The following is a 54,649-nucleotide window of genomic DNA, read 5'->3' as shown; positions in this document are numbered from 1 at the left end:
GCGATCTCGTCGCCGTTCAGCATGAAGTTCACCGGCACCAGCACGACGCCGACCCGGGCAGCCGCGAAGTCGAGCACCGCGAACTGCCAGCAGTTGTGGCAGAGCAGCGCCAGGCGGTCGCCCTTGGCCAGGCCCGCGGCGGCGATCGCGGCCGCGGCCCGGTCGACGACGGCGTCGAGCTCGGCGAAGGTCAGCCGGGTGGCTCCGTCGACGATGGCGAGCTTGTCCGGCACGCGTCGCGCCGTACGCCGCGGCAGGTCGCCGAGCGACTGCTGCCGTGCCTGCTGGACGAGTGCCTCGACCGCCATGGGGCCTCCTTCGTCGATGTGCTGCTGGTCACCGTAACCGGCACCGGTCGGCGGCCGGTCCGCTCGTGGGCGGGACCCGGTCTGAATCGTTGTGCGCAACCGGTCCCGCGGAGGTGGGCGAAGCCCTACCGTGAGCGCATGCGGATGGACTGGATCCCGGCGTCGGCGGCGGCCTTCGTGACCGGAGCCATGGCGCTGACCTTCGGGTCGCTCCTGCTGCCCGCCAGCTCCTCCACCGCGGGCACGCTGCAGGTCGTCAGGAACGAGGACGGCCGCTGGCTCGCCGCCGCGGTCATCTTCTTCATCGCCTCCGTCGCCCTGACGCTGGGCCTGCCGGCGGCGATGAGCCTCTTCGACCGGCGCGGGCGGACTCTCGGCATGGTGAGCGCGGTCGTGCTGGCGGTCGGCTTCCTCGGCACCGCCGGCTACTCGATGCTGATCGTGTTCTTCCGGGCGATCGCGCTCGAGACGTCCCTCAAGCCGGCCGAGCTCGACAAGGCCGTGCACGACGCGGGGCTGACGATCTTCCTCTACGGGTGGATCGCGGGCTTCTACCTCGGCGAGCTGCTGCTGGCCATCGCCCTGCTCCGGGCCGGCACCACCCAGCGGTGGGTGCCCCTGGTGCTCATCGCCCACGTCGCGACGCTGGCCTTCAGCTCGTTCCTGCCGCACGAGCTGTCGTCGGTGCTGGTGCTCCTGGTCGCCGTGGGCTTCGCCGGCGTGGCGATCGAGGCGGTCGGCCGGGACAACGAGCGGCGCAAGGCCTCGCCGGTCACGCTCTGACCCCTAGGGTGTCGCCGTGAACGGGGAGCAGGCACGCCAGGCCCAGGACGAGCTCGAGGCGGCCCAGGAGGCGGTGGCGGAGCACCAGCGGCTCACCGGGCGGATCGCCCGGGCGCAGGCCGAGGTCGACGACGCGAGCAGGAGCCTGGCGCAGGCCCGCTCGGAGCTGGGTCGGGAGAGCGCGGACGTGGCGCGGCTGGAGTCCTTCAGCCCGACCCGGATCTGGGCGGGGCTCCGGGGCAGCCGCGACGCCGACCTGGCCCGCGAGCAGGCCGAGGAGCAGGCCGCGGCGTACGCCGTCGCGCGGGCCGACGCACGTCTGGTGCAGGCGCGGGCGGAGCTCGACGCGGCGTCCACGGCCCGGGCTGCCCTCGGTGACGTGGCCGGCCGCCGGGTGCGTGCGCTGGCCGCGAAGGAGGCCGCCCTGACGGGGGACGGTGGCGCGGCCGGAGCCGAGCTCACCTCGATCGCCGCCGAGCTGGGCACGCTCCGCTCGCAGCTGCACGAGGTCGGCGAGGCGCTGGCGGCCGCCGAGACGGCCGCGGCCCGGCTGGCCGACGCCGACGTGATGCTGGGCAAGGCGCGCGGCTGGTCGACGTACGACACCTTCTTCGAAGGCGGCCTGGTCGGCGACATGATGAAGTACGACCGATGGACCAGGCCTCGGCGCTGATGCGCGAGGCCGACCGGGCCATGCGGCGCCTGTCGACCGAGCTGGCCGACGTGGGCATGGCCGGGGTGGGCGGCATCGACGTCAGCACGATGGCCCAGGCCTTCGACGTGTGGTTCGACAACATCTTCAGCGACTGGTCGGTCCGCAACCGGATCACCGAGGCGTCGCGGCGCACCGACGACGCGGCGGCCGCCGTGCACCGGGTGCGGACCGGGCTGACGGCGCGGCACCGGGAGCTCTCCGACGCGGTCGACCGGCTCGCCGCGCGCCGCGAGGACCTGCTGCTCGACCCCGCCTGAAATGCCGAGTCGGCGCTGGTTGACGCAGGTGAGTGCGTCAAGCAGCGCCGACTCGGCGGGGACTACTTGGACTTGCGGGCGCGCGCGGCGATCTTGGCGCGGTCGTTGTGGTCCAGGATCACCTTGCGGATGCGGACCGACTCCGGGGTGACCTCGACGCACTCGTCGTCGCGGCAGAACTCCAGGCACTGCTCGAGCGACAGCTTCTTCGGCGGGATCAGCTTCTCGAAGTTGTCCGACGTCGCCGAGCGGATGTTGGTCTGCTGCTTCTCCTTGGTGATGTTGACGTCCATGTCGTCGGCACGGGAGTTCTCGCCGACGATCATGCCCTCGTAGACCTCGGTGGTGGGCTCCACGAACATCACGCCGCGCTCCTGCAGCGAGGTCATGGCGTACGCCGTCGCCGCACCCTTGCGGTCGGCGACCAGCGAGCCGTTGTTGCGGCTGCGGATCTCGCCGGCCCACGGCTCGTAGCCCTCGGAGATGTGGTGGGCGATGCCGGTGCCGCGGGTGTCGGTGAGGAACTCGGTGCGGAAGCCGATCAGGCCACGCGCCGGGACCAGGAACTCCATGCGAACCCAGCCGGTGCCGTGGTTGGTCATCTGCTCCATGCGGCCCTTGCGGACGGCCAGCAGCTCGGTGATCGCGCCGAGGTACTCCTCGGGCGCGTCGATGGTGAGGCGCTCGACGGGCTCGTGGACCTTGCCGTCGACCTCCTTGGTGACCACCTGCGGCTTGCCCACGGTCAGCTCGAAGCCCTCGCGGCGCATCTGCTCGACCAGGATCGCCAGCGCCAGCTCGCCGCGGCCCTGCACCTCCCAGGCGTCGGGGCGCTCGGTCGGGAGGATGCGCAGCGACACGTTGCCGATCAGCTCGGAGTCGAGGCGGTCCTTGACCAGGCGCGCGGTGACCTTGGAGCCCTTGACCCGGCCGACCAGCGGCGAGGTGTTGGTGCCGATGGTCATCGAGATCGCCGGCTCGTCGACGTGGATGAGCGGCAGCGCGACCGGGTTCTCCGGGTCGGCCAGGGTCTCGCCGATGGTGATGTCGGGGATGCCCGCGATCGCGACGATGTCGCCGGGGCCGGCGGACTCGCCGGGCTTGCGCTCGAGGCCCTCGGTGACGAGGAGCTCGGTGACCCGGACGTTCTTCACGTCGCCGTTGCGCCGCATCCAGGCCACGGTCTGGCCCTTCTTCAGGTTGCCCTGGTGGATGCGGAGCAGCGCGAGGCGGCCCAGGAACGGCGAGGAGTCGAGGTTGGTGACGTGGGCCTGCAGCGGCGCGCCCTCGTCGTACGTCGGCGCCGGGATGGTCTCGAGGATCGTCTTGAACAGCGGCTCGAGGTCGGGGGACTCCGGGAGCTCGCCGTTCTCGGGCTGCTCGAGGCTGGCCATGCCGGCGCGGCCGGAGGCGTAGACGACCGGGAAGTCGAGCGCGTCCTGGCTGTGGTGCTCGTCGAGCAGGTCCATGAACAGCTCGTAGGTCTCGTCGACGACCTCGGCGATCCGGGCGTCGCCGCGGTCGGTCTTGTTGACCACGAGGATCACCGGCATGTCGGCGTTGAGTGCCTTGCGCAGCACGAAGCGGGTCTGGGGGAGCGGGCCCTCGGACGCGTCGACCAGCAGCACGATGCCGTCGACCATGGACAGGCCGCGCTCGACCTCGCCACCGAAGTCGGCGTGGCCGGGGGTGTCGATGATGTTGATCGTCATCGGCTTGCCGTCGGCGGCCGGGCCGGCGTAGTGGACCGCGGTGTTCTTCGCGAGGATCGTGATCCCCTTCTCGCGCTCCAGGTCACCGGAGTCCATGACGCGCTCGGCCACGCTCTCGGCCTGGTGGGCGGTGAACGCGCCGGCCTGTCGGAGCATGGCGTCGACCAGCGTGGTCTTGCCGTGGTCGACGTGGGCGACGATCGCGACGTTGCGCAGGTCGTTGCGGAGTGTGGATCCAGTCATGGAGGTACGGCGTCGCTTTCGGTGGCGTGTGGGGTTGCGGCCCACGAAGGGCCCCGAGGAGTCTACGGCGAGCCGTCGTCCCGGCCCGCATCGTCGTGTGGGCCCGCTGTCTAGGGTGGGCGCATGGTCACGATCGCCACCACCGACCGGGTCGACCGCGACGGACTGCTGGAGTTCGTCCGCCCCCGGCACCAGATGACGCTGATGACGACCCGGCGCGACGGGCGGCCCCAGATGTCCCCGGTCACCGGGGGCGTCGACGCCGACGGCCGGATCGTCATCTCGACCTACCCCCAGCGGGCGAAGGCGGCCAACCTCCGCCGTGACGCCCGGGCCACGGTCCTGGTCCACTCGGACGAGTGGAACGGCGCCTACGTGCAGGTCGACGGCACCGCCGAGGTCCTGGACATGCCGAGCCAGGAGGCCGAGGACGCCTTGGTGGAGTACTTCCGCTGCATCTCGGGCGAGCACCCCGACTGGGACGACTACCGCCAGGCGATGCGCCGGCAGGGCAAGTCGCTGATCCGGATCACCCCGGAGTCGTGGGGTCCGATCGCGACGGGCGGCTTCCCGCCAGACCGCGCCCCGGCGTGAGCCCCCTCGACGACCTGCATCACCCTGGTGGACCGGCGAACCCCGAGGAGGCGGAGGTCGCCCGTCAGGTCGCCGGGTTGGCAGACCGGGTCGAGCAGCTGAGCGGCCGCCGGCCGTCGTACGTCCCCGACACCGAGAACCGCGACGCCGGCTGCACGTTCTACCGCTACCGCGACGGCACCTACTCCTACGAGGCCTTCGAGCGCGGGCGCGAGAGCTTCGGCCGGCGCACCCCCTCGCGCCACGAGCTGCTGGGCTGGATCGCGTCGGACCTGGCCCGCGACGTGGCCACCCGCCACGAGCTCGAGCACCGGGTCGAGGGTCAGGACTCGCGGCGGGCGTGGTTCGCCATGTGGGAGGAGCTGACCGCGGCCCTCGACCCCGAGTGGGGCGCACGGGTGCGGCAGCACGTCGCGGAGACGCTGGCCCGGGCGCCGTACCGCGACGCCTGAGCGCCCGACCCCTTGCGGGTGTCGGTGCCGTCGTCTTTTCTGGACCCATGACCTCTCTCGGGACCTGCCGGTTCGTGCCTCCCTACCTGCTCGAGGCGGTCGCCGCCGGGCAGGGCGAGATCGCCGACCAGTGCCGGGCGACGCTCGCGGTCGACGAGCGGATGCGCACCGCGCGCCTCGCTCCCCGCACGCCGCCGACCGCCCTGGTCACGCCGGCCGGCCCCGCCTGGACCGTGCACACGGCCCACAACGGCTCGATGCTGCCCGGCACCCCGGTGCGCTCGGCCGGTGAGCCGGAGTCGGGTGACCCCGCGGTGGACGAGGCGGCGGCCGGGATCGCCGGCTCGCTGGCGCTCTTCGCGGAGGTCTACGGCCGCTCGTCGTACGACGACCGGGGCGCGCCCGTGAGCCTGAGCGTGCACTACGAGCGCAACTACGACAACGCCTTCTGGGACGGCACGCAGCTGGTCTTCGGGGACGGCGACGGCAAGGTCTTCGGCCGGTTCACCCGGCCGGTCGACGTGCTCGGCCACGAGTTCACGCACGCGGTGACCGAGCACACCGCCGCGCTGGAGTACTCCGGCCAGTCCGGTGCGCTGAACGAGTCGGTCTCCGACGTCTTCGCGTCCTGCCTCAAGCAGCGGCTGCTCGGCCAGACGGCGCTCGAGGCCGACTGGCTGATCGGGGCGGGCATCTTCGTGCCCGGCATCAAGGCCCGGGCCCTGCGCGACATGGCCGCGCCGGGTACGGCGTACGACGACCCCGCGATCGGCAAGGACCCGCAGGTCGGGCAGATGTCGGACTACGTCGAGACCACCGACGACAACGGCGGGGTGCACCTCAACTCCGGCATCCCCAACCGCGCCTTCCAGCTCGCCGCGACCGCGATCGGCGGCAGCTCGTGGGAGGGCGCCGGCGCGATCTGGTACGCCGCGCTCACCGGCGGGCAGGTCGCCGCCCGCACCGACTTCGCGGGGTTCGCGGCCGCGACCGTGGCCGCTGCGGGCGCCCACGCGGACGCCGTCGGGCAGGCGTGGGAGCAGGTGGGGGTCACTCCGGGCGCCGGCGGCACCGCAGCGGGCGCTCCCACGACCGGCACCGGGTCGGCCGGCACGCGCGTGGCGGTGCGGCGCACCGGCGGCTTCGCGGGGCTCACCGCCTCGGGCGAGGTCGACCTCGCGGCCGACGATCCCCGCGGCGGTGAGCTGCGCGAGCTGGTCGACCGGATCGACCTGGCCGCGGTGCCGGGCGGGCCGCCCCAGCCGGACCGCTACGTCTACGCCTTCGACCTCGGCGGCCGCCGAGCCGAGGTGCCCGAGCAGCACCTCACCGACGACCTGCGCCGGCTGGCGGAGCTGCTGCTGGAGAACGGGTAGTCCGTCGGGTAGTCCCCGCCGGTTGGCACCCCTCGGTCGGTCGCCAGGGGTGCGAAACGGAGGGGACTATCGCCCCACCGGTGCTCAGGCCAGGGCGCGGTCGAGGGCTGCCTCGACGTGCAGGGTGGTGCACGGGAAGACCGGGAGCTCGACGTCGGCCTGCGTGATCAGCAGCTCCAGCTCGGTGCAGCCGAGCAGTACGCCGCCGGCCCCGGCGTCCCAGAGCTCCTCGATGATCTCGACCACGCGGCGGCGGGTGCGCGGGAGCACGTGCCCGTGCACCAGCTCCTCGTAGATCGCGGAGTTGAGCCACTCGTGGTGCTGCTGGTCCGGGACGAGCGCGGTCACCCCGTGGGTGGCGAGACGGTCGGTGAAGAAGCTGTCCTCCATGGCCACCTTGGTGCCGATGAAGCCCACCGTGGTCACGCCCTGCTCGACGCAGGCGCGGGCCACGACGTCGGCGAGGTGGATCAGCGGGATCCCCACCTCTGCCGCCACCTGGTCGGCGACCTTGTGGAACGTGGTGGTGCAGAGCAGCAGGAAGTCGGCGCCGGCGCGGTCGACGCCGCGGGCTGCCTCGGCGAGCAGCTCGCCGATCTGCTGCCAGCGCTCCTCGTCCTCGAGGTCGGTGACCTCGGCGAAGTCCACGGTGCTCAGCACCAGCTTCGGCGAGGAGAGCCCGCCCAGTCGCTGCTGCACGCCGAGGTTGAGGTCGCGGTAGTAGACCGCGCTGCTCTCCCAGCTCATGCCGCCGATGAGTCCGATCGTCTGCACGACGGCAGTCTGGCACGAGCGGCGTCGTACGGCGCTGGGGCGGCCCAGTGGCTGGACCTCGCGGCCGCTGCGGGCGTCCGGGGTTGTCGGCCACCTCTGTTGCTTGTCAGCCGTTGCACTGGCCGACAAGCACAGGAGTCACCGGCCAGCCGGGGAGTCCTGCACGCTCAGGCCTGGCGGTGCACCTTGTGCTGCGCGGCCTGCGCGCGCGGGCGGATGACCATCTCGTCGACGTTGAAGTGCGACGGCAGGCCGGCGATCCAGCGGACCGCCTCGGCGACGTCCTCGGCCACGAGCGGGTCGGGGACCCCGGCGTACACCGCGTCGGCCTTGGCCTGGTCGCCACCGAAGCGGACCACGGCGAACTCGTCGGTGCGCACCATGCCCGGCGCGATCTCGGAGATCCGGATCGGCTCCCCGCACAGCTCGAGGCGCAGCGTCTCGGTGACGACCTGGGTGCCGTGCTTGGCGGCGGTGTAGCCGCCACCACCCTCGTAGGCGATCCGACCCGCCGTCGACCCCATGTTCACGACCAGGCCGTCGCCGCCGGCCCGCAGGGCGGGCAGGAGTGCCTGGGTGACGCGGAGGAGGCCGAGCACGTTCACCTCGTACATCGCGCGCCACTGGTCGGGGTCGGCCGACTCGACCGGGTCGGAGCCGAACGCGCCGCCCGCGTTGTTGACCAGCACGTGGAGGGTGTCGCCGACCTCGCGGGCCAGCCCCGCGACCGACTCCCCGTCGGTGACGTCACAGGCGACCGCGCGACCGCCGATCTCCTCGGCGAGCGCCTCGATCCGGTCGCGGCGCCGGGCGGCGCACACCACGTGGAAACCGTCCGCGGCGAGGGCCCGCGCGGTCGCGGCCCCGATCCCGCTGCTGGCTCCGGTGACGACGGCGATGCGCGAGGTGCTCATGGGTCGATTGTGCCGGAGCGGCCGAATCCGCCCGTGGTGGGGCCGGGCCGGCAATGGCAGACTGGCCTGTTGATCGACTCGCTCGTCCCCCGGAGTTGGAGTACATGGATCCGTACACGCTCGCCCGCCTCGCCGGACTCGTCGGCGGCCTCTGCTGGGTCGCCCGCTTCGTGGCGGGTGGTGGGGGCGCGGTCGGCGGCGGTCTCTACTACCTCGGCGCGCTGCTGGTGGCCGTGGCCCTTGTCGCGGCCGGTGCCGGGCTGGTGAGCACCAGCGCGACCTGGCTTCGCGCGATCGTGGGCGTGGCCTTCCCGCTGCTGGTCTGGTCGGTCCTCGAGGTTCTGCACCAGAACGGCAACGCCACCACGATCGACGGGGTGGTCGGCCTGGTCGTCGCGGTCGTCGCCGCGACGCAGCTCGTGCGGTCGAAGCCCCCGAAGCCCCCGAAGCCGCCGACGTCCTCGCGGTCCGCGAAGCCTCGCGGTGGCGAGCGCCGCGCCGGCCGCTCGACCGGCCGCTCGACTGGGTCGCACGCGCGCTGAGCGGGCCGTCGTACGACGGGTCCGGGGCCCCGGGGAATCCCTGAGGCCCCTACGCGGTTCTTGTTGGTTGGACTGTCGACGGAAGGGACCACGTGGATCGCATCAGGCGCCTGGCGATGATCAGCCTGCACACCTCCCCGCTCGACCAGCCCGGAGCCGGGGACGCCGGCGGCATGAACGTCTACGTGATCGAACTCTCGCGGCGGCTCGCCCAGCAGGGCATCGAGGTCGACATCTTCACCCGCGCCACGAGCTCCGCGCTGGAGCCGATCGTGCCGGCGGCCGACGGGGTGTCGGTGCGCCACATCCACGCCGGCCCCTTCGAGGGGCTCACCAAGGGCGAGCTGCCGGGCCAGCTGTGCGTCTTCGCCCGCGAGGTGCTGCGGGCCGAGGCGGCGCACCCGGTCGGCCACTACGACGCGGTGCACTCCCACTACTGGCTGTCGGGGCAGGTGGGCGCCCTGGCCCGCGACCGCTGGGGCGTGCCGCTCGTGCACACCATGCACACGATGGCCAAGGTCAAGAACGACGCCCTCGCGCTCGGCGACACCCCCGAGCCCGCCGCCCGGATCATCGGTGAGGAGCAGGTCGTCGAGGCCGCCGACATGCTCATCGCGAACACCGACATCGAGGCCAAGCAGCTGATCAACCTGTACGACGCCGAGGCCGGCCGCGTCGAGGTGGTCCACCCGGGTGTCGACCTGTCGGTGTTCCGGCCGCTGGACCGGGTCGCCGCCCGCACCGCCCTGGGCCTGCCGCAGGACGCGCACGTGCTGCTCTTCGCCGGCCGGATCCAGCCGCTCAAGGCCCCCGACGTGCTGCTCCGCGCGGTCGCCGAGCTGCTCGCCCAGACGCCGTCGCTGCGGTCCCGGCTCGTCGTGCCGATCGTGGGCGGACCCTCCGGGAGCGGCCTCGAGCACCCCGAGTCGCTGGCCCAGCTGGCCACCGAGCTCGGGCTCGACGACGTGGTGCGCTTCGTGCCGCCGGTCGCCCAGGCCGACCTCGCCCGGTGGTGCGCGGCGGCGACCCTGGTCGCCGTGCCGTCCTACAACGAGTCGTTCGGCCTGGTCGCCGCGGAGGCGCAGGCCACCGGGACCCCCGTCCTCGCCGCCGCGGTCGGCGGGCTCACCACGGTCGTGCGCGACGGGCACAGCGGGCTCCTGATCGAGGGGCACGAGCCGCGCGACTGGGCGGCCGCGCTGCGTCGCGTGATCGAGGACGAGGCCCTCCACGCGCGTCTCTCCCGGGGCGCGCTGGAGCAGGCCCGCCACTTCGCGTGGGAGCGGACCGCCGAGCGCACCCTGGAGGTCTACGAGAAGGCGTGGTCGTTCATGCGAGAGTCGGTCTCATGAGCGACCCCGCCGGCACGATCCGCGACTACCTCGCCGCCAACGAGATCGAGTTCACCGAGCCCTCGTCCGGGCTCTTCTCCTTCTCGCTGCCGGGGGAGAAGAAGCTCCAGACGGCCGTCCGGCTCGACGTCGGCGAGCACGCCCTCGGGGTGCACGCCTTCGTGTGCCGCCGGCCCGACGAGAACCACGAGCGCGTCTACCGCTGGCTGCTCGAGCGCAACCTCAAGATGTACGCCGTCGCCTTCGCCGTCGACCGGCTCGGCGACATCTACCTCGACGCGCGGCTCCCGCTCTCGTCGGTGGATGCCGCGGAGCTGGACCGGCTGCTCGGCTCGGTGCTGTCCAACGCCGACGAGTCCTTCAACGCCATCCTCGAGCTCGGCTTCGCCTCCTCGATCCGCAAGGAGTGGGAGTGGCGCAAGCTGCGCGGGGAGTCGACGAGGAACCTCGAGGCGTTCCGCGGCTGGCTGGAGTCCGGCGAGGAGCCCGCGGTCGGCTGACCCCTGGGTCGGGCGGTGGGTCAGCCACCGAATGGTCGGCGGCGGGAACGGTGGCCAGCCCACCGCTGGGAGGTGGGCTCGGGGTCGGGCGGTGGCTCAGCCACCGATTGGTCGGCGGGGACGGTGGCCAGCCCACCGCTGGGGCGGGGGCCGGGGCGAGCGTCAGGCGCTGAGCAGCACCGCGACGAGCGCGAGCGCCGCCGGGACGGCCTGCACCAGCAGGATCCGGCGGTTTACCGTGGCAGCGCCGTAGACCCCGGCGACGACCACGCACGCCAGGAAGAACACCTCCACGTCGGTGTGCCCCGCGACGAGCCCCACAGCAGCCCCGCGGCCAGGAAGCCGTTGTAGAGGCCCTGGTTGGCGGCCAGGGTCCGGCTCGCCTCGGCGAACGCCGGGTCCAGCCCGAAGGTGCGCCGCCCGGTGGGGGTGGTCCACAGGAACATCTCCAGGACCAGGAAGTACAGGTGCAGCGCGGCCACGAGGGCGACCAGCACGCCGGCGACGATGTCCACCGGCACAGCATGGCAGCCCCTAGGCGGTCTGTGCGGGCTCCTGTGCGACGGTCCTGGGCTTGCGCCGGGCCACCGCGACGCCGACCAGCGCGAGCGCGCCCCCGGCGTACGCCATCGTGGGCGGCGCCTCGCCCAGGAAGACCAGACCCATCACGATGGTCAGCGGAGGCACGAGGTAGGTCGTCACGCCCAGGCTGCTGGCGCTCATGTGGGTGAGCGCGAAGGCGTACGTCGTGAACGCGATCGCCGTGGGGAACACCCCCAGTAGACCACCCACGCGATCGACGAGGCGGGCGCGTCGGCGGTCTCGCGGACCAGGTCGCCGGCGAACGGCAGGCACGCCAGGGCGCCGACCGTGCACGCGAGCCAGGTGACGTGGACGGCCTGGACCCGCGCCATCAGCGGCTTCTGCAGGATCACGCTCACCGAGTAGACCACCGCGCTCAGGACGCAGAGCAGCACGCCGAGGACGTCGTGGTTGCTGCCGGGCGAGGTCGAGAGTCCGATCAGCGCGACGCCGCCGAACGCCAGCGCCAGGCCGATCCCCAGGAAGACCGTGAACCGCTCGGACAGGAACAGGGCCGCCAGCAGGGCGATCAGCACGGGCGACACCTGGATCAGCATCGCGGCGGTGCCGGCGTCGACGCGGCGCTCACCCTCGTTGAGGGCGACGTTGTAGACCCCGAACCACAGCACCCCGATGACCACGATCGAGAGCAGGTCGCGGCGGCTCGGCCGGGGCACGCCGCGGCTCAGGGCGACCACGGCGAGGCAGGCGGCGCCGACGAGCAGCCGCCCCAGCGAGAGGGCGCCCGGCGAGAAGTCGTCGCCCAGGTAGCGGATCGCCACGAACGCCGAGGACCACAGCAGCAGGGTGACGGCCACCGCGGCGACCGGCAGCCAGGCCCGCGTGGCCGAGGCGGGGGGCCGGGTGGGCGCGGGGCTCGTCGTACTCGTCACCGGCCCAGCCTAGGGAGCCCCACCGACACCCGACACGCGGATATCGGACGCCGCACCACGATCCGCCGCCATTGTTCGCGCTGGACAGGTGCCGCCACGGCGCTGCCCGCGCCGCCCGGGGGATCCGGGCGACGCGGGCAGCGGTGGAGCATCCGGGCGAACCCGGCGAGGTTGCGGGTGGAGCGTCTCAGCGCACGGCGTCGAGGGCGTCGACGACGCCGTCACCGAAGTAGCTGTTCTCCTCCGCCGTTCCGACGCAGGGAGCGCCGGCCGTGGTGGCACTGCAGGGCTTGTCATCGGCCTGTGCGCGCAACTCGGCCAGCATCCGTGCCGGACCCCACGACGGGTGCGCCGACTTCATCAGCGCGAGCACGCCGGTGACGTGCGGGGTGGCCATCGACGTACCGCTCTTCAAGCCGTACCCGTTGTCCTTCACGATCGTCGACAGGATCCGCGAGCCGGGCGCCGCGACGTCGATGACTCCGAGGCCGCGGTTGGAGAACCCGGACAGCCGACTGTCCATCGAGTCGGCCGGGAAGCGCTCCAGCGAGGCGACCGTCACCACCCCGTCGAGCTCGGTGGGGATGTCGTTGCACCCGGCGTTGACGGTCCGGTTGATCGGCGTGCTGTCGTCGGGGCTGGTCGTGTCGGTGGTCTTGTGCGCGAGGTCATCGTGCTCGTTGCCGGCGGCCGCGGCGGAGAGGACGCCCTGGTCGATCGACCAGGCGACCGCCCGGCGCACGGACTCCTTCGCGGCGGCCTGGTCGGGCTGGTCGTCGCAGTAGTAGCGGAACGGGTCGACGTAGTAGCTGTTGTTGGTGACGTCCATGTGGTGAGTCCCGGCCCAGATGAACCCGCACACGGCGTACTCGGGGTAGATGAACCCGGCGTCGTTGACCACCTTGACCGAGGCGAGTCGCACCTTCGGGGCGACGCCCACGATGCCGACGCCGTTGCGGGCGGCGGCGATGGTGCCGGCCACGTGGGTGCCGTGGTCACTGGTGGTGGGGTACCAGCCGGTGGCGGAGGTGTCGGGTCGTCCCGCGTCGGTGCAGTTCACCGAGTCGGCGGTGTCGATGTTGTCCGCCAGGTCCGGGTGGTCGGGGTCGATGCCGCTGTCCAGCACGCCGACGAGCACGTTGCGGTTGCCGTCGGTGATCGCGTGTGCCTGGTCGGCCTTGATCATCTGCATGTCCCACTGCTCGGCCTCGCGCGGGTCGGCGGTGGTGGCGGCGGTCGGCTCGGAGCCGACGTCACCGTTGACGTCCTTCTTCGCGCCGCGCTTGTAGTCCGACGCGCCGCGGCCCCAGGGAGCGTTGGCCTCCTCGGGGGTGCCCTCGGAGACGGGGACCGTGCGCGTGGCCCCGACGGAGTCGAGGGCGTTGCCGGCGCTGGCGGCGACGTCCTCGCGGAACGTCGACACCTCCGAGTGCGCCACGACGACGCCGATCTGCGGCCAGCTCTGGACGACGACGCCGCCGGCCTCGGCCACGGCGCGCTCGACCAGGCGGGTCTGACCGGGGTTGGCGGTCTTGGCGTTGAGCAGGTAGCTGGAGACGACGCCGTCCGGTGTGGCGATCGGCACCGGGGTGGACGCGGGCGTGACGTCGGTGGGTGTGGCCGTCGCGCCGGGTCCGGTCAGCGACACGAGGGCGCAGGCGAGCAGCCCTGCGGTCGCACTGGTGAGAGCGGCGGGTCGCCGCGTGAAGATCATCGTGATCCCTCCCGAGAGATGAAGAACGGCGTCGGATCGGACGCCGGGCTCATCCTGCACACGGAAGGGGCTGCGTGACCAGAGTTGCGCGAAAGTACTTTTCGAGACTGCCGTGACTGGTGGGACATCGTGCGGGCGGTGAGTCCTGCAAGCAGGACGCCGCCCTACAGGTCGAGCTTGTAACCCAGCCCCCGCACGGTCACGAGGTACTTCGGCTCGCCCGGGTCCGGCTCGAGCTTGGCGCGCAGCCGCTTCACGTGGACGTCGAGGGTCTTGGTGTCGCCCACGTAGTCCGACCCCCACACCCGGTCGATGAGCTGGCCGCGGGTGAGCACCCGACCGGGGTTGCGCAGGAACATCTCGAGCAGCTCGAACTCCTTGAGCGGCAGCCGCTGCTCCTGCCCGTCCACGGTCACCACGTGCCGCTCGACGTCCATCCGGACCGGACCGGCCTCCAGGGTGGCCGGCTCGAGGTCGGCGTCCCCGACACCGCGCCGCAGGACCGCACGGATCCGGGCCACCAGCTCACGGGGGGAGTAGGGCTTGGTGACGTAGTCGTCGGCGCCGAGCTCCAGCCCGACCACCTTGTCGACCTCGTCGTCCTTGGCGCTCACCATGATCACCGGGACGCTGGAGGTCTGCCGGATCTGCCGGCACACCTCCGTGCCGGGGATGCCGGGCAGCATCAGGTCGAGCAGCACGATGTCCGCGCCGTTGCGGTCGAACTCCGTGAGGGCGTCGTTGCCGTCGGCGGCGATGGCGACCTCGAAACCCTCCTTGCGCAGCATGTACGCGAGAGCCTCGCTGTAGCTCTCTTCGTCCTCGACGACGAGTACGCGGGTCACCGGCCTGCCTCCTGGTCTCTGCCCTGCTGGTTGGCTTGCTCGTGGGGCTGGGAAGTCTCGGGGATGCGCGGGAGGGACAGGGTGAACGTAGACCCCTGGCCCTCCACGGACCACACCCTGACGTCGCCTCCGTGTGTCGCGGCGACGTGCTTGACGATGGACAGGCCGAGGCCGGTGCCGCCGGTGGACCGGTGGCGGGCCGGGTCGACCCGGTAGAAGCGCTCGAAGATCCGGTCGATCTCGCGCTCCGGGATGCCGATGCCTTGGTCGACCACGGAGACCTCGACGTTGCCGTTGTCGGCCTTCGTGGTCACCAGCACGGTGGAGTCACAGCCGGAGTACGACACGGCGTTCGCGACCAGGTTGGCCACCGCGGCGGTGACCTGCTCGGGGTTGCCGAGGATCTCGAGACCGGCGGTGCCGCCGGTGACGATCGAGATGCGCTTGGAGTCGGCGTCGATCGCGGAGGTGTCCACGGCCACGGCGATCACGTCGTCGACCGAGACCGGCATCGGGGCCTCGAGCGGGTCGTCGCCCTGGAGCCGGGACAGCTCGATCACCTGCTGCACCAGCCGCGAGAGCCGGTCGCTCTCGAGGAGCATCCGGCCCGCGAAGCGCTTGACGGCCTCGGGGTCCTCGGCGGCGTCGTGCACGGCCTCGGCGAGCAGCCGGATGGCGCCCACGGGGGTCTTGAGCTCGTGGCTGACGTTGGCCACGAAGTCGCGGCGTACGGCCTCGACCCGGCGCTCGCGGGTGCGGTCCTCGACCAGCGCGAGGACCAGGCGGGAGCCGAGCGGCGCGACGCGGGCGGTGACGTGGCGCGACGGCATGCCGCTGCGCGACATCTGGATCTCGATCTCGCGGATCTGGCCGTCGCGGCGGACCTGACGCACCAGGTCGGCGAGGTCGTCGGAGGCGAGCGCGGTGCCGCGCACCAGGCCGAGGGCGTACGCCGGGGCGGAGGCCTTGAGCACCACGTCGTTGTCGTCGACCACCACGGCGCTGGAGCGCAGCACCGAGAGGACCGTCGCGACGCCCGGGGGCACGACGGGCTCCTCGATGGGAGTCGTCTGGCGCTGCTGCCGGTCGCTGACGTGCCACGCGAGCACGGCTCCACCGGCGACGATCGCCCCGATCAGCGCAGCGAGGAATGCCTGCGTCGTCGGATCCACGGCCACAAGAGTACGCAGGCATTCACCTGCTGTTGACGCACCGACCACGGGCTTCGAAACGTTCACCCCGCGTTCATGCTGCGGCCCCGGCCTGTCACCCGGCGCACCTAGGCTCCCCCGCATGCGAGAGGCCTTTCATGAACAGCTCGACTCCGTCTTCGACGACCTCAGCGGCATCGCCGGCAGGGTCGAGGACGCCGTCCGCCAGGCCACCTCGGCGCTGCTGACCGGCGACGCCGAGATCGCCGAGCGGGTGATCAGTGGCGACGTCGAGATCGACCGGGCGCGCGAGCGGGTGGAGGACAAGGCGTTCTCCCTGCTGTCGCTGCAGCAGCCGGTGGCCGGCGACCTGCGCACCATCGTCGCCGCGCTGCGGATGGTCAGCGAGCTCGAGCGGATGGGCGACCTGTCGGTGCACGTCGCGAAGATCGCGCGGCTGCGGACGCCGTACGTCGCCGTCCCTGAGGAGGTGCGCCCCACCATGTCGCGGATGGCGGAGGTCGCCGAGGACATGGTCGCCCAGCTGCTGCAGATCATCACCGCGCGTGACGTCGAGGCCGCGATCAAGCTCGGCCGCGACGACGAGGAGATGGACCAGCTGCGGCGCACGTCCTTCACCGAGCTGCTCTCCGACGAGTGGAGCCACGGGGTCGAGGCGGCCGTCGACGTGGCCCTGCTCGGTCGCTACTACGAGCGGATCGCCGACCACGCCGTCTCGGTGGCCAACCGGGTGGTCTTCGTGGTCACCGGGCAGAACCCGCGCGCCGTCGACGTCTGAGGACCCGCGGATCTCGACACGCCCGTCGCGACCTCGTCCCTCGGTCGCGGGGCTCGCTCGATCTCGCAGAGCCCACGGGGCGAGCTCCTTCCTGGCTCGCTCCTGCTCAGCGACCCTGGTTGGCCACGGCTGCGGCGGCTGCGGCGGCGGCCTCGGGGTCGAGGTACTCGCCGCCGGTCACGGTCGGGCGCAGCTGCTCGTCGAGGCGGTAGACCAGCGGCATCCCGGTGGGGATGTTCAGGCCCGCGATGTCCTCGTCGCTGATCTGGTCGAGGTGCTTGACGATCGCGCGCAGGCTGTTGCCGTGCGCGGCGACCAGGACGGTGTGCCCGGCCCGCAGGTCGGGGACGATGCCCGACTCCCACCAGGGCAGCATCCGGGCGATGACGTCCTTGAGGCACTCGGTGCGGGGCATCTCGTCGCCGAGGTCGGCGTAGCGCGGGTCGCCCACCTGGGAGAACTCGCTGTCGTCCTCCAGCGGGGGCGGCGGCACGTCGAAGCTGCGGCGCCAGAGCATGAACTGCTCCTCGCCGTACTGCTCGAGCGTCTGCTTCTTGTCCTTGCCCTGCAGCGCGCCGTAGTGGCGCTCGTTGAGCCGCCATGAGCGGCGCACCGGGATCCAGTGCCGGTCGGCGGCGTCGAGCGCGAGGGCCGCGGTGTTGATGGCCCGGCGCTGGAGCGAGGTGTGCACCACGTCGGGCAGCAGCCCGGCCTCGCGCAGCTGCTCGCCGCCGCGGACCGCCTCGGCCTCGCCCTTCTCGCTCAGGGCGACGTCGACCCAGCCGGTGAAGAGGTTCTTGGCGTTCCACTCGCTCTCGCCGTGGCGGAGCAGGACGAGCGTGTGGGTCATGGTCACTCCGAGGCAGAGGCGGACGGGGACTCCGAGGGCGACTCCGACGCGCTGCCCGAGGGCGACGCCGAGGAGCTGTCCGACGGGGACTCCGACGGGGTGGCGGTGCTGCTCGAGATGTCGAGGCCCGCGTAGTCGCCGGAGTCGGTGACGACCGGGACGCTGAGGTCGGCCCGCTCGCCGTTGCCGAACGTGATGGTCATGTCGACCAGGTCGCCGGCCTTGAAGGTGCCGGAGACGGGGACGCCGCCGGCGGTGGCGAGGTTGACCAGCCCGCCCGGGTCGAGGCTGATCGGCTTGAAGTTCGCGACCTGCAGGCTGCTGCCGTTGCCACCGGTGATCGTGTCGACGGTGGCCTTCTTCGTGTGGTCGTTGTTGGAGAAGGTGGCGATGAAGGTGCCGGAGTCGTCCTGCGCCGAGACGATGACGGCGCCGAGGACGTCGACGGAGGCGTCGCGGTTGTTCACGCCTGCCGCCGGGGTGTAGACCCGGTCGGTCGCGTAGTTGAAGCCGCACGACGTGAGCAGCGGGCTGGCGAGGACGAGCCCGCCCAGGGCGACCGCCACGGAACGGCGGAGCGTGCGGCTGGGGTTGCGTCGCAGGTGCATCTTCAAGGCCTTCGCAGGTCGTCGGCGAGCCGTCTGTCGGCGGCGCCGGTACGCGGTGTGCGGTGCACGGTTCGGGCACAGCCTAGCGGTCCCGTACGGCGCCGCTGGGGGTGGTCGGCGGCCGCCCGTCGGGAGCCGGTCCTACTGGGAGAGGCCGACGAGGTCGCCGGTGACCAGGAGGCCGGCCACCACCAGGGCCGTCCACGCCAGCGAGATGATCAGGAGCCTCGTCGCCCCGGTCCGCAGCGCCACCCGCAGGGGCAGGCTGCGCCAGCCGTCCTCGTGGTCGGCGACCAGCCCGGGCAGCGCCCGCAGGAAGTGGGCGCCGACGCCGAGGAGCGCCGCCAGCACCGTCATGGAGATCTCGGGCGGGCTGCCCGAGGCGCTGCCGTCCCAGCCCCGTAGGAGAGGAAGGCCGGGTACAGCGCGAAGGACACCGCCCAGGGCAGCCACGAGAGCAGCCCGCGTCGGAGCAGCACGTTGCCCAGCAGGCCGACGACCAGGGAGATCAGGTAGGCGCTGCCGGCCGTGACGCCGTTCGACACGGAGAGAGGTACGACGAGCAGCAGGCCGCAGACCAGGGCGAACCACGCCGTACCGGCGTCGAGCAGGCCGCCGGCGATCGGCTTGCCGTCCGGGTCGTGGCGCTGGTCGCGCTCCCGGTCGACGAGGTCGTTGTGCCAGCCGAGGACGGCCTGACCGACCAGCACGGTGGCCAGCACCAGCCCGATCTCGCGCAGCGGCCGCCCCGCGAGGGCCGCGGCGACGGAGACCCCGACGGCGGTCAGCAGCGCCTGGCGGGGGTGGGCGGTGCGGAGCAGGAGCACGGGCCACGAGGAGGTCACCCGCGAGCGTCCGGGCGCGCGGCGCTGTGGCTGTGCGGCCGGCGGCGTGGGGGTCTCGGCGGGGGTGTCCTCCGCCCCGGACCTCTCCGCGCGCGCCCGCTTGATGATGGCCATGCCCGGCAGTATCGACCACCGGACCTCACCGTGTCGGCATTGGACCGGCGCGGGGTGGGTGTCCTGGACGGGCCCGGAGCCCGCCCACCACAGGAACAGCGTTTCTGTCAAGCCCGCATTGTGGCTCTGACCTGCACAAACGCCGAAGGAGCTCCTTCGAACCCGTGTTAGACTAGTCACCTAGGAAGGGGTACCTGACACATGACTTTCACCGTCGGCGAAACGGTCGTCTATCCAAATCACGGGGCCGCAGTCATCGAGGACATCGAGATGCGGAAGATCAAGGGAGAGGACCGGCAGTACCTCGTTCTGCGGATCGTCGCCCAGCAGGACCTGGTCGTGCGAGTTCCGGCCTGCAACCTCGATCTGGTCGGGGTTCGTGACGTTGTCGACAAGGAGGGTCTCGACCGTGTGTTCGACGTCCTCCGTGCCGCGCACGTCGAGGAGCCGACCAACTGGTCGCGCCGCTACAAGGCCAATCTCGAGAAGCTGCACAGCGGCGACGTCATGAAGGTGGCGGAGGTCGTCCGCGACCTGTGGCGCCGCGAGCGTGACCGCGGCCTCTCTGCCGGCGAGAAGCGGATGCTGGCCAAGGCGCGCCAGATCCTCGTCTCCGAGCTGGCGCTGGCCGAGCACACGAACGAGGACAAGGCCGAAGCGATCCTCGACGAGGTCCTCGCTTCCTGAAGCCTCACCGACGAGTCCCCGGGTGAACCACCCGGGGACTCGTCGCATTTGTGGGGTGGACGTCATACGTTGTGTGCCCTATGACGCACGATTCGTATGACGTTCCGGACCTGGATCCGATCCCCGCGCTCGGGTCGGTGGTGGAGCAGGGGCGCGGCTCCCTCCCGTTCGCGCTCATCCACGGCGAGGCCCTGGTGACCTGCGCCGCCTGGGCGCTGGGCGATGCGGGCGTGACGCCGGCCGACCTCGGCACCGAGTGGCCCGGCCTGGTCGAGTCGGGCGAGCCCTTCGTCCTGCACGACTCCCTGTGCCCGATGGTGCCGGCGTCGTTCATCGCCGCCTGCGTGGCCGACGCGGTGGAGCGCGACGTCGTCGTGGTCGGCGTGCGCCCGGTCACCGACACGGTGAAGTCAGTGTCCGGCGACCGGGTGGGGGAGACCATCGACCGGACCGCGCTGGTCTCGGTCGCCTCCCCGATCGTGCTGCCGCCCTCGGTCGTGGCCGCCCTGGACCGGCTGCCCACGCTGGACTTCGCCGCCCTGGTGGCGGCGCTGCGTGAGCTGTTCCCGGTCGAGCTGGTCGCGGCCCCTCCCTCGGGCCGCCGGGTCGCCTCGGAGGACGACGTACGGCTGCTGGAGGCGCTGACCGCGCGGTAGTCCGTGACGCTTCGGTTGTGGAAACGGCGTTCTCCACAGCAGAAACGTCACGGACTACCCCAGAGGTTGCCGCTCAGTCGGTGAGCCGGGCCGCGAGCTCGACGTCCTCGGGGAAGGTGATCTTCAGGTTCAGCGGGGTGCTCGGCACGGCGGCGACGGGCAGGTGGGCGTACCGCTCGAGGCAGGACGCGGTGTCGGTCCCCTCGAAGGCGTCTGCCTCGGCGCGCCGGTAGGCCGCGAGCAGGTCGGCGGCCCGGAAGGCCTGCGGGGTCTGCACGCCGGCCATCGCGCCGGGCACCGCCGGGCGTCGGTCGTCAGCAGCGAGCCCAGCGCGACGACGGGGATCGCCCCGCCGTGCTCGCGGGCGGCGGCGATCGTCTCCTCGAACAGTGCGACCGCCGCCAGCGGCCGGGCCCCGTCGTGGACGGCCACCACGTCCACATCGCCCGCCTCGATGTCCGGAGCGAGCACGCGCAGCGCGTTCCACTCCGAGGCGTGCCGGCTGGCCCCGCCGGCGACGACCAGGACCTCCCGGTCGCCGAGCTCGGGGGCGACCGCTTCCGCCAACGCCTCCTCCTCACCCGGCCGCACCACCAGCACCACCCGGCGCACGTCGGCCACGGCCAGCGCCGTTCGCACCGACCACGCCACCACGGGGGCGTCCCCCAGGGGCAGCAGGACCTTGTTGACCTCGGCCCCCACCCGGCTCCCGGAGCCGGCGGCGAGGATCACGACGGCGGCGGGCATGCCGGGAGTGTATGCAGCCGGGCGGTCGCCGAGGCCGGCCGGTGAGCCGTGAGGACGTGAGGTCCGTGAGGCCGTGAGGACAAGCTGACGTCGGCGAGACCGCGTGACGGCGGTGGCGAAACCTCGGCTCCCGAGAGTGGTCCCGACGCAGACCACACCCCACAGGAGCACTCATGTCCGTGACCGACTCCCCGGCCGCCACCGCCGGGCACCGCACCGGCCGCTGGATCGACGACTGGCGGCCCGAGGACCCCGAGTTCTGGGAGGCGGGAGGCAGGCAGGTCGCCCGCCGCAACCTGACCTGGTCGATCCTCGCCGAACACCTCGGCTTCTCGGTCTGGCTCTTCTGGAGCGTCAGTGCCGCGATGCTGGCCAAGATGGGGTTCGACTTCTCCGTCTCCCAGCTGTTCCTCCTCGTGGCGGTCCCGAACCTCGTCGGCTCCCTGCTCCGGCTGCCCTACACCTTCGCGGTCCCGCGGTTCGGCGGCCGGAACTGGACGGTCGTGAGCGCGCTGCTGCTGCTCGTGCCCACGCTGCTCTTCGCGGTCGCCGTGCAGCACCCGAGCACGCCGTACTGGGCGTTCGTGCTGATCTCCGCCACCGCCGGCGTGGGCGGCGGCAACTTCGCCTCCTCGATGGCCAACATCAACTTCTTCTTCCCCGCCAAGCGCAAGGGGCTGGCGCTCGGGCTCAACGCGGCCGGCGGCAACATCGGCGTCGCCGTGCTCCAGCTCGGCCTGCCGATCGTGGTCGGCGGCGCGGGCCTCTTCGGGCTGGTCACCGCGAGCACCGGCGGGATCCACCTGGAGCGGGCGGGCTACCTGTACGCCGGGCTCGCCGTCGTGGCCGCCGTCATGGCGTTCTTCCTCATGGACAACCTGTCCTCGGCCCGCTCCAACGCCCGTGACGTGGCAGCGGTCGTGAAGCACCGGCACACCTGGGTGATGGCGCTGCTCTACATCGGCACCTTCGGCTCGTTCATCGGCTACTCCGCCGCGCTGCCGCTGCTGATCAAGCTCGAGTTCTACGTGCCCACCCCGCTGCCCGCCGGCACCGGCATCAACTTCGCCTACTACGCCTTCCTCGGCGCCCTGGTCGGCTCGGTCACGCGGCCCCTCGGCGGCTGGCTCGCCGACAGGTACGGCGGCGCCCGGGTCACCCTGGTCACCTTCGGCGCGATGATCCTCGGCACCCTCGGCGTGCTCGCCACGCTCGCGCAGCTCACCCCGAACCCCACCCAGGACCCGACGATCGCCACCCACAACACCGGGATGTTCCCGTGGTTCCTGGTGGCCTTCCTGTTCGTCTTCGCGGCGACCGGGATCGGAAACGGCTCGACGTTCCGGATGATCCCGGTGATCTGGAAGCACGACACCCGGCAGGCCTCGGGGGTCATCGGCATCGCCTCCGCGGTCGGCGCGGTCGGCGGGTTCCTGATCCCGCTCGCGTTCGGTGCCCCGTGGATCGACGACCCGGTCCAGGCGGTCCGGACCTCGCTGGTCGCCTTCACGCTCTTCTACGTGCTCTGCCTGGCCGTCACCTGGGCGGTCTACGTCCGCAGGGCGTCGGTGGCCCGCGTCGCCGGACTCGCCGAGGCCCGGATCTGAGATGACCGAGACCCACTGCCCCTACTGCTCGCTGCAGTGCGGCATGCGGCTGGTTTCGAGACGGGCCCCGGGGGGCCCTCCTCAACCAACGCAGTCCGCCCCGGGGGTCCCGCAGGTGCAGGCCTGGGAGGAGTTCCCGGTCAACCAGGGCGCGCTGTGCCGCAAGGGCTGGAACGCCGCCGGCCTGGTCGGGCACCGCGAGCGCCTCACGACCCCGCTGCTGCGCGACCGGGCCACCGGCGAGCTGCGGCCCGCGTCGTGGGACGAGGCGCTCGACCTGGTCGCGGACCGGCTCACCGCCCTGCGGGCCGAGCGGGGACCCGACTCGGTGGCGGTCTTCGGCGGCGGCGGGCTGACCAACGAGAAGGCCTACCAGCTCGGCAAGTTCGCCCGGGTCGCGCTGGGCACCAGCCAGATCGACTACAACGGCCGCTGGTGCATGTCCTCCGCGGCGACCGCCGGCACGCGGGCGTTCGGGGTCGACCGGGGGCTGCCGTTCCCGCTGGCCGACCTCGAGCAGACCGACGTGGTCGTCCTGGTGGGCTCCAACCTCGCCGAGACGATGCCGCCGGCGGCTCGCCACCTCGACGCGCTCCGCGAGCGCGGCGGCACGGTCGTGGTGGTCGACCCGCGTCGCACCCCGACCGCCGACCGCGCGGACCTGCTGCTCCAGCCGGTCCCCGGCACCGACCTCGCCCTCGCGCTGGGCGTGCTGCACCTGCTGGTCGCGGGCGGCCACGTCGACGAGGAGTTCGTCGCAGCCCGCACCACCGGCTTCGACGGCGTACGACGCTCCGTGGCCGGGTGGTGGCCCGAGCGGGTCGAGCGCGTCACGGGGGTGGCCGTCGACGAGTTGCGCGAGCTGGTGCGGGTGCTCGCGGGCGCGCCGCGGGCGATGGTCCTGACCGCCCGCGGGGCCGAGCAGCACAGCCAGGGCACCGACACGGTCCTGGCCTGGATCAACGTGGCCCTCGCGCTCGGCCAGTGCGGGCGGGCGTACGGCGGCTACGGCTGCCTCACCGGCCAGGGCAACGGGCAGGGCGGCCGCGAGCACGGGCAGAAGGCCGACCAGCTGCCCGGCTACCGGATGATCGACGACCCCGTCGCGCGCGAGCACGTCGCCGGGGTGTGGGGCGTGCCGACGGAGTCCCTGCCGGGCAAGGGCCGCTCGGCGTACGAGCTCCTCGAGGCGCTCGGCACCGACACCGGCCCGCGCGCGCTGCTGGTCTTCGGCAGCAACGTCGTCGTCTCGGCGCCGAACGCCACCCACGTCCGACGGCGGCTGGAGTCGCTCGACCGACCTGCTGGTCGTCGCCGACATCGTGCTCTCGGAGACCGCGGCCCTCGCCGACGTCGTTCTGCCGGTCACCCAGTGGGCCGAGGAGACCGGCACGATGACCAACCTGGAGGGTCGCGTGATCCTGCGGCAGCGGGCGAGCTCCCCGCCGGCCGGCGTCCGCAGCGACCTCGACGTCCTGCACGGCCTGGCCGAGCGCCTCGGCTCGCCGGTCCCGTTCGACACCGACCCGAGCAGGTCTTCAGCGAGCTCGGCCGCGCGTCGGCCGGTGGGCGGGCCGACTACGCCGGCATCACCTACGAGCGGATCCGTGCGGAGCGGGGCGTGTTCTGGCCTTGCCCGGCACCGGACCACCCCGGCACGCCCGGATGTTCCTCGACTGCTTCGCGACCCCCGACGGGCGCGCACGGTTCCACACCGTCGAGCACCGGGGCGCCGCCGAGCAGGCCTGCGCCGACTACCCCGTCCACCTGACCACCGGCCGGGTGCTGGGGCAGTACCAGTCCGGCGCCCAGACCCGCCGGGTGCGCGCCCTCCCCGACGACGGTGCGTTCGTCGAGCTGCACCCCAGCCTCGCCGGACGGCTCGGGGTCACCGACGGCGCCCCGACCCGCATCACCACCCGCCGCGGCTCGATGACCGCCCCCGCCCGGGTGGTCACCACCATCCGCCCGGACACCGTCTTCGTGCCCTTCCACTGGGTCGGCGCCAACCGGCTCACCAACGACGCCCTCGACCCGTCCAGCCGGATGCCGGAGTTCAAGGTGTGCGCGGCCGCCGTGGAGGCGTCATGACCCGCGAGCGGCTGGTGGTCGTCGGCAACGGGATGGCCGCCACCCGGCTGGTCGAGGAGCTCCTCGCCCGGGGGTACGACGGCCACGTCACCGTCCTCGGCGACGAGGACACCCCGGCGTACAACCGGATCCTGCTCAGCGCGGTGCTGGAGGGCACCCACCCGCGGGACGCGATCGCCCTGGCGGACCCCCTGGCCCACGACCCCGAGAGGCTCACGGTCCGGCTCGGCTGCCGGGTCCTCGACCTCGACCGGGGCCGTCGCGAGGTGATGCTGGCCGTCGGCGATCGGCCGGGCCACGAGCAGCTGGCCTACGACCGGCTGGTGCTGGCCACCGGCAGCATCCCCACCCTCCCACCGATCCGCGGGCTGGTGCGGATGGACGGCCGGCTGCACCCGGCGGTGAACGCCTTCCGCAGCCTGGCCGACTGCGACCGGCTCGAGGCGGCGGTGTCCTCCCGAGCGCCGGGGCGGACCCGCGCGGTGGTCGTGGGCGGCGGTCTGCTCGGCCTCCAGGTCGCCCGGGCGCTCACCGTCCGCGGGGTCGTGACCGAGGTGGTGGAGGGCACCGAGCACCTGCTCTCCCGCCAGCTCGGCACCCCCGGCGGCCGGATCCTCGCCCGCGACCTGCGCCGCCTCGGCACCGAGGTCTACACGGGCACCCGCGCCGTACGCCTGAGCGGCGAGGGGCCGACCACCGGTCTCAGCCTCGACAACGGCTTCACCCTCGCGACCGACCTGGTCGTCCTCGCCGCGGCGGCCGCCCGTCCACGGCCCTGGCACGCCGAGCCGGCCTCCTGGTGCGGCGCGGGGTCGTGGTCGACGGCCGGCTGGCCTCCGTCACCGACGACCGGGTCCACGCGATCGGCGACTGCGCGGAGCGTCGCGGCGTGACCACCGGGTTCGTGCCCCCGGCCTGGGAGCAGGCCTCGGCGCTGGCCGGGCTGCTGGCCGGCGGGACCGAGGAGTACGCCGAGTCCCGCACCGTCGCGCGGCTGCGCGCCACCGGGCTGGACGTGGCCGTGCTCGGCGACCCCGAGCGCACCGACGGCGAGGTCGTCGAGATGACCAACCCGCTGGCCGGCAGTCACCGCCGGCTCGTGGTCCGCGACGGCGTCATCGTCGCCGCCGCGCTCGTCGGGGACCTGTCGCGGGTCGGCCTGATCACCCAGCACTACGACCGGCGCACCGTCCTCGGTCCGCACGAGCCCGGCGAGCTCCTCGCCCCCGAGACCTCCGGCACCACCGAGGACGCGTCCCCGGCCCGGCTCGACGACGACGTCGAGGTGTGTGCCTGCGCCGGGGTCACCGCCGGGCGGGTGCGGGCCTGCGCCGGCCTCGAGGAGGTCCGGAGCACCACCCGGGCCACCACCGGCTGCGGCGGCTGCGCGCCCGTCGTACGCCGCCTGCTCGAGCCGGCGACGGCACCCGCCTGACGAGCCCGACCAGAAGCGTTTTCACGGCTGTTACACGCCGAAACAGGACCTCAACACAGTCGGCCTACGTTCGACGAACCAGAAGGGACACACCCGATGACGCACCTCTCCAGCAACCGGCGCCGCAAGACGCTGGTCGTGGCCGGTCACGGCATGGTGGGCCACCGCTTCGTGCAGGCCGCGATCGAGCGCGGACTCACCGAGACCTACGACCTGGTGATCGTGGGGGAGGAGCCGCGGCCGGCCTACGACCGGGTCTCGCTCACGTCCTTCTTCTCGGTCGAGTCCGCCGACGAGCTCTCGCTGCTCCGCGAGGGCAGGTACGACGACCCGCGGGTGCGGCTCGTCCTCGGCACCACCGTGACTGGGCTGGACCGGGACACCCGGACCGTGGCGCTGTCGGACGGCGAGGTGCTGGCCTACGACGCGCTGGTGCTGGCCACCGGGGCCGCGCCGTTCGTGCCGCCCGTCGAGGGCCGCGACCTCGACGGCTGCTTCGTCTACCGCACCATCGAGGACCTCGAAGCGATCCGGGACGCCTCGATCACGGCCACACGGGGGGTCGTGATCGGGGGCGGCCTGCTGGGGCTGGAGGCGGCCAACGCGCTGGTCCAGCTCGGCCTGGAGACCCACGTGGTCGAGATGGCGCCGCGGCTGATGCCGGTCCAGCTCGACGACGGCGCGGGCAGCGCCCTGGTGCGGCACATCGAGAAGCTCGGGGTCACGGTGCACGCCGGGGCCGCGACGAGGGCGATCACCGGAGACGGCCGGGTCGAGGCCCTGCAGACGGCCGACGGCGAGATCGGGACCGACCTGGTGGTGTTCTCGGCCGGGATCCGGCCGCGCGACCAGCTGGCCCGCGAGTCCGGGCTCGAGGTCGCTGAGCGTGGTGGCGTCCTGGTCGACGAGCAGTGCCGGACCTCCGACGATCGGGTCTTCGCGATCGGCGAGTGCGCGGCACCGGGGGGCCGGATGTACGGCCTGGTCGCCCCCGGCTACGCCATGGCCGAGGTCGTGGTCGACGCGCTGCTCGACGGGCCGGGCACCTTCACCGGCGCCGACATGTCAACCAAGCTCAAGCTCCTCGGGGTGGACGTCGCGTCGTTCGGCGACGCCTTCGCCTCGACCGACGGCGCGCTGGAGCTGGTCTTCGCGGACGCCGTCGGCGGGGTCTACAAGAAGCTCGTGGTGACCGAGGACGGGTCCCGGCTGCTCGGCGGGATCCTGGTCGGCGACGCCTCGGCGTACGGCGTGCTGCGGCCGATGGTGGCCAGCGGCATCGCGCTGCCCGCCAACCCCGAGGAGCTGATCCTCCCGGCGGCCCGCGGCGGAGCGGCCACCGGCCCGACGGCGATGCCCGACGAGGCGCAGGTCTGCTCCTGCAACGACGTCACCAAGGGCCAGATCCTCGCGGCGGCCGAGGCGGAGGGCACGACCCGGGCCGGCAGCACCTGCGGGTCCTGCAAGCCGATGGTCAAGACGCTCATCGAGGACTGGTTCGCCCGGCAGGGCAAGGTCGTCGACAAGGGCCTGTGCGAGCACTTCGCGCTGACCCGCCAGGAGCTCTTCGACCTCGTGGCCGTGCACGGCTACCGGCGCTTCGACGACCTGGTCGAGGCGCACGGCCGGGGGCGCGGGTGCGACGTGTGCAAGCCCGCGATCGCCAGCATCCTGGCCAGCCAGTTCAACGGCCACGTGCTGGCGGAGGAGACCGCGCCGCTGCAGGACACCAACGACGCCTACCTCGCCAACATCCAGCGCAACGGCACCTACTCGGTCGTGCCGCGGATCCCCGGCGGCGAGATCACCCCGGAGAAGCTGATCGTCATCGGCGAGGTGGCCCGCGACTTCGGGCTCTACACCAAGATCACCGGCGGGCAGCGGATCGACCTCTTCGGGGCCCGGATGGAGGAGCTGCCGGCGATCTGGCGACGGCTCGTCGACGCGGGCTTCGAGTCCGGCCACGCCTACGGCAAGTCGCTGCGCACCGTGAAGTCGTGCGTGGGCTCGACCTGGTGCCGCTACGGCGTCCAGGACTCCACGAGCCTGGCCATCCAGCTCGAGCTGCGCTACCGCGGGCTGCGCTCGCCGCACAAGCTCAAGGGCGGGGTCTCCGGCTGCGCGCGCGAGTGCGCCGAGGCACGGGCGAAGGACTTCGGCGTGATCGCCACCGAGAAGGGCTGGAACCTCTACGTCGGCGGCAACGGCGGGGCCAACCCCGCCCACGCGCGGCTGCTGGCGGGCGACCTCGACACCGACACGCTGGTGCGCTACCTCGACCGCTTCCTCATGTACTACGTCCGCACGGCCGACCGGCTGCAGCGCACCGCCGCCTGGATCGACTCCCTAGACGGGGGCCTGGACCGGGTCCGGGCGGTGGTGGTGGACGACTCCCTCGGGCTCAGCGCGGAGCTCGAGGAGGCCATGACCCGCCACGTCGGGTCGTACTTCGACGAGTGGAAGGCGACCGTGGAGGACCCCGACAAGCTGGCCCGGTTCGTGTCGTTCGTGAACGCCCCGGACACCCCCGACCCCAACATCTCCTTCGGCACCGAGCGCGGCCAGATCCGACCGGAGGTCGCCGGCGAGCCGGTCGTGCTCGCCGCCACCATCCCGGTGGGGGCGCCATGACCCAGGCGCCCCCGCACGATTGCGGCACCGACGACTGGCAGCCGGTCTGCCGGGTGGCCGAGCTGGAGGTCGAGCGCGGCGCCACCGCTCTCGTCCACGGCCAGGCGATCGCGATCTTCCGCACCCACGACGACGAGGTCTACGCGCTGGGCAACCACGACCCGTTCGCCAAGGCCTCGGTCCTGGCCCGCGGCATCGTCGGCACCCGCGGCGACGTGCCGTTCGTCGCCTCGCCGATGCACAAGCACGCCTTCGACCTGCGCAGCGGGCGCTGCCTCGACGACGCGCACGTCTCGGTGCCGGCGTACGACGTGCGGGTCGTCGAGGGCGTGGTCCTCGTCGGCCACCGCAAGTCGGACGCGGCATGACCGGCGGCCCGCTGGAGGGCTTCCTGGTCGGCGTCACCGCGGCCCGCAAGGTCGACGAGCAGACGGGCCTCCTCGAGCGCCGCGGCGCGCGCGTCGAGTGGGCGCCGGCGCTCTCCCTGGACCCCAACCACGTCGATGACGACGAGCTGCACGCGGCCACCGACGAGGTGCTCTCGCGGCCGGTCGACATGTTCCTGGCCACGACGGGGATCGGGATGAAGGCGTGGTTCGAGGCGGCGACGCGCTGGGGCCGGTGCGCGGAGCTGGTCGCCGCCATCGGCGGCGCCGAGATCCTGGCCCGCGGCCCGAAGAGCGTCGGTGCCCTGCGCGCGCAGGGGCTGCGCGAGCTCTGGGCGCCGGAGTCCGAGTGCTTCGAGGACGTCCTGGCGCACCTGCGTGGCCGCGACCTCACCGGCCTCCGGATCGTGGTGCAGGAGCACGGCCAGTCGCTGTCGATGGTCGCCCACGCGCTGCGCCGGCAGGGCGCGGACGTCACCGTGGTCACGGTCTACCGGGTGGCCGGCGCCGAGGACCCCGCGCCGATGTTCCGGATGGTCGACCTGGTCGCCGACCGCAAGCTGGACGCCGTCACGTTCACCTCGGCGCCGGCGGTCGCGGCGCTGATGGACGCCGCGGGCGTGACCGGGCGCCGCGACGAGGTGGCAGCGGCGTTCCAGGCCGACGTCGTCGCGACCTGCGTCGGGCCGGTGACCTCCGCGGCCTTCGAGATGTGGGGGGTGCCGACCATCCGGCCCGAGCGGTCCCGGCTGGCGGCGATGGTCAAGCTGATGGAGACCGAGCTCCCGGCCCGCCGCTGCGGGACGGCCCTGGAGGTGGCCGGCCACCAGCTGCTGCTGCACGGGGACCGGGTGCTGCTCGACGGGGTCGAGGTGCGGCTGTCGGCGGCTCCCCTGGCCGTGCTCCAGGCCCTGGCGGTCAACCCGGGCCACGTGGTCTCCCGGCCCGAGCTTCTTGCGGCCCTGCCCAGCGGCCTCGCCACCTCCGAGCACGCCGTCGAGATGGCGGTGGCCCGGGTGCGGGCGTCCATCGGGACCCGGCTGGTGCAGACCGTCGTCAAGCGCGGCTACCGCCTGGTGGTCACCCCGTGACCACGCTCGTGACCGTCGCCCACGGCACCCGGCACGGGCCCGGCAACGACGTCGCCCGAACCCTCACCGCGATGGTCGCCCGCTCGCTGGGCGTTGCGGCGGTGGCGGCGTACGTCGAGCCTGTGCGAGCCGTCGCTCGGCGACGTCCTGGCCTCCGCGACCGGCCCGACCGTGGTGGTGCCGCTGCTGCTCTCGACCGGCTTCCACGTGCGTCACGACCTGCCCGGGGCCGCGGCCCGGTCCACGTCGCCCGTCCGGATCGCGCCGCCGCTGGGTCCCGACAGCGTCCTCGCGGTCGCCCAGGCGACCCGCCTGGTCGAGGCCGGCGCCCGCCCCAGCCAGCCGGTGGTGCTGGTCGCGGCCGGCTCCACCGACCCCGAGGCGGAGGCCGACGTCGAGCTCGCCACCGCCCTGCTGGCCGACCTGTGGGGCGGTCCGGTCGAGCACGCCACCCTCTCGGGCCGAGGCCCCCGTCCCGCGGAGGTGGTCCGGCCCGGGGTCGCCGTCTCGCCGTACCTGCTCTCACCGGGACACTTCGCCCGGCGCGCCCGCGCGGAGTCCCTCGAGACCGGGGCCGAGATCGTGGCCGACGTGATCGGTGTGCAGCACTGCCTGGTCGACCTGGTCGCTACCCGCTTCCTCACGCACCCCGTGGACGTCGGCGGCGACGACGTCCGGGAGCCGCTCGACCGGCTGGGCTGACCCCCCGAGCGCCGGTCAGGCCTCCGTGGCGGCCACGAGCGCCGTCGCCACCGCGGCGACACCCTCGCCGCGGCCGGTGAGGCCCAGGCCGTCGGTGGTGGTCGCGGACACCGAGACCGGGGCGCCGACCGCCTCGCTAAGCGCCCGCTCCGCCTCGGCCTTGCGGGGGGCGAGGCGTGGCCGGTTGCCGATCACCTGGACCGCGACGTTGCCGATCGCGAAACCCGCCTCGCGCACCCGCCGGGCGGTCTCCGCCAGCATCGCCGTCCCGGCCGCACCGGCCCAGGCCGGGTCCGACGTACCGAAGTTGGAGCCGAGGTCGCCGAGGCCGGCCGCCGAGAGCAGCGCGTCGCAGGCCGCGTGGGCGGCGACGTCGGCGTCGGAGTGGCCCTCCAGGCCCTGGGCCTCCTCGGGCCAGGCGAGCCCGGCGAGGTGCATGGGGACGCCGTCGGCGAGCCGGTGGACGTCGGTGCCGATGCCGACGCGGACGGTAAGCGGGTTGTAAGGCACGACTGGATCATGCCTGAGGGACAATCGCTCGTGTGAAGAGCAACCGCTGGGCGTGGAGCGCGGCCGGCCTGGTGGCCGGCTTCGCCGGGCTGGCCACGAGCTACTTCGTGGCGATGGCGATGACCATCCGGTCCTCGCCGGTGGTCGCGATCGCCGAGCTGGTCATCCGCGAGACGCCCGGCACGATGGTCGAGCAGGCCATCCAGGTCCTGGGCCGCCACGACAAGACCTTCCTGGTCACGGTGATCCTGGTGGTCACCGCGCTGCTCTTCGCCTACGCCGGGCGGCTCGCGGCCCGCGCGTGGTGGGCGCCGGCGATCGTCTTCGGTGTGCTCGCGGCGATCGGGTTCACCGCGGTCGGCCTGCAGCACGACACCGGCATCACCGATCTGCTTCCCGTGGCCGTCGGCTTCGTGACGTGGCTGATCTGCCTGTCGCTGCTGACCGAGCCGCTGCGCCGGGCGGCCCGGGGCGGGGCGGCTCCCGGCGGTGACCCAGCCACCGATCCTGACTCCGATACTGCTGCCGAGCCCGCCCGGGTGGCACCGACCTCCGCAGGCTCGACCCGGCGCGGCTTCCTCGTGCGCAGTGCCGTGATCACCGCGGCCGCGCTCGCCGTGAGCGCGTTCGGCCGCGTGGTCGGGCAGGGCCGGCGCCAGGTCGAGGAGACCCGGCGACTGCTCAAGCTGTCGGGGGTGTCCCCGCCGGTCGTGCCCACGCACGCGCGGATCGGCCTCGACGGCATCTCGTCGTGGATCACCTCGGCCGGCGACTTCTACCGGATCGACACCTCGATCGTGGCGCCGGCGATCCAGCCCGTCGACTGGAAGCTGCGCATCCACGGCATGGTCGACCGTGAGGTCGAGCTGACCTACCAGGACCTGCTGGACCGGCGGCTCACCGAGGACTGGATCACGCTCAACTGCGTCTCCAACCCCGTCGGCGGCCCGCTGATCGGCAACGCCTGGTGGAGCGGCGTACGCCTCTCGGAGCTGCTGCACGAGGCGGGCGTGCACCCCGACGCCGACGCCGTGCTGCAGACCTCCGACACCGGCTGGACCTGCGGCACGCCGCTGTCCGCGCTGACCGACGGGCGCGATGCCATGCTGGCGGTCGCCATGAACGGCGAGCCGCTGCCGATCGACCACGGGTTCCCGGTCCGCACGATTGTGCCGGGCCTCTACGGGTACGTGTCCGCGTGCAAGTGGGTGGTGGACATGGAGGTCACGCAGTTCTCCCGGTTCTCGGCGTACTGGACCGAGCGCGGGTGGAGCGAGAAGGGTCCCGTGAAGCTGTCGTCGCGCATCGACGTGCCGCGGTCGGGGGATGACGTGACGGCCGGGCGGGTGCGCGTCGGGGGCGTCGCGTGGGCCCAGCACATCGGGATCAAGGCGGTGCAGGTGGCCGTCGACGGCGATGACTGGCAGCCCGCCGACGTCTCGCACCCGCCGACCGACGACTCGTGGGTCCAGTGGGCGACGACGGTGACGCTCGACGCGGGCGACCACACGCTCAGGGTCCGCGCGACCGACAAGGACGGGCTGGTGCAGACCGGGGTCCAGCGCGGCGTCCTCCCCAACGGGTCCACCGGCTGGCACACCATCGACGTCACGGCCACGACATGAGCGACTTCCGGAACAGGCCGGGGGCCGCGCTCGTCGTCGGCGGCAGCGGCGGGCTCGGGCTCGCGATCGTGAGGATGCTGGCCCGGCGGGGCTCCGCCGTGGCGCTCACCTACCGCACCCACCCCGAGGCTGCCGAGGCCGCGACGGCCTCGGCCCGGGAGTGGGGCGTGAAGGCCTCGGCCCACGAGCTCGACCAGATGAGCGACGAGGCCGCGGCCGACGTGGTCACCGCGGTGGCCGAGGAGCACTCCGGCCTGCACACGCTCGTCTACGCCGCCGGGCCGCACGTGCCGCTGGCGCACCTCTCGTCGGTGGCGCCCTCGACCATGGCCGCGCAGCTCGCCGCCGACGCGAGCGGCTTCTTCAACGTCGTCCAGCCCGCGCTGCCGCATCTGCGGCACACCCAAGGCTCCGTCGTGGCGGTGACGACCGCAGCCACCAGCCGCTACCCGGCCCGCGACGGGCTGTCGGCGGCACCGCAGGCGGCCGTCGAGGCGCTGGTGCGGGCGCTGGCCGTGGAGGAGGGCCGCTTCGGGGTCCGGGTCAACGCGGTCGGCCCCGGCATGCTCACCGACGGCATGGCGGCCCGCCTGCGCTCCTCGGGCGACCTGGCGCCCGACGTCCTCGACGCCGCCCGCCTCTCGATCCCGCTGCGCCGCTTCGGCAACGCCACCGACGTGGCCGAGGCGGTGTGCTTCCTCGCCTCCGACCAGGCCGGGTTCATCTCCGGCCAGAAGCTGGACGTGGACGGCGGGTACTCAGTCTGACGGTCCTGCCGCGTGCAGGAGTACCCGGCTGGCCGGTGAGTCCGATGCTTGTCGGCCGTCGAAGTGGCCGACAAGCAAGGGAGTACCCGGTCAGCCGGTGAAACCTGCAGGCCGTCACCAGTTGGTGTGGGCGCCCGCGGGGAGCGGGTGGGCGTCGTCGCGGATCACGTAGACCAGCCCGCCGGAGCGGGGGAGCCAGGCGTTCTCGAACTGGCCGCGGTCGTAGGTGCGCCGCACCCCCGAGCGGGTCGGGGCGGCCGGGTCGTTGACGACCACGTCGCCGTTGGTGCGGAAGCCGACGATCACCGACGGGCGTGCCGTTGGACGCCGAGATCGGGGCGCCGGTCAGCTCGCCGCTGCCGAACGAGATCGACGCGACCAGCGGGATGCCCGCGTCGATGAACAGCTCCGCCTCGCGCAGCGACCGCAGCCGGGTCACGAAGGCGTGGCCCGCGAGCGGGGCGGCGTACGCCGTGTTGAAGGGCCAGTTGCCGGTGCCCTGGTACGCCGCGTCGTACGTCGACCGCGCGGCCTCGTCGACCCACGGGTCGGTGTGGCCGGCCGGGACCCAGGCGTAGGTCGAGGGGTCCGGCAGCGCGTCGTAGTAGCCGAGCACCATCGAGGTCGACGTGGGCGAGCACCAGGCCTCACCGCCCCCGCCCCAGCGCGGGTAGTGGCCGCGGTGCGCCATCTGGGAGTAGCGGGGCACGTCCAGCACCGTCCCGGCCTTGCTGGCGGGGCCGGACGCCGAGGTGGTCACCGACCCGCTCGGCAGCCGGGAGGACATCGCGCCGACCTGGTCGAGCGACGGGCTCGCCGTGGAGGCGCCGGTGCGGCGCAGCAGCAGCACCCGCACCTGGTACGACGCGAGGCCGGTCGACCGGCTGGCGACCCAGGTGTCGACGTTGACCGAGGCCAGGTCGTCGGACTGCCCGGAGACGGAGGTGCGGACGGTGTGCGTGTCGCCGGAGGTCCAGCGGCCGAGCACGTCCCAGCTCGACAGGCCGCCGTCGCCGGCGCGGCCGCGCACCTGCACCTCCAGCCAGCTGTCTCCGGGCGTGGTTGCCGACCAGGACGAGACGAGCTGGGTCAGCCCGAAGCCGGGGGAGACCCACGGCGAGACCCACCGGCCCACGTCGTACTGCCTGCCGTCGTAGCTGCGGTGCGCGGTCGGCGCGTCGAGCTCGACCCGCCCGCGTGTGACCCGCGCACCCGACGTCGTGCCGGTCCGCAGCTCGGTCGTGGTGTCCCACTGCGTGTGGGCGATCGGCCGGGCCACGACCCGGGCGGACCCCTCGCCCGGCGGGGCGGCGGAGGCGGGCGCGGGCGCCGGTGCGCGCGTCGCGAGGGGGGGAGGGCGACACAGGTCGCCAGCAGGGTCGTCAGCGGTCTCCGCACCCGCCCACGATAGGGCGACTGTGTCACTCCTGTCCCAGCAGTCACAGGATCCGGCGATGCGATGCGGAGTGCCCCTCACCTCTAGAATCAAGCGGGTGACCTTCAGGCTGTACGACACCGCGACTCGCGAAGTCCGTGACTTCGTCCCCCTCGAGGAGGGGAAGGCGGGTCTCTACGTGTGTGGCCTGACCGTGCAGAGCGAGCCGCACGTCGGGCACGTCCGCTCCGGGGTCAACTTCGACGTGCTCCAGCGCTGGCTGCGCCACCTCGGCTACGACGTGACGTTCATCCGCAACATCACCGACATCGACGACAAGATCCTGATCAAGGCCGCCGAGCAGGGCCGGCCCTGGTACAACCTCGCCTACGACATGCACCGCGAGCTCGACAAGGCGTACGCCGCGCTCAACGTCGCGCCGCCGACCTACGAGCCGGCCGCGACCGGCCACGTGCCGGAGATGGTCGAGCTGATCGCGACGCTGATCGAGAAGGGCCACGCCTACGCGGCCGAGGACGGCTCGGGCGACGTCTACTTCGACGTGCGCTCGTGGCCGCAGTACGGCGAGCTGACCCGGCAGGGCATCGACGACATGGAGGCCGCCGAGGACGCCGACCCCCGCGGCAAGCGCGACCCGCGCGACTTCGCGCTCTGGAAGGGTCGCAAGCAGTCGGAGCCGGAGACCGCCTCCTGGCCGAGCCCGTGGGGCCGCGGCCGACCCGGCTGGCACATCGAGTGCTCCGCGATGGCCGGCAAGTACCTCGGCGAGGCCTTCGACATCCACGGCGGCGGCGTCGACCTGCGCTTCCCCCACCACGAGAACGAGCAGGCCCAGTCCCGCGCGGCCGGGCACCCGTTCGCGTCGTACTGGATGCACAACGCGTGGATCACCACCGCCGGCGAGAAGATGAGCAAGTCGCTCGGCAACAGCCTCACGATCCCGGCGGTGCTCCAGCGCTTCCGGGGCGTCGAGCTGCGCTACTACCTCGTCGCCGCGCACTACCGCAGCCACGTGGAGTTCAGCTTCGAGGCGCTCGAGGAGGCCGCCGTCGGCTTCCGCCGGATCGAGGGGTTCCTCGACCGCGCTCGTGACCTCGTACCGGCCGACGCGGTGCGGGAGCTCCCCGAGGCCTTCGTGGAAGCCATGGACGACGACCTCGGCACGCCGGCCGCGACCGCCGTCCTCTTCGACTGCGTGCGCGAGGGCAACCGCCTGCTCGGGCAGGGGGCGACCGAGGAGGCGGGCCGTCATGCGGCCGCCGTCGTCGCGATGCTCGACGTGCTCGGGCTCGACCCGCAGGACCCGGCCTTCGCCGGCTCTGGTGCGGCCGCCCAGGACCAGAAGCTCACCACCGCTGTGGACGCCCTCGTCCGCGGCCTGCTCGACCAGCGCGCCCAGGCGCGCGCGGCGAAGGACTTCGCCGCAGCCGATGCGATCCGCGACCAGATCAAGGCCGCGGGCATCGAGGTCGAGGACACCCCCAACGGACCGAAGTGGACCATCTGATGCCAGGTAACTCCCAGCGCCGCGGCGCGATCAAGAAGACCGGCAAGGGCAACCCCACTGCCGGCTCGGGCGGTCGCGTCCGCCGTGGTCTCGAGGGCAAGGGCCCCACGCCCAAGGCCCAGGACCGCCCCAACCACAAGGTCTACAAGCAGCGCCAGAAGGTCGACAAGTCCGCCGCGGCACGCCCGAAGCGGCGTACCACCGGCTCCACCGACGCCGAGTGGGTGGCCGGGCGCAACTCCGTGGTCGAGGTGCTCCGCGAGGGCGTGCCGGTCACCGGGATCTACGTCGCGGAGGGCGCCGAGCGCGACGGCCGGCTGCGTGAGGCGTTCAAGCTCGCCGCGGAGCGGGGCCTCAGCCTGGCCGAGGTCAGCCGGACCGAGATGGACCGCCTCACCGGCGGGGCCGTCCACCAGGGCCTGGCCGCGCGGCTGCCGTCCTACGAGTACGCCCACCCCGACGACCTCCTCGACCGGGCCGCCGAGCTCGGCGAGCCGCCGCTGATCGTGGCGCTCGACTCCGTCACCGACCCGCGCAACCTCGGTGCGGTCGTCCGCTCCGCGGCCGGCTTCGGCGCGCACGGCGTGCTGATCCCCGAGCGCCGCGCGGCCGGGATGACCGCCGCGGCGTGGAAGACCAGCGCCGGAGCCGCCGCCCGGGTGCCGATCGCGCAGACGGTCAACCTGGTGCGCCAGCTCAAGGCCTACCAGGACGCCGGCTGCATGGTGATCGGCCTCGCGGCCGAGGGCGAGGTGTCGCTGCCCGACCTCGACCTCGCTGACGGGCCGCTCGTGGTCGTCGTCGGCTCCGAGGGCAAGGGCCTGGGCCGGCTCGTCGCGGAGACCTGCGACCAGCTGGTCTCGATCCCGATGGCCAACCAGCTGGAGTCCCTGAACGCGGGGGTCGCCGCCTCGGTCACCCTCTACGCCATCGCCCGAGCGCGCGCCTGACCGTGAGGTCTCGGGGTCGCGTGCCCAAGGACGCGTTGCGGCGCGTCCTCAGGCACCCGAGCCCTGCTGGCCGGGTCGCGGCGTACGTCGTGGTCTGGCTGGTCGTGTCGCTGCTGGTCGGGCTGGCGATCTTCCTGTCGAGCAGCCGCACCCTCGTGGTCGCGAGCCACGACGCCGTCCTGCGCCCCGACCTGGGCGGCCACGTCGTCGTACACACCGGTCCGGTGCTGCCGGACTTCCGGATGTCCACCGGCCACACCCTCGGGGTGGACATCCGGCTCGGGAAGACCGAGGCGCGCTCGACCGACGAGCTGGTGCAGCGCTACGCCTACATCGCCAGCCAGCCGGACGGCCAGATCGCCAAGGTCGAGGACGCGCTCAGTGACATGGCGTGGGACGCGGCGCTGCGTGGCGCGGTGGTCGGGCTGCTGCCGATCCTCGTGTGGCTGCTGCTCGGCCGGGACCGCCGTCGCCAGCTGGGCGCGGAGGTGTTCGGGCCGAAGGGCGCCCTGGCGGGGCTGCTGGTGGTGTTCCTGGTCCTGATGATGTGGGAGCCGTGGACCAGCGCGGAGTCCGCGGTCGAGGCCGATCATCCCTGGATGTCGCTGGCGGACTTCGTCGGCCCCGACGTACCGCTGCCCGACGAGGCCAAGGGCATCGAGGTCCGCGGTGACGTGACGACCGAGCAGACCCGTCGCCTGATCACGAGCGCGGTCGCCAAGTACGAGAGCAGCAAGAGCTGGTACCGCACCGCCGCCGACGCCGCCCGGAAGCTCCGGCTCCGCCAGCCCGAGCACGGGGACACCGTCGTGCTGTTCGTGTCCGACCGCCACGACAACATCGGCATGGACGAGGTCGCCCGCGCCCTCGGTGACGCGGCCGGCGCCACGGTTGCGTTCGACGGCGGCGACGACACCTCGGCGGGCAAGTCGTGGGAGGCGTTCAGCCTCGACTCCGTGACGCAGGCCTTCGACGGGCTCGACCGCTACGGCGTGGCCGGCAACCACGACCACGGCCCGTTCGTCTCCTCCTACCTCGACGACCACGGCTGGACGATGATGGACGGCCAGGTGATCAGCGGCCCCGCCGGCACGACCATGCTGGGCGTGGACGACCCGCGCTCGAGCGGGCTCGGTGCCTGGCGCGACGAGACCGGGCTCAGCTTCACCGAGGTGGGGCACCGGCTCGCCGACGCGGCCTGCGACTCCCCGGTCCGCGTCACCACGATCCTCGTGCACGACGCGGACCTCGCCGACGAGGCCCTGGCCCGCGGCTGCGCCGACCTGGTGCTGGCCGGCCACCTGCACGTGCAGGAGGGGCCGACCCGGGTCGTCGGCAGCAACGGCGAGATCGGCTACAGCTACACGACCGGCACGGCCGGCGGCGCGGCGTACGCCATCGCGATCGGCGGCAAGCCGCGCCGCGACGCGGAGATCAGCCTGGTGACCTACCACGACGGCCGACCGGTCGGGATCCAGCCGGTGACGCTGCGGACGACCGGCGAGTTCGACGTGGCGGACTACATCCCGCTGCACCTCAGCGAGCCCCAGGCCGTCCGCGACGCCCCGCCGCCGCTGATCCCGGAGCAGTAGCCACCGGGTGCGGTCGGCGTCCACCGCCTTAGGATCGATCTGTGCCCACGACTGTTGACCGCCTGCTGCCCAGCGAGGAGGCCGAGGCCCTCCTCGAGCTCACCCGCGAGATCGCCACCAAGGAGCTCGCGCCCCAGGTGGCCGAGGCGGAGGAGCAGTCGGTGTTCCCCGCGGAGGCCTACCGCCTGCTGGGCAAGTCCGGGCTGATGAGCCTGCCCTTCGCCGAGGAGCACGGCGGCGGCGCGCAGCCCTACGAGGTCTACCTGCAGGTGGTCGAGGAGATCGCCACGGCCTGGCCGAGCGTCGGGGTCGGCACCAGCGTGCACACGCTCACCGCCTCGGTCGTCGCGGGCAACGGCAGCGACGAGGTCGTGTCCCGCTGGCTGCCGCAGATGCTCTCGGGCGACTGGCTGGGGGCCTACTGCCTCTCCGAGCCGCAGGCCGGGTCCGACGTGTCCGGGATCCGCACCCGCGCGGTGCGCGACGGTGACGAGTACGTCGTCACGGGCACCAAGCAGTGGATCAGCAACGGCTCCTGCGCCGACTACTACATCCTCTTCGCCCGCACGTCCGACGACGCCAAGCGCGGCCTGTCGGCCTTCGTGGTGCCGGCCGACACCGCCGGCATGAGCTTCGGCGCCCCCGAGAAGAAGATGGGCCTGGCCTGCGACGTCACCACCCAGGTGATCTTCGAGGGCGCCCGGCTGCCCGCCGCGCAGCTGATCGGCGAGGAGGGTGCGGGCATGCGCGTCGCGCTGTCCGCCCTCGACGCCGGCCGGCTCGGGATCGCCGCGGTCGCCACCGGCATCGCCCAGGCGGCCCTCGCGCACGCCGTCGCGTACGCCGGGGAGCGTCAGCAGTTCGGCAAGCCGATCGGGCACCAGCAGGGGCTGCAGTTCCTGCTCGCCGACATGGCCGCCGAGGTCGAGCGCGCCCGCGCGACGTACCTCCACGCCGCCCGGCTCAAGGACGCCGGCCGCCCGTTCTCCCGGCAGGCGTCGATCGCGAAGCTGACCGCCACCGACGCCGCGATGCGGGTCACGACCGACGCGGTGCAGGTCCTCGGCGGCAACGGCTACACCCGCGACTACCCCGTCGAGCGGCTCTTCCGCGACGCCAAGGTCACCCAGATCTTCGAGGGCACCAACCAGATCCAGCGGATGGTCATCGGCCGCGACCTGCTGCGCTGACCGCCCGCCGAGTCGGCGCTCGTTGACGCAGGGAGAACGCCGAGTCGGCGCTGCTTGACGCGCGCCCGGCACGCGGTGGGTACATCTGCGCCGACTCGGCGGGGTTTGGCTGGTCAACCTGCGCCGACTCGGCGGGGCTTTGCTGGTCAACCTGCGCCGACTCGGCGGGCTCAGTCGGCCGCGACGGCCTCGTCGGGCTTCTCGAGCAGCACGGTCTCGATGTAGTCGCGGGCGGTGTCGAAGATGCCGATCTCGTGGCCGGCCCGTTCGGAGAGGTACCACCGGTGCACGAGGATCTCGTGGAAGACCTCGGCCGGCTCGAGCTTGCCGCGCGCCTGCGGCGGGATCATCGCCATGATCGGCTCGTAGACCTTGGTGAGCCATCGGTTGGCGACCAGGCTGCGGTCCTCGCGGCCGAGGTCGAAGTTGGCGGTGAACGAGGCGATGTCGTTGAGCAGCCGCCGGGCCTGGGCGTCCTCGACGTTGAGGCCGGTCAGCGCCTGCAGCTCGCGGCGGTGGTGCCCGAGCTCGACCACCTTGGGCTGGATGCGGAGCTCGTCGCCGTCGAAGTCGGTGATGATGTCGAGCTCGTCCACGTCGAAGCCGAGGTTGTTGAGCCGCTCGATGCGCTGCTCGATCCGCCACAGCTCGTCGGCGGAGAACTGCTCCACCGCGGTCAGCTCGTCCCACAGTGCGTGGTAGCGGCTGTCGAGCAGCTCGACGATGTCGTGAGCCTGCACCTCGTCGTCGAGGGACTCGCTGGCCTGCAGGTCGAGCAGCTCCGCGAACACGTTCTCGGTCGCGACGGTGAGGTCGTACTCGCGCATGGCGTCCGAGAGGCTGGACTTGAGCTCACCGGTCTCCGCGTCGACGAGGTACGCCGCGAAGCCGCCCGCGTCGCGCCGGAAGAGCACGTTGGACAGGGACACGTCACCCCAGAAGAAGTCGGCCAGGTGCAGCCGGACCAGCAGCACGACCAGGGCGTCGACCAGCGAGGGCAGGTTGTCGGCGGTGAGCCCGTGGCCGAACAGGCTGCGGTAGGGCAGCGAGAACTGCAGGTGCTGGGTGAGCAGGGCGGCCGGGAGCGGCTCGCCGTCGCCGTCCACGCGCCCGGTGACCACGCCCTGCGGCACCACCGACGGCAGGCCCATCCGCTGGAGGTCACGCAGCAGCCGGTACTCCCGGAAGGCGATCTCCTCCTCGGTCTCCTTGACCGCGTAGGTGCGCTCCCGCAGGCGGACGATGCGGACCACGTGGCGGGAGAGCCCGCGCGGCAGCGGTACGACGTACTCGCTGGTCCACTCCTCCAGGGGGCTGGCCCAGGGCAGGCCGACGATGGCCGGGTCCGGCCTGCTGGTCACGATCCGCAGCGCCATGACTCACAGGCTAGGGGGTCCTGCGGGCCGGCGTCGCCCGCCGGACCCCGGTGGGCTCGAGGAAGACCGGACCCGGGCCCCGTGGCGCCACCTCGTCGTCGGGGTTGTTGAGCGCGCAGGTGCGCAGGCTCAGGCACCCGCAGCCGATGCAGCCGTCGAGCTTGTCGCGCAGCCGCTCGAGCCGCTCGATCTGCTCGTCCAGGCGTGGTCGCCAGGCGCGGCTGAGCCGGGACCAGTCCGCCTTGGTGGGGGTCCGGTGCGCCGGCAGCGTGGCCAGCGCGTCGGCGACCTCGTCGAGGCTGAGCCCCACCCGCTGGGCGGTCCGGATGAACGCGATCCGGCGGAGCATGGCCTGCTCGAAGCGGCGCTGGTTGCCGGTCGTGCGGACCGCGCGGATGAGTCCGCGCGACTCGTAGAAGCGGATCGCCGAGGTGGCCACGCCGGCCCGCTCGGCGAGCTGCCCGATCGTCAGCTGGGTCATGCCCCGAGCATTCCTTGACTTAAAGCCCACTTCAAGTCTCACGATTGACGGGTGAACGAGATCGAGCGACTGATGACCTTGATGACCGGCGACGAGAAGCACTCGGCGGCTGCGACGTCGACCCTCGACGTGATCCGCGTCCTCTACGAGCGGGTGCTCGACGTGAGCCCCGAGACGGTGGGGGACGACCGGCGGGACCGCTTCCTGCTGTCGAAGGGGCACGGCCCGATGGCCTACTATGCGGTGCTCTGCTCGCGCGGGTTCTTCCCCGAGGAGTGGCTGTCCGGCTGGGCGTCGTACGACTCCCCGCTCGGCTACCACCCGGACCGCAACCTGGTCCCCGGCGTCGAGATCGCGTCGGGGTCCCTGGGGCACGGGCTGCCGCTGGCCGTCGGCACCGCGCTCGGGCTGCGCGCCCAGGGCATCGGCGCACGCGTGGTGGTGCTGGTCGGTGACGCCGAGCTCGACGAGGGCAGCAACCACGAGGCGATCGAGCTGGCCGCGGCGCTCGGCCTCGACGCGCTGACCGTGGTGGCCGTCGACAACCGCTCGTCGTCGTACGCCGTGCCGGGGCGCCTCGAGCAGCGGTTCGTCACCGAGGGGTGGCACGCCGTCTCCGTCGACGGTCGCGACCACGACCTGCTCGAGAAGGCCCTGTCCCACCGGGAGATCGGCCGGCCCAACGTGGTCGTGGCGGTCGTGGAGGAGAAGCGATGACCGTCTCGAGCCGGGTCCAGTTCGCCCGCACCGCCACCGACCTGGTGGAGACCGACCTCTCGGTGGCGCTGGTCTACGCCGAGATCTCCGGCCAGTTCTTCGGAGAGGTCGAGCGCCGGCACCCCGACCGGGTGGTCAACGTCGGCATCCGCGAGCAGCTGCTGGTCAACGTGGGAGCCGGGATGGCGCTCACCGGGATGCGGCCGATCGTGCACACCTTCGCCTCCTTCCTCGTCGAGCGCGCCTTCGAGCAGGTCAAGCTCGGCTTCGGGCACCAGGACGTCGGTGGCGTGCTGGTGGGCTCCGGCGGCTCGTTCGACATCGCGGGCGGCGGTCGCACCCATCAGGCTCCCGGCGACGTGGCCCTCCTGGACACCCTGCCCGGGGTGTCGATCCACGCGCCCGGGACGGCGCAGGAGGTCGATGCGGTCCTGCGGAGGTCGGTCGGCGGGTCGGGGCTGCACTACGTGCGGGTGGTGGAGCAGACCAACGCACAGTCCTTCCCCCACGCGCCCGGCCGCTTCCACGTCGTACGCCGTGGGGCCGGGGCGACCGTGATAGCGCTCGGACCGGTCCTGGACGAGGTGCTGTCGGCGACCGAGGGGCGGGACGTGACCGTGCTCTACGCGAGCACGGTGCGCCCCTTCGATCGGCGCGGGCTGCGGGAGGCGCTCGGGTCCCCGGAGGTCGTGCTGGTCGAGCCGTGGCTCGCGGGCACCTCTGCGCACGTGGTCGCCGACGCCCTGCGCGACGTGCCCCACCGGCTGCTCGCGCTCGGCGTCGGGCGGACCGAGCTGCGCCGCTACGGCACCGCCGCCGACCATGTCCGGGCGCACGGCCTGGACGCCACCGGCCTCCGCCGTTCCCTGGACGGCTTCCTCACGCCGGGCCACACGACGCTCGACCCCGGGCGACGACTAGCATGTGACCTCGCCGCGACGGGTGCGCGGCGATGCCGGTGTAGCTCAGTTGGTAGAGCGTTCGCCTTGTAAGCGAAATGTCGCGGGTTCGACTCCTGTCACCGGCTCTGTCGGCGCCTCCTCCTACCGTCGTTCACGTGTTCGAGTGTCGAGGCTGTGGCGCGGTCCTCCCGGGGAGACGGCTCCGCGTCTACTGCAGCAATGCCTGCCAGCGCGAGAGTGAGCGGGTGAAGTTGGTGGCCGAGTGGATCGCGAGCGGAGTCGCCAGCCCGGGCACTGGCCAGCGCCACTACGTCCGCCTGCACCTGATGGATGAGCAGCGCGGGAAGTGCGCGATCTGCGGGCAGCCGTCCAGCTGGAACGGCGCACCTCTCGCACTTGTTCTCGATCACGTTGACGGTGATTCCGAGAACAACCGTCGAGAGAACCTGAGGCTGGTGTGCCCGAACTGCGACTCCCAACTGCCCACATACAAGAGCCGCAACAAGGGGCGAGGTCGACACTGGCGGCGTCAGCGGTACGCCGACGGGCAGTCGTACTGACGCCTCGTGTGGTCGAGCGTGCACCATCGCGCACCCTTACCCACACGACTCAGAGCGGCTGCTCCGTCACGGTGAGCAGGACGCTGCAGCCGCCGGAGGGCGAGCTGCCGATCACCAGGTCGTCCACCAGCTGACGCGCGACCCACAGCCCCATGGAGCTCGCTCCGTCGGGATGCCGGTAGCCCGCCATGGGGTCGACGAGCCCGGGGCCGGAGTCCTCGACCAGGCAGGTCAGGCTCCCGACATCGGTCCAGAGGCTCACGCGCACCGGCGCACGACCGTGGAGGAGTCCGTTCGAGGTCACCTCGTTGACGGCGACACGGAACTGTTCGATGGTCTGCGGCGACACGGCACTGTGCCGGTAGGCGCCGACCTTCACCAGGTCACGACCGGCCGAGAGGTGCTCGAAGTCGTGGATGATCGTGGCCGCGCACGCCTGGGTGGCCGGCGCCTCGGGCCGCTGCGCCAGCGGGGCGGCGAGGAACGCTCCGGGTTCGACGTACTGCGGGTTGTCCCGGTCGGTGAGGTCGACGTTGACGGTGCGGTGGGTGGCCAGCGCGCCGGCGATCACCGAGGCCGGGCGGCGGCGGGTGTCGTAGGTGCACAGCGCCGCGAACGGGTAGGTGCCGAGGGCATCGTCCACAGCGGACTCGTACCTGAGCCAGGCGGCCTGCTGGGTGGCATCGAGGCCGAGCGGGACCGTCCCGGTCACCCACAGGTTCGTGGGCTCGGACCTCTCGGCGAGTGTGCGCTGGTAGGAGAACAGGGTGCGCATGGGCGCCTGGTAGAGCTCGTCGTCGAAGCCGTACGCGAGCCGGGGACCGGTGCCGAGCGCCTCGCGCAACAGGGCCACCCGGTCCCGGGAGCCGTGGACCAGCACTTCCCCGCCCGAGTCCAGCCCGCGGGCGACGAAGGCGCGCGTGCCCTCGATGAGCTCCTCGTCCGTGTCGTGGACCAGGAGGCCGTGCCTGTACGCCGAGTGCATCCGACTGGAGGTTCTCACTGCGTCTCTCCCACGAGGATTCCTTCTGCCTGGTCGATGCCGAGCAGGTGGATCAGCTGCGCGACATGTGGTTGCGGCGACTCCAGCCGGACCTGGCCGCCACCGCCGCGGTGGTCGAGGGTCCCGAACATCAGTGCCCGGGCGCCCGGCAGGTCGAGGAAGTCCAGGCACCTCAGGTCCAGCACGAACGGGTCGCTCCCGGCAGCAGCGGTCGCCGCCGTCAGCAGCGAGATCAGGATCTGCTGGTTCGAGGCGTCCAGCTCGCCGGCCACGGCGAGACCACCCTCCACCGGCGCGGCCTGGAACAGCTGCTCGCGCAACCCTCCGCCGTGCGACTGGCTCAGGAACCCGATCGCGTCCCCGCACTCGACAGCCGAGTACTGGCACAGCACCGACAGGGGGCGAGACGTGCACAGCTCGTCGGTCGCCCGCTCGACGAGCTCGTGACGACTGCGCGGGATCACGTCCCAGGCGGTGGTCGCGTCCCCGGTCCACCGCACCGACGGGTACCCCTCGGACAGCGCCTCGTCGACGACGGTCTCGATGAAGGCGGGGTCGTACGTCGACGGGTCGGCCGGGATCACCTGGATCTGGCCGCGTTCCATCGCCTCGAGCACGTCGGGCTCGTCGCGGAACAGCCCGGCCAGCGACCGGTCGGGAGGGTCATCGGGGGGCTGGGTGCAGAGGATCTTCGCTCCCTGCGTCAGGCCGCGGTGGACCCAGGTGGCGACGCCGGCACGTCGCTGCGACTCCTCGTCGTAGAACAGCAGCACGTGCCCGTCCCACCCCGGGCGCCAGCCACGGGTCTTCACGCCCCCAACGTACTCCCCGACGGTCGATCGTGGCTCGGGTCAGTGCGCCAGCATCTTGCGCATCAGGTCGATCTCGCCCTGCTGGACCGACTCCACGTGCTGGGCGAGGTCGATCGCGGCGGGGTACTGTCCGTGCGCCACCTCGACGTCCGCCATCGCGATCGCCCCCTGGTGGTGGCGGATCATCATCCGCAGCCACATGTCCTCGAAGGCGTGGCCGGACGCCGCGCCCAGCTGACGGAGGTCGCGGCCGGTCATCATCCCCCGGAGGCCATTGGAGCCGCCCATCATGCCGTCGCCGCCCATCGACTCGTCGTCGCCGTGCATGTGACCGGTGATGCCGTCGGGGTCCCTGCCCCAGTCCTCGAGCCAGCCCCGCATCGTCTCCACCTCGCGCGTCTGAGCGGCCTTGATGTGCCGGGCCAGCGCCTCGAACGACGGGCTCAGGTGCCGGCCGCGGGTCATCGCCACCATCCGGAGCGCCTGCTCGTGGTGGGGGACCATCTCGCCGGCGAAGACGACGTCCGCGTCGTCGTGGGCCACGGCGCCTTCGGAGTGGCCCGAGCCACCGGAGACGTCAGGGCTGCCCGAGCTGTCGCCGCTGCAGCCGGTGAGTGCCAGGACGAGGGCGGTGAGCAGGGAAGCGGCGCGGATCAGGTTCTTCACGCGTCCACGTTAGGGGCCGGGCGCCCGCGGCTCCCGGGTCGGAGCATCCCGGCGTGGCGCGTCGGTCACCCGCCGAGACGGGCTCAGCGCAGGCGCCGCACCTCGAAGTTCATCGGCGGCTCGGCGAGGTGGTCCTGGGCCGCCACCAGCTGGATCTCGCGGGTGCCGGCGGCCACCGTCGCCTCGAGCACCGCGAAGACCGACGAGGCCGTGCTGGCCAGGGCCTTCTCGGGGGAGCCGCTCGTGCGCAGGTGCGCCAGGTAGAGGGCAGCGGTCACGTCGCCGCAGCCGTTGGGTGAGATCGGCAGGAGGGGAGTGGTGACCGCCCACGCGCCCTCGTCGGAGACCGCGACCAGGTCCAGGGAGCCCTCCGGCACCTCGTCGTGCAGCACGCTGGTGACGAGCACGTCGCGCGGCCCGCTCGCCCGTACGGCGTCGACCGCGTCGAGGACCTCGGCCAGCGTGGTCGTGGTCCGGCCGGCCAGGAAGTCGAGCTCGAAGTGGTTGGGCGTGACGATGTCGGCCCGTGGCACCACCGTGTCGCGCATGAACTCGGGGATGCCCGGTCGCACGAACATGCCGCGGCCGACGTCCCCCATGACCGGGTCGCAGCAGTAGACCGCGTCGGGGTTCAGCTCCTTGACCATCGCGACGGCGTCCAGGATCACCGCTCCCACCGCCGGGTCGCCCTGGTAGCCCGAGAGCACCGCGTCGGCCTCGCCGAGCACACCGCGGTCCCCGATGCCGGCGATCACGTCGCGCACGTCGTCGGGGGCGAGCAGCGGCCCGCGCCACTCGCCGTAGCCCGTGTGGTTGGAGAAGTGCACGGTCAGCACCGGCCAGACCTCGTGGCCGAGACGCTGGAGGGGGAAGACGGCTGCGGAGTTGCCGACGTGGCCGTAGGCCACCGAGGACTGGATGGACAGGATCTTCACCGCAGCATCCTCGTGCCGCGCCACCGGTGCGGGCAAACCCGAAAGCCGCATCCGGGGGCCTCGTAGGGTCGGCGCCATGAGCGAGATGACCTACCGCGCCCTCGGCGACTCGGGACTGATGGTGAGCGCGGTCGGGATCGGCTGCAACGCGTTCAGCCGCCGGGTGGACCTCGACGGCGTACGCCGGATCCTGGCCGCGGCGCGGGACACCGGCGTCACGCTGCTCGACACCGCCGACGTGTACGGCGTGCGACCGGGCGCCAGCGAGAACCTCATGGGGGAGGCGCTGCTGGCCAGCGGGACGACTTCGTGGTGGCCACCAAGTTCGGCATGGACATGCACGGCGACAGCGGCCAGGACTTCGGCGTGCGCGGGTCGCGTCGCTACGTCCGCCGTGCCGTCGAGGGCAGCCTGCGCCGGCTGCGCACCGACCACATCGACCTCTACCAGCTGCACGTCCCAGACGACGTCACGCCGATCGAGGAGACCCTCTCGGTGCTGACCGACCTGGTGCGCGAGGGCAAGATCCGCTACCTCGGCTGCTCGAACTTCGCCGGCTGGCAGGTGGCCGACGCCGACTGGACGGCACGCTCGGCCGGCCTCGAGCGGTTCGTCAGCGTGCAGAACCGCTACTCGCTGCTCGACCGCTCGGTCGAGGCGGAGGTGGTGCCGGCCTGCGAGAGGTTCGGCCTCGGCCTGCTGCCGTACTTCCCGCTGGAGTACGGCCTGCTGACCGGCAAGTACCGCCGCGGCCAGGGCGCTCCGGCCGGCTCGCGCGCCGCCCTCGACCCGACGCGCGCGCAGTGGCTGAGGACGGCCGACTGGGACCGGATCGAGGCGGTGGAGCAGTACGCCGAGGCGCGGGGGCTGTCCGTCCTCGACGTGGCGATCGCCGGCCTGGCCGCCCAGCCGACCGTCGGCTCGGTCATCGCGGGCGTGACCTCGGCGGAGCAGGTGCGCACGAACGCGGCCGCACTGCGCTGGGAGCCGACAGCCGAGGACCTGGCCGAGCTCGACGAGATCGCGAGCTAGAGGTCAGCGGCCGGCGCGCTGGTCAGGCGACCTGCAGGGACCGCTTCGACAGGCCGAGCCAGAACCCGTCGATGACCTGGAGGCCGGGCTCGTCGGGGTTGGTGGCGGCGCCCAGCGTGACGAACAGGGGCGTGTAGTGCTCCACCGTCGGGTGGGCGTAGGGCATGCCGGGAGCGTTGGCGCGGTAGTTGGCCAGCTCGTCGACGTCGCCCCGGGCGAGTGCGTCGGCGGCCCAGGCGTCGAAGTCCCGCGACCAGCCGGGTGCGGCCGCGTCGAGGCGGAAGTCGGTGAGGAACGGCAGGCCGTGGGTGAGGAAGCCGGAGCCGATGATGAGCACGCCCTCGTCGCGCAGCGGCCGGAGCCGCTCGCCGAGCTTCATCAGTCGCACCGGGTCGTGGGTCGGCAGCGACATCTGCAGGACGGGAATGTCCGCGTCGGGGTACATGATCCTCAGCGGCACCCAGGCGCCGTGGTCGAGGCCCCGGCTGGCGTGCTGGTGCACCGGCTCGGAGGCCGGCATCAGGCCGGCGATCCGCTGCGCGAGCGCGGAGGGCGTCGGGCGTCTCGTAGGTCATCCGGTAGTACTTCGCGTCGAAGCCGCCGAAGTCGTAGACCCGGGGCGCCGCTCGCGGTGAGGCTGACCGGGGCGGACTCCCAGTGGGCGCTGACGATCAGGATCGCCTTCGGGCGGGGAGGTCGGCGGACCAGGCGGCGAGCTGGCCCGACCACGTGGGGTCGTCGAGGAGCGGCGGTGCGCCGTGGCCGATGTAGAGGGCAGGCATGCGGTCGTTCACACTGACTCCAATGGTTGAGGATTAAACTTTATTCCATCGAAGGTCTGCCCGTCCAGCATGTGCCTACCGGGCCAGCGCGGCCAGGGCCTCCAGCTCGGCCTGGGTGCCGAGGGCGATGAGGACCGCGCCCGCCGGCACCACCAGGTCGTCGGGCGGGTTCGGCTCGAGCTGGCCGTCGGGTGCGCGGCGTACGGCGAGCAGCAGGGCGCCGGTGCGCTCGCGCAGCCGCAGCCCTCGAGGGAGTGCCCGGCGACGGAGGAGTCCGCACCGACCGGGACCTGCTCGACACGCCAGTCGATGTTCTCGTCGTGCATGACCACGTCGAAGAACTCCGCCACGTGCGGCTGCAGCGCGAAGACCGCCAGCCGGCGGCCGCCGATGCGCTGCGGGTTGACCGCACGGGTGGCACCGGCGAGGTGCAGCTTCGCCTTCGAGTCCGTGGTGCGGGCCCGCGCGACGATCACGACGTCCGGCCGGATCGCCCGCGCCGAGAGCGTGGCGTAGACGGTGTCGGCGTCGTTGTCGAGCGCGACCACCACGGCGCGGGCGTTGTCGAGCCCGGCCTCGCGCAGCACCCGGTCCTCGGTGACGTCTCCGACCAGGTGCAGCACGCCCTCGGGCAGGTCGGCGAGCCGGCTCCGGTCGGTGTCGACGACCACGACCTGGTGCCCGGCCGATGCCAGGAAGTCGGTGGCCGCCCGGCCGACCCGGCCGTAGCCACAGATGATGACGTGCTCGCGCAGGGCTGCGATGCGCCTGTCCATGCGTCGCCTTTCCAGGTGCTGGCGGAGCTGGCCCTCGGTGACGGTCTCCAGGATCACGCCGAGGTTGTAGAGCACCGTGCCGACGCCGACGACGATCAGCACGATGGTGAAGATCATCCCCGCCGTGGTGAGCGGCCTGACCTCCCGGAAGCCGACCGTCGCAACGGTGGTGACGGTCTGGTAGACCGCCTCCAGCAGGGTGAAGCCGAGCAGCAGGTAGCCGACCGTGCCGAACACCGTGACCGCCGCGAGCGCGGCCAGCGCGACCACGAGGCGGCGTACGGTGCTCACGCGCTGACCGTAGCGGCCCGGACCCCGCTATGTCGGGAGTCGCCAGTCCACCTCGTGGCCGCCCTGCTCGACCAGCAGCCGGTTGACCCGGCTGAAGGGGCGCGAGCCGAGGAAGCCGCGGTGTGCCGAGAGCGGGGAGGGGTGGGTCGACTTCACGCAGGGCACCGGACCGAGCTTCGGCTCGAGGCCCTGCGCGTCGCGGCCCCACAGGATCGCGGCCAGCGGGCCGCCCCGCCCGGCGAGCGCGTGGATGGCGCACTCGGTGACCTCCTCCCAGCCCTTGCCCCGGTGGGACGCGGGCTGGCCCGGCTGCACCGTCAGGGCGCGGTTGAGCAGCATCACCCCCTGGTCAGACCAGGCGGTGAGGTCGCCGTGCTCCGGCGGCTCGATGCCGACGTCGCTGCGCAGCTCGGCGTAGATGTTGGCGAGGCTGCGCGGGATCGGCCGCACGTGCGCGTCGACCGCGAAGCTGAGCCCGATCGGGTGGCCCGGGGTGGGGTAGGGGTCCTGGCCCACGACCAGCACCCGGACGTCGGCGAGCGGCCGCTGGAACGCGCGGAAGACCCGCTCGCCGTCCGGCAGGTAGGGCCGCCCGGCCGCGAGCTCGGCCCGCAGGAACTGCCCCATCGCGGCGACCCGGGCGTCCACCGGCGCCAGCGCCTCGGCCCAGTCCGGAGCCATCAGTCCCTTGTCGACCAGGCCTGCCAGCGCGCTCATGGTGGGTGAGGCTATCGGGGTGAGGGGTCAGCGCCAGAAGGCGCTGCGGGGCAGGTACGCCGCCCGGCCCCGCTCGCGCACCTCGACGTCGAGGAGGGCGTGGGGGAGGTGTCGCCGAAGAAGGACTGGTTGGCGACCAGGACGCGGCTGCCGAGGAAGGTCGCCGACGACGGGGTGTCGAAGGGGATGGCCGAGCCGTTCTCGCCGGTGCCGGGCACCTGGGGGAAGCGGGCGATCTCGTGGCCGTCCGCCCCGAGCTCGACCAGCTGGTTGGAGAGGCCTGCGTCCGCGACGTACACGTGGCCGGAACGGGCGATGCCGAAGCCGTCGGGCAGGTCGCCCGGGCTCGAGGTCCACAGCGTCCGCAGCCGGCCCGGCGCGCCCGAGCGACGTAGCGGCAGCCGGTAGAGCTTCCCGTCGGTGGGCACCGACCCGTCCGTGGCGGTCGACTGCTGGGTGATCAGGAAGTCGCGTCGGCCGGGCCGGTAGACCAGCCCCGCGGTCCCGAACTCCGAGCCGTCCAGCTGCGCCGAGGCGAACCACACCCGCGGCCGGACCGACCCGCGCGGGATCTTCCAGATCACCGCCTGTCCGTAGTCGCTGACGTAGAGCGCCCCGCCCGGCCCCCAGGTCGCGTAGTTGGGGATCGCCGGGTAGTCCACGGCGTTCGGCGAGCACCCCGGCCCGCTGGTCCCGGGGGCGCACGTGGGCAGGTCCGGCAGCGTCGCCCACGTCCGGAATTGCCCGGTCCGCACGTCGAGCGTCATGACCGACGACGTCGACTTCTCCAGCAGCACCAGCCGGCCGTGCGCGTCGGCGTTCGCGACCTGGACGCCGTGGTCCTCGTCGAGGTGCTGCCCGGGCACCGTCCACGACCGCAGCAGCGTGCCGCCCCGGGACCACTCGAGCACCCGGGAGCGCTGGTGGTCACCCTGGGGGTTCGTGTAGGTGCCGGCGTAGACCCGGCCGTTGCGGTGCGCGAAGGCGTACGCCGGGTAGCCGGGTGCCGGCACGTGGGCGAAGACCCGGGTGTCCCACTTCCCGCGCGCCGGCGTCTCCCCTGCGGACGCCGGCGCGGGACCCGACCCGAGGCCGAGGGGAAGGCCCAGGGAGAGGCCCAGGGACAGTGCGGTGACCAGCAGTCGCCTCACAGCTGCTCCAGCACCTCGACCGCCGCCCGCTGGCCGGCGCGCACGGCGCCGTCCATGTAGCCGGTCCAGTACGTCGAGGTCTCGGTGCCGGCCCAGTGCACCCGGCCGAAGGGCCGCCGGATCGCGGGACCGAAGCGCAGCATCGTCCCCGGTGCGTAGTTGGCGACCGGGGCGCCGCGGGTCCAGACCTCGTGGGTCCAGTCGTGCTCGACGTAGTCGATCGGGTGCAGGGCCTGGTCGCCGAACATCGCGGCGAACCCTTCGAGCACGGCCTTGCGGCGCTTGGCCTTCGTCTGCACGCCGTACTTGCGCCAGGTGCCGCCGCCGACGAACGCCAGCAGCACGCCGGGATCGCCCGGCTTGGGACAGTTGTCGAACGCCGCGCGCACGGCGCCGGAGTCGCTGATGCCGAACCCGTTGAGCCCCGCCTCGCGCCAGAACGGCTTGTCGTAGATGGCGTCGCACTTCATCAGCTGCCCCATGTCGAGGTGTCGCAGCAGCTCGAACCGGCGCGCGGGCAGCCGCGGGAACCAGTCGATGTCGAGGACGAGCGGCGGGGGAGCGGCCACGATGACGCGCTTCGCGGTGACCGTGCCGCGCCCGGTGTGCACGACCGCGTGGTGGTCCTTCTGCTCGATGCGGTGCACGGGCGCGGCCAGGGCCACGACGTCGCCGAGCTGCCGCGCCAGCCCCAGGGGCACCAGCTGCGACCCGCCGACGAAGCGTCGCTCCTGGGCGCCGCCGGTCGTGTCGGAGTTGCGGGAGAAGGTCCCGACGTTCTTCTCGTTGCCCGAGCACGCGACGTACCAGAGCACGTAGAGGAAGGAGAGCTCGCTGGGGTCGGCGCCGAAGCCCGGCTGCGTCCAGCAGCGGATGAGGTTCTCGACGCCGTCGCTGTTGACCGCGTTGCGCCGGATCCACTCGCCCAGCGTCTGCTGGTCCCAGTCGGTGGCGCTCGGGTGCGTCCAGGGCGCGTCCACCGGGATCTCCGAGGCGTACTGGTCGATCTGCTGGAGCAGGCGGGCGGCGTCCGGGAGGATCGTGGGGTCCGGCGGCACCGTGCCGGAGTACTCCATCCGGCCGGTCGTGGAGGAGATGTAGACGCTGTTGCCGGTGTTGTACTCCTTGAACGTCGGCACTCCGAGCTCGTCGGCCAGGGCCGTGATGTGGGTCTGCGTGGGCCCGATGAAGGCGCCTCCGGACTCGATGGTCGCGCCCTCACGGAGGTGGTGGTTGAGCACCCGGCCGCCGACGCGGTCGCGGGCCTCGACGAGCAGCACCCGTCGCCCGGCGCGGGCGACCTTGCGCGCGGCCACCAGTCCGGAGATGCCGCCGCCCACGACGACCACGTCGACCTGCCCGGGCAGGGAGCCCTGCAGCGAGGCGTCGGCGGCGTCCAGCCCGGTGAGCGCGCCGGTGCCGACGGCCAGGCCGCCGAGCGCTGCGCCGCCGAGGAGGGTGCGGCGGGTGAGGGGGAAGGAGGTCATCAGGGCTCCGGTTCCGCTCAAGAGACATGAATATGTGTCAGGTTCGGGTTCGTAGAATACACTGGTCCGCATGCCTGCGGTACGGACCCACCAAGCCACCCCGAAGCGACGGGTCCCGACGCAGGAGCGCAGTCGTCGCCGCGTCGAGGAGATCCTCGACGCGGCGGCGCGGCTCGTGGTCGAGCGCGGGGTCGAGGCGCTCAGCACCCGGGACATCGCGCAGGCGGCGGGCGTCCCCGTCGCCTCGCTCTACCAGTACTTCGCCGACAAGGAGGCCGTCCTGCTCGCGCTGGCCGCGCGCGACATGGAGGAGATGGACGGCCAGGTCGTCGACGACCTCGCCGGGCTCGACGTCCTCACGGTCGCGGGCGTCGTCCGGACCACGATGCTGGCGTTCGTCGCGGTCTACCACCGCCGGCGCGCGTTCGTGGAGATCTACCTGCGCGGGCGCACCAACGCGGCGGTCCA

57 protein-coding genes, 1 tRNA gene and 5 pseudogenes (2 of these 63 only partly in view) are annotated in these 54,649 nt (G+C 72.7%); 33 read left to right on the top strand and 30 right to left on the bottom strand.

All coding sequences use genetic code 11. The features are described 5' to 3' along the window. A protein-coding gene (locus H0S67_RS20085) for a fatty acyl-CoA synthetase (RefSeq protein ID WP_180934473.1) crosses the window boundary here: on the bottom strand, positions 1–308 show its 5' portion. 1,282 nt of this gene lie to the left of the window's left edge; only the first 308 of its 1,590 coding nucleotides appear in the window; it begins with the start codon at positions 306–308; its stop codon lies beyond the left edge, outside the window. A gap of 138 nt (positions 309–446) precedes the next feature. Between H0S67_RS20085 and H0S67_RS20080 the strand changes: the two genes are divergently transcribed. From H0S67_RS20080 to H0S67_RS20070, 3 genes are read left to right on the top strand one after another with little or no spacing between them, the layout of a single operon-like run. After that, positions 447–1,091: a hypothetical protein gene (locus H0S67_RS20080; RefSeq protein WP_180934472.1), complete on the top strand. Its 645-nt coding sequence runs from the start codon at positions 447–449 to the stop codon at positions 1,089–1,091. Between the two features lie 16 nt (positions 1,092–1,107). Beyond that, positions 1,108–1,764 carry a hypothetical protein gene (locus H0S67_RS20075; protein WP_180934471.1) on the top strand — a complete coding sequence of 219 codons (657 nt, stop codon included), beginning with the start codon at positions 1,108–1,110 and terminating at the stop codon, positions 1,762–1,764. Then, positions 1,743–2,063 (top strand): hypothetical protein, encoded by a 321-nt coding sequence (locus H0S67_RS20070; RefSeq protein ID WP_180934470.1) that lies wholly within the window; start codon positions 1,743–1,745, stop codon positions 2,061–2,063. Before H0S67_RS20075 ends, H0S67_RS20070 begins: the two co-directional genes overlap by 22 nt. A 62-nt stretch (positions 2,064–2,125) precedes the next feature. Here the strand turns inward: H0S67_RS20070 and typA are convergent, their stop codons facing one another. Continuing rightward, the gene (gene typA / locus H0S67_RS20065) at positions 2,126–4,018 is read right to left on the bottom strand and encodes a translational GTPase TypA (protein ID WP_180934469.1); all 1,893 of its coding nucleotides are present in this window, start codon (positions 4,016–4,018) and stop codon (positions 2,126–2,128) included. A gap of 123 nt (positions 4,019–4,141) precedes the next feature. Here typA and H0S67_RS20060 point away from each other — a divergent pair, with 123 nt between their 5' ends. From H0S67_RS20060 to H0S67_RS20050, 3 genes are read left to right on the top strand one after another with little or no spacing between them, the layout of a single operon-like run. Continuing rightward, positions 4,142–4,612 (top strand): PPOX class F420-dependent oxidoreductase, encoded by a 471-nt coding sequence (locus H0S67_RS20060; protein WP_180934468.1) that lies wholly within the window; start codon positions 4,142–4,144, stop codon positions 4,610–4,612. After that, positions 4,609–5,064, top strand: a complete 456-nt coding sequence (locus tag H0S67_RS20055) for an Imm63 family immunity protein (RefSeq protein ID WP_180934467.1) — start codon at positions 4,609–4,611, stop codon at positions 5,062–5,064. The genes H0S67_RS20060 and H0S67_RS20055 overlap by 4 nt, the downstream gene beginning before the upstream one ends. Positions 5,065–5,111: 47 nt before the next feature. Beyond that, positions 5,112–6,440: a protealysin inhibitor emfourin gene (locus H0S67_RS20050; protein ID WP_180934466.1), complete on the top strand. Its 1,329-nt coding sequence runs from the start codon at positions 5,112–5,114 to the stop codon at positions 6,438–6,440. Positions 6,441–6,524: 84 nt separating this feature from the next. On the opposite strand, the gene H0S67_RS20045 is transcribed toward H0S67_RS20050, so the two are convergent. Together H0S67_RS20045 and H0S67_RS20040 are read right to left on the bottom strand one after the other, a co-directional pair. Next, the gene (locus H0S67_RS20045; protein ID WP_180934465.1) at positions 6,525–7,214 is read right to left on the bottom strand and encodes an aspartate/glutamate racemase family protein; all 690 of its coding nucleotides are present in this window, start codon (positions 7,212–7,214) and stop codon (positions 6,525–6,527) included. A 167-nt stretch (positions 7,215–7,381) separates the two neighbouring features. Beyond that, on the bottom strand, positions 7,382–8,128 hold the full coding sequence (locus H0S67_RS20040) for an SDR family oxidoreductase (RefSeq protein ID WP_180934464.1): 747 nt from the start codon (positions 8,126–8,128) through the stop codon (positions 7,382–7,384). Positions 8,129–8,232: 104 nt separating this feature from the next. On the opposite strand from H0S67_RS20040, the gene H0S67_RS20035 reads away from it, so the two are divergent. From H0S67_RS20035 to H0S67_RS20025, 3 genes are all read left to right on the top strand, one after another. Further along, positions 8,233–8,670: a hypothetical protein gene (locus H0S67_RS20035; RefSeq protein WP_180934463.1), complete on the top strand. Its 438-nt coding sequence runs from the start codon at positions 8,233–8,235 to the stop codon at positions 8,668–8,670. A 116-nt stretch (positions 8,671–8,786) separates the two neighbouring features. Further along, entirely contained in the window at positions 8,787–10,022 is a 1,236-nt protein-coding gene (gene mshA, locus H0S67_RS20030) for a D-inositol-3-phosphate glycosyltransferase (RefSeq protein ID WP_180934462.1), read from the top strand. Beyond that, a complete protein-coding gene (locus H0S67_RS20025; RefSeq protein WP_180934461.1) occupies positions 10,019–10,522 on the top strand; it encodes a type III secretion system chaperone family protein in 504 nt (167 codons plus the stop codon). The genes mshA and H0S67_RS20025 overlap by 4 nt, the downstream gene beginning before the upstream one ends. A gap of 162 nt (positions 10,523–10,684) precedes the next feature. On the opposite strand, the pseudogene H0S67_RS20020 reads toward H0S67_RS20025, so the two are convergent. The 6 genes and pseudogenes from H0S67_RS20020 to H0S67_RS20000 form a co-directional block, all read right to left on the bottom strand. After that, positions 10,685–10,968, bottom strand: a pseudogene (locus H0S67_RS20020) (DUF1304 domain-containing protein). Positions 10,969–11,056: 88 nt separating this feature from the next. Further along, entirely contained in the window at positions 11,057–11,296 is a 240-nt protein-coding gene (locus H0S67_RS28605; RefSeq protein ID WP_246354910.1) for an EamA family transporter, read from the bottom strand. Then, positions 11,242–11,997 (bottom strand): DMT family transporter, encoded by a 756-nt coding sequence (locus tag H0S67_RS20015; protein WP_246354909.1) that lies wholly within the window; start codon positions 11,995–11,997, stop codon positions 11,242–11,244. The genes H0S67_RS28605 and H0S67_RS20015 overlap by 55 nt, the downstream gene beginning before the upstream one ends. A gap of 187 nt (positions 11,998–12,184) precedes the next feature. Continuing rightward, positions 12,185–13,711: a S8 family peptidase gene (locus H0S67_RS20010; protein ID WP_180934460.1), complete on the bottom strand. Its 1,527-nt coding sequence runs from the start codon at positions 13,709–13,711 to the stop codon at positions 12,185–12,187. Between the two features lie 164 nt (positions 13,712–13,875). Beyond that, positions 13,876–14,556 (bottom strand): response regulator transcription factor, encoded by a 681-nt coding sequence (locus tag H0S67_RS20005; protein ID WP_180934459.1) that lies wholly within the window; start codon positions 14,554–14,556, stop codon positions 13,876–13,878. Next, positions 14,553–15,728 (bottom strand): sensor histidine kinase, encoded by a 1,176-nt coding sequence (locus H0S67_RS20000; protein WP_180934458.1) that lies wholly within the window; start codon positions 15,726–15,728, stop codon positions 14,553–14,555. Before H0S67_RS20000 ends, H0S67_RS20005 begins: the two co-directional genes overlap by 4 nt. Positions 15,729–15,849: 121 nt before the next feature. On the opposite strand from H0S67_RS20000, the gene phoU reads away from it, so the two are divergent. After that, positions 15,850–16,506: a phosphate signaling complex protein PhoU gene (phoU, locus tag H0S67_RS19995; protein WP_180934457.1), complete on the top strand. Its 657-nt coding sequence runs from the start codon at positions 15,850–15,852 to the stop codon at positions 16,504–16,506. A gap of 106 nt (positions 16,507–16,612) precedes the next feature. Here phoU and H0S67_RS19990 read toward each other — a convergent pair whose 3' ends face one another. The 4 genes from H0S67_RS19990 to H0S67_RS19975 all read right to left on the bottom strand — a co-directional run bounded on the left by H0S67_RS19990 (position 16,613) and on the right by H0S67_RS19975 (position 18,923). Beyond that, positions 16,613–17,356, bottom strand: a complete 744-nt coding sequence (locus H0S67_RS19990) for a phosphoglyceromutase (protein ID WP_180934456.1) — start codon at positions 17,354–17,356, stop codon at positions 16,613–16,615. Between the two features lie 2 nt (positions 17,357–17,358). Further along, positions 17,359–17,964, bottom strand: a complete 606-nt coding sequence (locus H0S67_RS19985) for a hypothetical protein (protein WP_180934455.1) — start codon at positions 17,962–17,964, stop codon at positions 17,359–17,361. Positions 17,965–18,105: 141 nt separating this feature from the next. Next, the gene (locus H0S67_RS19980) at positions 18,106–18,321 is read right to left on the bottom strand and encodes a hypothetical protein (protein ID WP_180934454.1); all 216 of its coding nucleotides are present in this window, start codon (positions 18,319–18,321) and stop codon (positions 18,106–18,108) included. Continuing rightward, positions 18,318–18,923, bottom strand: a complete 606-nt coding sequence (locus H0S67_RS19975) for a UbiA prenyltransferase family protein (protein WP_180934453.1) — start codon at positions 18,921–18,923, stop codon at positions 18,318–18,320. The genes H0S67_RS19980 and H0S67_RS19975 overlap by 4 nt, the downstream gene beginning before the upstream one ends. Before the next feature lie 201 nt (positions 18,924–19,124). Between H0S67_RS19975 and H0S67_RS19970 the strand changes: the two genes are divergently transcribed. Together H0S67_RS19970 and H0S67_RS19965 are read left to right on the top strand one after the other, a co-directional pair. After that, positions 19,125–19,610, top strand: a complete 486-nt coding sequence (locus H0S67_RS19970) for a CarD family transcriptional regulator (protein ID WP_180934452.1) — start codon at positions 19,125–19,127, stop codon at positions 19,608–19,610. Positions 19,611–19,690: 80 nt separating this feature from the next. Beyond that, positions 19,691–20,266, top strand: a complete 576-nt coding sequence (locus H0S67_RS19965; protein ID WP_180934451.1) for a 2-C-methyl-D-erythritol 4-phosphate cytidylyltransferase — start codon at positions 19,691–19,693, stop codon at positions 20,264–20,266. A 73-nt stretch (positions 20,267–20,339) separates the two neighbouring features. On the opposite strand, the gene H0S67_RS26960 is transcribed toward H0S67_RS19965, so the two are convergent. Further along, positions 20,340–20,552: an IspD/TarI family cytidylyltransferase gene (locus H0S67_RS26960; RefSeq protein ID WP_281368900.1), complete on the bottom strand. Its 213-nt coding sequence runs from the start codon at positions 20,550–20,552 to the stop codon at positions 20,340–20,342. A gap of 101 nt (positions 20,553–20,653) precedes the next feature. Continuing rightward, positions 20,654–21,013: pseudogene (locus H0S67_RS26955) on the bottom strand (IspD/TarI family cytidylyltransferase); the annotation flags it as partial. Positions 21,014–21,186: 173 nt separating this feature from the next. On the opposite strand from H0S67_RS26955, the gene H0S67_RS19955 reads away from it, so the two are divergent. The 10 genes and pseudogenes from H0S67_RS19955 (at position 21,187) to H0S67_RS19925 (ending at position 30,956) form a co-directional block, all read left to right on the top strand. Further along, positions 21,187–22,620 carry an MFS transporter gene (locus tag H0S67_RS19955; RefSeq protein ID WP_180934450.1) on the top strand — a complete coding sequence of 478 codons (1,434 nt, stop codon included), beginning with the start codon at positions 21,187–21,189 and terminating at the stop codon, positions 22,618–22,620. Between the two features lies 1 nt (position 22,621). After that, positions 22,622–23,854, top strand: a pseudogene (locus tag H0S67_RS27595) (molybdopterin oxidoreductase family protein); the annotation flags it as partial. Positions 23,855–23,942: 88 nt separating this feature from the next. Then, a pseudogene (locus H0S67_RS27590) lies at positions 23,943–24,056 on the top strand (molybdopterin-dependent oxidoreductase); the annotation flags it as partial. Positions 24,057–24,285: 229 nt separating this feature from the next. Next, on the top strand, positions 24,286–24,711 hold the full coding sequence (locus tag H0S67_RS27585) for a molybdopterin oxidoreductase family protein (RefSeq protein ID WP_343050193.1): 426 nt from the start codon (positions 24,286–24,288) through the stop codon (positions 24,709–24,711). Next, positions 24,708–25,604: an FAD-dependent oxidoreductase gene (locus H0S67_RS25990; protein ID WP_246354908.1), complete on the top strand. Its 897-nt coding sequence runs from the start codon at positions 24,708–24,710 to the stop codon at positions 25,602–25,604. Before H0S67_RS27585 ends, H0S67_RS25990 begins: the two co-directional genes overlap by 4 nt. After that, entirely contained in the window at positions 25,601–26,146 is a 546-nt protein-coding gene (locus H0S67_RS25985; RefSeq protein ID WP_246354907.1) for a (2Fe-2S)-binding protein, read from the top strand. The genes H0S67_RS25990 and H0S67_RS25985 overlap by 4 nt, the downstream gene beginning before the upstream one ends. A 96-nt stretch (positions 26,147–26,242) precedes the next feature. Continuing rightward, entirely contained in the window at positions 26,243–28,777 is a 2,535-nt protein-coding gene (gene nirB, locus H0S67_RS19940; protein ID WP_180934449.1) for a nitrite reductase large subunit NirB, read from the top strand. After that, a complete protein-coding gene (gene nirD / locus H0S67_RS19935) occupies positions 28,774–29,145 on the top strand; it encodes a nitrite reductase small subunit NirD (protein ID WP_180934448.1) in 372 nt (123 codons plus the stop codon). The genes nirB and nirD overlap by 4 nt, the downstream gene beginning before the upstream one ends. After that, entirely contained in the window at positions 29,142–30,254 is a 1,113-nt protein-coding gene (locus H0S67_RS19930; protein ID WP_180934447.1) for a uroporphyrinogen-III synthase, read from the top strand. Before nirD ends, H0S67_RS19930 begins: the two co-directional genes overlap by 4 nt. A gap of 93 nt (positions 30,255–30,347) precedes the next feature. Next, a complete protein-coding gene (locus H0S67_RS19925; protein WP_180934446.1) occupies positions 30,348–30,956 on the top strand; it encodes a sirohydrochlorin chelatase in 609 nt (202 codons plus the stop codon). Positions 30,957–30,971: 15 nt separating this feature from the next. Here the strand turns inward: H0S67_RS19925 and ispF are convergent, their stop codons facing one another. Beyond that, the gene (gene ispF / locus H0S67_RS19920) at positions 30,972–31,466 is read right to left on the bottom strand and encodes a 2-C-methyl-D-erythritol 2,4-cyclodiphosphate synthase (protein ID WP_180934445.1); all 495 of its coding nucleotides are present in this window, start codon (positions 31,464–31,466) and stop codon (positions 30,972–30,974) included. A 32-nt stretch (positions 31,467–31,498) separates the two neighbouring features. On the opposite strand from ispF, the gene H0S67_RS19915 reads away from it, so the two are divergent. Further along, entirely contained in the window at positions 31,499–33,091 is a 1,593-nt protein-coding gene (locus H0S67_RS19915; RefSeq protein ID WP_246354906.1) for a molybdopterin-dependent oxidoreductase, read from the top strand. After that, positions 33,088–33,858: an SDR family NAD(P)-dependent oxidoreductase gene (locus H0S67_RS19910; protein ID WP_180934444.1), complete on the top strand. Its 771-nt coding sequence runs from the start codon at positions 33,088–33,090 to the stop codon at positions 33,856–33,858. The genes H0S67_RS19915 and H0S67_RS19910 overlap by 4 nt, the downstream gene beginning before the upstream one ends. Here the strand turns inward: H0S67_RS19910 and H0S67_RS19905 are convergent. Further along, positions 33,812–35,137 (bottom strand): C39 family peptidase, encoded by a 1,326-nt coding sequence (locus H0S67_RS19905; protein WP_180934443.1) that lies wholly within the window; start codon positions 35,135–35,137, stop codon positions 33,812–33,814. The two genes, H0S67_RS19910 and H0S67_RS19905, sit on opposite strands and share 47 nt — an antisense overlap. A 214-nt stretch (positions 35,138–35,351) precedes the next feature. On the opposite strand from H0S67_RS19905, the gene cysS reads away from it, so the two are divergent. The 4 genes from cysS to H0S67_RS19885 are packed head-to-tail and all read left to right on the top strand — an operon-like array spanning position 35,352 to position 40,493. Further along, a complete protein-coding gene (gene cysS, locus H0S67_RS19900; RefSeq protein WP_180934442.1) occupies positions 35,352–36,761 on the top strand; it encodes a cysteine--tRNA ligase in 1,410 nt (469 codons plus the stop codon). Continuing rightward, complete coding sequence (gene rlmB, locus H0S67_RS19895) at positions 36,761–37,711, top strand: 23S rRNA (guanosine(2251)-2'-O)-methyltransferase RlmB (protein WP_180934441.1); 951 nt, start codon at positions 36,761–36,763, stop codon at positions 37,709–37,711. The genes cysS and rlmB overlap by 1 nt, the downstream gene beginning before the upstream one ends. Before the next feature lie 20 nt (positions 37,712–37,731). Further along, positions 37,732–39,303, top strand: coding sequence for a metallophosphoesterase family protein (locus tag H0S67_RS19890; protein WP_246354905.1), 1,572 nt, complete (start codon positions 37,732–37,734; stop codon positions 39,301–39,303). A gap of 41 nt (positions 39,304–39,344) precedes the next feature. Then, positions 39,345–40,493, top strand: coding sequence for an acyl-CoA dehydrogenase family protein (locus H0S67_RS19885; RefSeq protein WP_246354904.1), 1,149 nt, complete (start codon positions 39,345–39,347; stop codon positions 40,491–40,493). A gap of 170 nt (positions 40,494–40,663) precedes the next feature. Here the strand turns inward: H0S67_RS19885 and H0S67_RS19880 are convergent, their stop codons facing one another. Beyond that, positions 40,664–41,869 (bottom strand): DUF4032 domain-containing protein, encoded by a 1,206-nt coding sequence (locus tag H0S67_RS19880; RefSeq protein WP_180934440.1) that lies wholly within the window; start codon positions 41,867–41,869, stop codon positions 40,664–40,666. Positions 41,870–41,879: 10 nt separating this feature from the next. Continuing rightward, entirely contained in the window at positions 41,880–42,350 is a 471-nt protein-coding gene (gene soxR, locus H0S67_RS19875) for a redox-sensitive transcriptional activator SoxR (RefSeq protein ID WP_180934439.1), read from the bottom strand. A 51-nt stretch (positions 42,351–42,401) separates the two neighbouring features. Here soxR and H0S67_RS19870 point away from each other — a divergent pair, with 51 nt between their 5' ends. The 3 genes from H0S67_RS19870 (at position 42,402) to H0S67_RS19860 (ending at position 44,094) form a co-directional block, all read left to right on the top strand. After that, on the top strand, positions 42,402–43,067 hold the full coding sequence (locus H0S67_RS19870) for a thiamine pyrophosphate-dependent enzyme (RefSeq protein WP_219635357.1): 666 nt from the start codon (positions 42,402–42,404) through the stop codon (positions 43,065–43,067). Next, positions 43,064–44,059 carry a transketolase family protein gene (locus H0S67_RS27580; RefSeq protein ID WP_180937022.1) on the top strand — a complete coding sequence of 332 codons (996 nt, stop codon included), beginning with the start codon at positions 43,064–43,066 and terminating at the stop codon, positions 44,057–44,059. Before H0S67_RS19870 ends, H0S67_RS27580 begins: the two co-directional genes overlap by 4 nt. Continuing rightward, a tRNA-Thr gene (locus H0S67_RS19860) sits at positions 44,022–44,094 on the top strand. Before H0S67_RS27580 ends, H0S67_RS19860 begins: the two co-directional genes overlap by 38 nt. A 484-nt stretch (positions 44,095–44,578) precedes the next feature. Here the strand turns inward: H0S67_RS19860 and H0S67_RS19850 are convergent. The 5 genes from H0S67_RS19850 to H0S67_RS25970 all read right to left on the bottom strand — a co-directional run bounded on the left by H0S67_RS19850 (position 44,579) and on the right by H0S67_RS25970 (position 48,221). Then, the gene (locus tag H0S67_RS19850) at positions 44,579–45,532 is read right to left on the bottom strand and encodes a sensor histidine kinase (RefSeq protein ID WP_180934437.1); all 954 of its coding nucleotides are present in this window, start codon (positions 45,530–45,532) and stop codon (positions 44,579–44,581) included. Beyond that, entirely contained in the window at positions 45,529–46,344 is an 816-nt protein-coding gene (locus tag H0S67_RS19845) for an MEDS domain-containing protein (protein ID WP_180934436.1), read from the bottom strand. Before H0S67_RS19845 ends, H0S67_RS19850 begins: the two co-directional genes overlap by 4 nt. A gap of 39 nt (positions 46,345–46,383) precedes the next feature. Continuing rightward, the gene (locus H0S67_RS19840; protein ID WP_180934435.1) at positions 46,384–47,010 is read right to left on the bottom strand and encodes a DUF305 domain-containing protein; all 627 of its coding nucleotides are present in this window, start codon (positions 47,008–47,010) and stop codon (positions 46,384–46,386) included. A gap of 83 nt (positions 47,011–47,093) precedes the next feature. After that, positions 47,094–47,945: a pyridoxal kinase PdxY gene (gene pdxY, locus H0S67_RS19835; protein WP_180934434.1), complete on the bottom strand. Its 852-nt coding sequence runs from the start codon at positions 47,943–47,945 to the stop codon at positions 47,094–47,096. 90 nt (positions 47,946–48,035) lie between these two features. Then, positions 48,036–48,221 carry a hypothetical protein gene (locus H0S67_RS25970; protein ID WP_246355450.1) on the bottom strand — a complete coding sequence of 62 codons (186 nt, stop codon included), beginning with the start codon at positions 48,219–48,221 and terminating at the stop codon, positions 48,036–48,038. Between H0S67_RS25970 and H0S67_RS19830 the strand changes: the two are divergent. Continuing rightward, positions 48,133–48,977 (top strand): annotated as a pseudogene (locus H0S67_RS19830) (aldo/keto reductase). The gene H0S67_RS25970 and the pseudogene H0S67_RS19830 overlap by 89 nt on opposite strands. A gap of 22 nt (positions 48,978–48,999) precedes the next feature. On the opposite strand, the gene H0S67_RS25965 reads toward H0S67_RS19830, so the two are convergent. The 5 genes from H0S67_RS25965 to H0S67_RS19805 form a co-directional block, all read right to left on the bottom strand. Continuing rightward, entirely contained in the window at positions 49,000–49,497 is a 498-nt protein-coding gene (locus H0S67_RS25965; protein WP_246354902.1) for a dioxygenase family protein, read from the bottom strand. A 270-nt stretch (positions 49,498–49,767) separates the two neighbouring features. Continuing rightward, entirely contained in the window at positions 49,768–50,826 is a 1,059-nt protein-coding gene (locus tag H0S67_RS19820) for a potassium channel family protein (protein ID WP_219635355.1), read from the bottom strand. Positions 50,827–50,853: 27 nt separating this feature from the next. Beyond that, complete coding sequence (locus H0S67_RS19815) at positions 50,854–51,543, bottom strand: uracil-DNA glycosylase (RefSeq protein WP_180934433.1); 690 nt, start codon at positions 51,541–51,543, stop codon at positions 50,854–50,856. Between the two features lie 11 nt (positions 51,544–51,554). Beyond that, the gene (locus H0S67_RS19810; RefSeq protein ID WP_180934432.1) at positions 51,555–52,694 is read right to left on the bottom strand and encodes an SMP-30/gluconolactonase/LRE family protein; all 1,140 of its coding nucleotides are present in this window, start codon (positions 52,692–52,694) and stop codon (positions 51,555–51,557) included. Further along, positions 52,691–54,181, bottom strand: coding sequence for a flavin monoamine oxidase family protein (locus H0S67_RS19805; RefSeq protein WP_180934431.1), 1,491 nt, complete (start codon positions 54,179–54,181; stop codon positions 52,691–52,693). Before H0S67_RS19805 ends, H0S67_RS19810 begins: the two co-directional genes overlap by 4 nt. A gap of 70 nt (positions 54,182–54,251) precedes the next feature. Between H0S67_RS19805 and H0S67_RS19800 the strand changes: the two genes are divergently transcribed. Beyond that, positions 54,252–54,649, top strand: the 5' portion of a protein-coding gene (locus H0S67_RS19800; protein ID WP_180934430.1) for a TetR/AcrR family transcriptional regulator. It continues 256 nt past the right edge of the window; the window shows 398 of its 654 coding nt (coding positions 1–398); the start codon lies at positions 54,252–54,254; its stop codon lies off the right edge, out of view.

Origin of the sequence: Nocardioides ungokensis, assembly GCF_013466985.1 — a bacterium.
Classification (GTDB): Bacteria; Actinomycetota; Actinomycetes; order Propionibacteriales; family Nocardioidaceae; genus Nocardioides; species Nocardioides ungokensis.
This window is presented reverse-complemented; position numbering and strand designations above follow the sequence as displayed.

Excerpts from the sequence above, each read along its gene's own strand:
- H0S67_RS20080 (WP_180934472.1), top strand. The coding sequence starts at position 447 with ATGCGGATGGACTGGATCCCGGCGTCGGCGGCGGCCTTCGTGACCGGA.
- H0S67_RS20070 (WP_180934470.1), top strand. The coding sequence starts at position 1,743 with ATGGACCAGGCCTCGGCGCTGATGCGCGAGGCCGACCGGGCCATGCGG.
- typA (WP_180934469.1), bottom strand. The coding sequence starts at position 4,018 with ATGACTGGATCCACACTCCGCAACGACCTGCGCAACGTCGCGATCGTC.
- H0S67_RS20060 (WP_180934468.1), top strand. The coding sequence starts at position 4,142 with ATGGTCACGATCGCCACCACCGACCGGGTCGACCGCGACGGACTGCTG.
- H0S67_RS20050 (WP_180934466.1), top strand. The coding sequence starts at position 5,112 with ATGACCTCTCTCGGGACCTGCCGGTTCGTGCCTCCCTACCTGCTCGAG.
- H0S67_RS20040 (WP_180934464.1), bottom strand. The coding sequence starts at position 8,128 with ATGAGCACCTCGCGCATCGCCGTCGTCACCGGAGCCAGCAGCGGGATC.
- H0S67_RS20035 (WP_180934463.1), top strand. The coding sequence starts at position 8,233 with ATGGATCCGTACACGCTCGCCCGCCTCGCCGGACTCGTCGGCGGCCTC.
- mshA (WP_180934462.1), top strand. The coding sequence starts at position 8,787 with ATGATCAGCCTGCACACCTCCCCGCTCGACCAGCCCGGAGCCGGGGAC.
- H0S67_RS20025 (WP_180934461.1), top strand. The coding sequence starts at position 10,019 with ATGAGCGACCCCGCCGGCACGATCCGCGACTACCTCGCCGCCAACGAG.
- H0S67_RS20010 (WP_180934460.1), bottom strand. The coding sequence starts at position 13,711 with ATGATCTTCACGCGGCGACCCGCCGCTCTCACCAGTGCGACCGCAGGG.
- phoU (WP_180934457.1), top strand. The coding sequence starts at position 15,850 with ATGCGAGAGGCCTTTCATGAACAGCTCGACTCCGTCTTCGACGACCTC.
- H0S67_RS19990 (WP_180934456.1), bottom strand. The coding sequence starts at position 17,356 with ATGACCCACACGCTCGTCCTGCTCCGCCACGGCGAGAGCGAGTGGAAC.
- H0S67_RS19985 (WP_180934455.1), bottom strand. The coding sequence starts at position 17,964 with ATGCACCTGCGACGCAACCCCAGCCGCACGCTCCGCCGTTCCGTGGCG.
- H0S67_RS19980 (WP_180934454.1), bottom strand. The coding sequence starts at position 18,321 with ATGACGGTGCTGGCGGCGCTCCTCGGCGTCGGCGCCCACTTCCTGCGG.
- H0S67_RS19975 (WP_180934453.1), bottom strand. The coding sequence starts at position 18,923 with ATGGCCATCATCAAGCGGGCGCGCGCGGAGAGGTCCGGGGCGGAGGAC.
- H0S67_RS19970 (WP_180934452.1), top strand. The coding sequence starts at position 19,125 with ATGACTTTCACCGTCGGCGAAACGGTCGTCTATCCAAATCACGGGGCC.
- H0S67_RS19965 (WP_180934451.1), top strand. The coding sequence starts at position 19,691 with ATGACGCACGATTCGTATGACGTTCCGGACCTGGATCCGATCCCCGCG.
- H0S67_RS26960 (WP_281368900.1), bottom strand. The coding sequence starts at position 20,552 with ATGGCCGGCGTGCAGACCCCGCAGGCCTTCCGGGCCGCCGACCTGCTC.
- H0S67_RS19955 (WP_180934450.1), top strand. The coding sequence starts at position 21,187 with ATGTCCGTGACCGACTCCCCGGCCGCCACCGCCGGGCACCGCACCGGC.
- H0S67_RS27585 (WP_343050193.1), top strand. The coding sequence starts at position 24,286 with ATGTTCCTCGACTGCTTCGCGACCCCCGACGGGCGCGCACGGTTCCAC.
- H0S67_RS25990 (WP_246354908.1), top strand. The coding sequence starts at position 24,708 with ATGACCCGCGAGCGGCTGGTGGTCGTCGGCAACGGGATGGCCGCCACC.
- nirB (WP_180934449.1), top strand. The coding sequence starts at position 26,243 with ATGACGCACCTCTCCAGCAACCGGCGCCGCAAGACGCTGGTCGTGGCC.
- nirD (WP_180934448.1), top strand. The coding sequence starts at position 28,774 with ATGACCCAGGCGCCCCCGCACGATTGCGGCACCGACGACTGGCAGCCG.
- H0S67_RS19930 (WP_180934447.1), top strand. The coding sequence starts at position 29,142 with ATGACCGGCGGCCCGCTGGAGGGCTTCCTGGTCGGCGTCACCGCGGCC.
- H0S67_RS19910 (WP_180934444.1), top strand. The coding sequence starts at position 33,088 with ATGAGCGACTTCCGGAACAGGCCGGGGGCCGCGCTCGTCGTCGGCGGC.
- rlmB (WP_180934441.1), top strand. The coding sequence starts at position 36,761 with ATGCCAGGTAACTCCCAGCGCCGCGGCGCGATCAAGAAGACCGGCAAG.
- H0S67_RS19880 (WP_180934440.1), bottom strand. The coding sequence starts at position 41,869 with ATGGCGCTGCGGATCGTGACCAGCAGGCCGGACCCGGCCATCGTCGGC.
- soxR (WP_180934439.1), bottom strand. The coding sequence starts at position 42,350 with ATGACCCAGCTGACGATCGGGCAGCTCGCCGAGCGGGCCGGCGTGGCC.
- H0S67_RS27580 (WP_180937022.1), top strand. The coding sequence starts at position 43,064 with ATGACCGTCTCGAGCCGGGTCCAGTTCGCCCGCACCGCCACCGACCTG.
- H0S67_RS25970 (WP_246355450.1), bottom strand. The coding sequence starts at position 48,221 with ATGAGGTTCTCGCTGGCGCCCGGTCGCACGCCGTACACGTCGGCGGTG.
- H0S67_RS25965 (WP_246354902.1), bottom strand. The coding sequence starts at position 49,497 with ATGCCGGCCTCCGAGCCGGTGCACCAGCACGCCAGCCGGGGCCTCGAC.
- H0S67_RS19815 (WP_180934433.1), bottom strand. The coding sequence starts at position 51,543 with ATGAGCGCGCTGGCAGGCCTGGTCGACAAGGGACTGATGGCTCCGGAC.
- H0S67_RS19805 (WP_180934431.1), bottom strand. The coding sequence starts at position 54,181 with ATGACCTCCTTCCCCCTCACCCGCCGCACCCTCCTCGGCGGCGCAGCG.